The sequence below is a fragment of the Bradyrhizobium centrolobii genome, assembly GCF_001641635.1.
GTDB lineage: Bacteria > Pseudomonadota > Alphaproteobacteria > Rhizobiales > Xanthobacteraceae > Bradyrhizobium > Bradyrhizobium centrolobii.
Genome location: NZ_LUUB01000062.1, coordinates 42392 through 98333, shown reverse-complemented (window position 1 = coordinate 98333; position 55942 = coordinate 42392). Strand labels below are relative to the sequence as shown.

General features: G+C 65.0%; 54 protein-coding genes and 1 pseudogene. 11 read left to right on the top strand and 44 right to left on the bottom strand.

All coding sequences use genetic code 11. From position 1 onward, the window contains the following. The first annotated feature begins 89 nt into the window (after nucleotides 1-89). Nucleotides 90-245 (top strand): hypothetical protein, encoded by a 156-nt coding sequence (locus AYJ54_RS53715; protein WP_347337221.1) that lies wholly within the window; start codon nucleotides 90-92, stop codon nucleotides 243-245. A 110-nt stretch (nucleotides 246-355) separates the two neighbouring features. Here AYJ54_RS53715 and AYJ54_RS19560 read toward each other — a convergent pair whose 3' ends face one another. The 4 genes from AYJ54_RS19560 to AYJ54_RS19545 form a co-directional block, all read right to left on the bottom strand. Further along, complete coding sequence (locus tag AYJ54_RS19560; protein WP_063701232.1) at nucleotides 356-769, bottom strand: VOC family protein; 414 nt, start codon at nucleotides 767-769, stop codon at nucleotides 356-358. 25 nt (nucleotides 770-794) lie between these two features. Then, a complete protein-coding gene (locus tag AYJ54_RS19555; protein WP_063701229.1) occupies nucleotides 795-1331 on the bottom strand; it encodes an SRPBCC family protein in 537 nt (178 codons plus the stop codon). Nucleotides 1332-1556: 225 nt separating this feature from the next. Next, nucleotides 1557-2846, bottom strand: a complete 1290-nt coding sequence (locus AYJ54_RS19550) for an RNA polymerase sigma factor (RefSeq protein ID WP_063701227.1) — start codon at nucleotides 2844-2846, stop codon at nucleotides 1557-1559. Then, nucleotides 2843-3211: a YciI family protein gene (locus AYJ54_RS19545; RefSeq protein WP_024337611.1), complete on the bottom strand. Its 369-nt coding sequence runs from the start codon at nucleotides 3209-3211 to the stop codon at nucleotides 2843-2845. Before AYJ54_RS19545 ends, AYJ54_RS19550 begins: the two co-directional genes overlap by 4 nt. Nucleotides 3212-3352: 141 nt before the next feature. Here AYJ54_RS19545 and AYJ54_RS19540 point away from each other — a divergent pair, with 141 nt between their 5' ends. Continuing rightward, on the top strand, nucleotides 3353-4318 hold the full coding sequence (locus AYJ54_RS19540) for a 2-hydroxyacid dehydrogenase (protein ID WP_063701224.1): 966 nt from the start codon (nucleotides 3353-3355) through the stop codon (nucleotides 4316-4318). Nucleotides 4319-4514: 196 nt separating this feature from the next. Here the strand turns inward: AYJ54_RS19540 and AYJ54_RS19535 are convergent, their stop codons facing one another. Next, entirely contained in the window at nucleotides 4515-5162 is a 648-nt protein-coding gene (locus tag AYJ54_RS19535; protein WP_063701221.1) for a TetR/AcrR family transcriptional regulator, read from the bottom strand. Between the two features lie 103 nt (nucleotides 5163-5265). Between AYJ54_RS19535 and AYJ54_RS19530 the strand changes: the two genes are divergently transcribed. After that, nucleotides 5266-5910: a glutathione binding-like protein gene (locus AYJ54_RS19530; protein WP_063701218.1), complete on the top strand. Its 645-nt coding sequence runs from the start codon at nucleotides 5266-5268 to the stop codon at nucleotides 5908-5910. Nucleotides 5911-5959: 49 nt separating this feature from the next. Here AYJ54_RS19530 and AYJ54_RS19525 read toward each other — a convergent pair whose 3' ends face one another. The 8 genes from AYJ54_RS19525 to AYJ54_RS19490 all read right to left on the bottom strand — a co-directional run bounded on the left by AYJ54_RS19525 (nucleotide 5960) and on the right by AYJ54_RS19490 (nucleotide 15763). Beyond that, nucleotides 5960-6748: a sugar phosphate isomerase/epimerase family protein gene (locus AYJ54_RS19525; RefSeq protein WP_245329078.1), complete on the bottom strand. Its 789-nt coding sequence runs from the start codon at nucleotides 6746-6748 to the stop codon at nucleotides 5960-5962. Nucleotides 6749-6846: 98 nt separating this feature from the next. Next, nucleotides 6847-7614, bottom strand: coding sequence for a substrate-binding periplasmic protein (locus AYJ54_RS19520; RefSeq protein WP_063701212.1), 768 nt, complete (start codon nucleotides 7612-7614; stop codon nucleotides 6847-6849). Nucleotides 7615-7651: 37 nt separating this feature from the next. Further along, nucleotides 7652-7963, bottom strand: a complete 312-nt coding sequence (locus AYJ54_RS47450) for a c-type cytochrome (protein WP_082905755.1) — start codon at nucleotides 7961-7963, stop codon at nucleotides 7652-7654. A 119-nt stretch (nucleotides 7964-8082) separates the two neighbouring features. After that, entirely contained in the window at nucleotides 8083-9801 is a 1719-nt protein-coding gene (locus AYJ54_RS19510; RefSeq protein WP_063701210.1) for a pyrroloquinoline quinone-dependent dehydrogenase, read from the bottom strand. 454 nt (nucleotides 9802-10255) lie between these two features. Beyond that, the gene (locus AYJ54_RS19505; protein ID WP_063701207.1) at nucleotides 10256-11914 is read right to left on the bottom strand and encodes a hydantoinase B/oxoprolinase family protein; all 1659 of its coding nucleotides are present in this window, start codon (nucleotides 11912-11914) and stop codon (nucleotides 10256-10258) included. A gap of 2 nt (nucleotides 11915-11916) precedes the next feature. Then, complete coding sequence (locus AYJ54_RS19500) at nucleotides 11917-14001, bottom strand: hydantoinase/oxoprolinase family protein (RefSeq protein WP_063701463.1); 2085 nt, start codon at nucleotides 13999-14001, stop codon at nucleotides 11917-11919. A gap of 142 nt (nucleotides 14002-14143) precedes the next feature. After that, on the bottom strand, nucleotides 14144-14950 hold the full coding sequence (locus tag AYJ54_RS19495; RefSeq protein WP_063701204.1) for an NAD-dependent protein deacetylase: 807 nt from the start codon (nucleotides 14948-14950) through the stop codon (nucleotides 14144-14146). A 312-nt stretch (nucleotides 14951-15262) separates the two neighbouring features. Beyond that, complete coding sequence (locus AYJ54_RS19490; protein ID WP_161491882.1) at nucleotides 15263-15763, bottom strand: lipocalin-like domain-containing protein; 501 nt, start codon at nucleotides 15761-15763, stop codon at nucleotides 15263-15265. Nucleotides 15764-16266: 503 nt separating this feature from the next. Here AYJ54_RS19490 and AYJ54_RS19485 point away from each other — a divergent pair. Then, on the top strand, nucleotides 16267-19059 hold the full coding sequence (locus tag AYJ54_RS19485; RefSeq protein WP_063701199.1) for an ATP-binding protein: 2793 nt from the start codon (nucleotides 16267-16269) through the stop codon (nucleotides 19057-19059). Nucleotides 19060-19142: 83 nt separating this feature from the next. On the opposite strand, the gene AYJ54_RS19480 is transcribed toward AYJ54_RS19485, so the two are convergent. After that, on the bottom strand, nucleotides 19143-19979 hold the full coding sequence (locus AYJ54_RS19480; RefSeq protein ID WP_063701196.1) for an SDR family oxidoreductase: 837 nt from the start codon (nucleotides 19977-19979) through the stop codon (nucleotides 19143-19145). Nucleotides 19980-20052: 73 nt separating this feature from the next. Beyond that, entirely contained in the window at nucleotides 20053-21366 is a 1314-nt protein-coding gene (locus AYJ54_RS19475) for a solute carrier family 23 protein (protein WP_063701194.1), read from the bottom strand. Between the two features lie 126 nt (nucleotides 21367-21492). Between AYJ54_RS19475 and AYJ54_RS19470 the strand changes: the two genes are divergently transcribed. Further along, nucleotides 21493-22821, top strand: coding sequence for a dicarboxylate/amino acid:cation symporter (locus AYJ54_RS19470; protein ID WP_063701193.1), 1329 nt, complete (start codon nucleotides 21493-21495; stop codon nucleotides 22819-22821). Nucleotides 22822-23007: 186 nt separating this feature from the next. On the opposite strand, the gene AYJ54_RS19465 is transcribed toward AYJ54_RS19470, so the two are convergent. Together AYJ54_RS19465 and AYJ54_RS19460 are read right to left on the bottom strand one after the other, a co-directional pair. Beyond that, nucleotides 23008-23907, bottom strand: a complete 900-nt coding sequence (locus AYJ54_RS19465) for an SDR family oxidoreductase (RefSeq protein WP_063701191.1) — start codon at nucleotides 23905-23907, stop codon at nucleotides 23008-23010. Between the two features lie 49 nt (nucleotides 23908-23956). Further along, entirely contained in the window at nucleotides 23957-24697 is a 741-nt protein-coding gene (locus AYJ54_RS19460; RefSeq protein WP_063701189.1) for an SDR family oxidoreductase, read from the bottom strand. A 122-nt stretch (nucleotides 24698-24819) separates the two neighbouring features. Here AYJ54_RS19460 and AYJ54_RS19455 point away from each other — a divergent pair, with 122 nt between their 5' ends. Then, nucleotides 24820-25713 (top strand): LysR family transcriptional regulator, encoded by an 894-nt coding sequence (locus tag AYJ54_RS19455; protein WP_063701188.1) that lies wholly within the window; start codon nucleotides 24820-24822, stop codon nucleotides 25711-25713. Here the strand turns inward: AYJ54_RS19455 and AYJ54_RS19450 are convergent. Further along, entirely contained in the window at nucleotides 25708-27345 is a 1638-nt protein-coding gene (locus tag AYJ54_RS19450; protein ID WP_063701186.1) for an ABC-F family ATP-binding cassette domain-containing protein, read from the bottom strand. The two genes, AYJ54_RS19455 and AYJ54_RS19450, sit on opposite strands and share 6 nt — an antisense overlap. A gap of 270 nt (nucleotides 27346-27615) precedes the next feature. Here AYJ54_RS19450 and AYJ54_RS19440 point away from each other — a divergent pair, with 270 nt between their 5' ends. Then, the gene (locus AYJ54_RS19440) at nucleotides 27616-28398 is read left to right on the top strand and encodes a tetratricopeptide repeat protein (protein WP_063701461.1); all 783 of its coding nucleotides are present in this window, start codon (nucleotides 27616-27618) and stop codon (nucleotides 28396-28398) included. A 6-nt stretch (nucleotides 28399-28404) separates the two neighbouring features. Here AYJ54_RS19440 and AYJ54_RS19435 read toward each other — a convergent pair whose 3' ends face one another. From AYJ54_RS19435 to AYJ54_RS19390, 10 genes are all read right to left on the bottom strand, one after another. Continuing rightward, on the bottom strand, nucleotides 28405-29124 hold the full coding sequence (locus AYJ54_RS19435) for a hypothetical protein (RefSeq protein ID WP_063701182.1): 720 nt from the start codon (nucleotides 29122-29124) through the stop codon (nucleotides 28405-28407). Between the two features lie 152 nt (nucleotides 29125-29276). Continuing rightward, complete coding sequence (locus AYJ54_RS19430; RefSeq protein ID WP_063701180.1) at nucleotides 29277-29624, bottom strand: RidA family protein; 348 nt, start codon at nucleotides 29622-29624, stop codon at nucleotides 29277-29279. A gap of 12 nt (nucleotides 29625-29636) precedes the next feature. Then, nucleotides 29637-30758: an NAD(P)/FAD-dependent oxidoreductase gene (locus tag AYJ54_RS19425; RefSeq protein ID WP_063701178.1), complete on the bottom strand. Its 1122-nt coding sequence runs from the start codon at nucleotides 30756-30758 to the stop codon at nucleotides 29637-29639. After that, nucleotides 30755-32173: an FAD/NAD(P)-dependent oxidoreductase gene (locus AYJ54_RS19420; RefSeq protein ID WP_063701176.1), complete on the bottom strand. Its 1419-nt coding sequence runs from the start codon at nucleotides 32171-32173 to the stop codon at nucleotides 30755-30757. The genes AYJ54_RS19425 and AYJ54_RS19420 overlap by 4 nt, the downstream gene beginning before the upstream one ends. After that, complete coding sequence (locus AYJ54_RS19415; RefSeq protein WP_063701174.1) at nucleotides 32170-32466, bottom strand: (2Fe-2S)-binding protein; 297 nt, start codon at nucleotides 32464-32466, stop codon at nucleotides 32170-32172. Before AYJ54_RS19415 ends, AYJ54_RS19420 begins: the two co-directional genes overlap by 4 nt. Before the next feature lie 32 nt (nucleotides 32467-32498). Continuing rightward, nucleotides 32499-33635 carry an NAD(P)/FAD-dependent oxidoreductase gene (locus AYJ54_RS19410; protein WP_063701172.1) on the bottom strand — a complete coding sequence of 379 codons (1137 nt, stop codon included), beginning with the start codon at nucleotides 33633-33635 and terminating at the stop codon, nucleotides 32499-32501. Between the two features lie 8 nt (nucleotides 33636-33643). Further along, entirely contained in the window at nucleotides 33644-34450 is an 807-nt protein-coding gene (locus tag AYJ54_RS19405) for an ABC transporter permease (protein ID WP_063701170.1), read from the bottom strand. Continuing rightward, entirely contained in the window at nucleotides 34447-35346 is a 900-nt protein-coding gene (locus AYJ54_RS19400; RefSeq protein ID WP_063701168.1) for an ABC transporter permease, read from the bottom strand. The genes AYJ54_RS19405 and AYJ54_RS19400 overlap by 4 nt, the downstream gene beginning before the upstream one ends. Then, nucleotides 35343-36383, bottom strand: coding sequence for an ABC transporter ATP-binding protein (locus tag AYJ54_RS19395; protein ID WP_063701166.1), 1041 nt, complete (start codon nucleotides 36381-36383; stop codon nucleotides 35343-35345). The genes AYJ54_RS19400 and AYJ54_RS19395 overlap by 4 nt, the downstream gene beginning before the upstream one ends. Before the next feature lie 28 nt (nucleotides 36384-36411). Further along, a complete protein-coding gene (locus AYJ54_RS19390) occupies nucleotides 36412-37446 on the bottom strand; it encodes an ABC transporter substrate-binding protein (RefSeq protein ID WP_063701164.1) in 1035 nt (344 codons plus the stop codon). Nucleotides 37447-37716: 270 nt separating this feature from the next. Here AYJ54_RS19390 and AYJ54_RS19385 point away from each other — a divergent pair, with 270 nt between their 5' ends. Continuing rightward, on the top strand, nucleotides 37717-38643 hold the full coding sequence (locus tag AYJ54_RS19385) for a LysR substrate-binding domain-containing protein (protein ID WP_063701162.1): 927 nt from the start codon (nucleotides 37717-37719) through the stop codon (nucleotides 38641-38643). Between the two features lie 204 nt (nucleotides 38644-38847). Here AYJ54_RS19385 and AYJ54_RS19380 read toward each other — a convergent pair whose 3' ends face one another. Genes AYJ54_RS19380 through AYJ54_RS19335 form a run of 10 tightly spaced genes read right to left on the bottom strand, consistent with a single transcriptional unit; the run spans nucleotide 38848 to nucleotide 48947 of the window. Then, nucleotides 38848-40221, bottom strand: coding sequence for an amidohydrolase family protein (locus AYJ54_RS19380; RefSeq protein ID WP_063701161.1), 1374 nt, complete (start codon nucleotides 40219-40221; stop codon nucleotides 38848-38850). Beyond that, nucleotides 40218-41801 (bottom strand): ABC transporter substrate-binding protein, encoded by a 1584-nt coding sequence (locus AYJ54_RS19375; RefSeq protein WP_063701159.1) that lies wholly within the window; start codon nucleotides 41799-41801, stop codon nucleotides 40218-40220. The genes AYJ54_RS19380 and AYJ54_RS19375 overlap by 4 nt, the downstream gene beginning before the upstream one ends. Nucleotides 41802-41812: 11 nt before the next feature. Further along, nucleotides 41813-43132, bottom strand: coding sequence for a dihydroorotase (locus AYJ54_RS19370; protein WP_063701157.1), 1320 nt, complete (start codon nucleotides 43130-43132; stop codon nucleotides 41813-41815). Between the two features lie 10 nt (nucleotides 43133-43142). Next, nucleotides 43143-43799 carry an aspartate/glutamate racemase family protein gene (locus AYJ54_RS19365; protein WP_063701459.1) on the bottom strand — a complete coding sequence of 219 codons (657 nt, stop codon included), beginning with the start codon at nucleotides 43797-43799 and terminating at the stop codon, nucleotides 43143-43145. An 8-nt stretch (nucleotides 43800-43807) separates the two neighbouring features. Beyond that, the gene (locus AYJ54_RS19360; protein ID WP_063701155.1) at nucleotides 43808-44692 is read right to left on the bottom strand and encodes a polysaccharide deacetylase family protein; all 885 of its coding nucleotides are present in this window, start codon (nucleotides 44690-44692) and stop codon (nucleotides 43808-43810) included. Further along, nucleotides 44679-45494 (bottom strand): ABC transporter substrate-binding protein, encoded by an 816-nt coding sequence (locus AYJ54_RS19355; RefSeq protein WP_063701153.1) that lies wholly within the window; start codon nucleotides 45492-45494, stop codon nucleotides 44679-44681. The genes AYJ54_RS19360 and AYJ54_RS19355 overlap by 14 nt, the downstream gene beginning before the upstream one ends. Nucleotides 45495-45508: 14 nt before the next feature. Further along, nucleotides 45509-46273: an amino acid ABC transporter ATP-binding protein gene (locus tag AYJ54_RS19350; protein ID WP_063701151.1), complete on the bottom strand. Its 765-nt coding sequence runs from the start codon at nucleotides 46271-46273 to the stop codon at nucleotides 45509-45511. After that, nucleotides 46270-47127 carry an amino acid ABC transporter permease gene (locus tag AYJ54_RS19345; protein ID WP_063701149.1) on the bottom strand — a complete coding sequence of 286 codons (858 nt, stop codon included), beginning with the start codon at nucleotides 47125-47127 and terminating at the stop codon, nucleotides 46270-46272. Before AYJ54_RS19345 ends, AYJ54_RS19350 begins: the two co-directional genes overlap by 4 nt. Next, on the bottom strand, nucleotides 47124-47951 hold the full coding sequence (locus AYJ54_RS19340) for an ABC transporter substrate-binding protein (protein WP_063701147.1): 828 nt from the start codon (nucleotides 47949-47951) through the stop codon (nucleotides 47124-47126). The genes AYJ54_RS19345 and AYJ54_RS19340 overlap by 4 nt, the downstream gene beginning before the upstream one ends. Nucleotides 47952-47990: 39 nt before the next feature. Next, on the bottom strand, nucleotides 47991-48947 hold the full coding sequence (locus AYJ54_RS19335; protein ID WP_082905746.1) for an N-carbamoyl-D-amino-acid hydrolase: 957 nt from the start codon (nucleotides 48945-48947) through the stop codon (nucleotides 47991-47993). Between the two features lie 151 nt (nucleotides 48948-49098). Here AYJ54_RS19335 and AYJ54_RS19330 point away from each other — a divergent pair, with 151 nt between their 5' ends. Beyond that, nucleotides 49099-50016: a LysR family transcriptional regulator gene (locus AYJ54_RS19330; RefSeq protein WP_063701143.1), complete on the top strand. Its 918-nt coding sequence runs from the start codon at nucleotides 49099-49101 to the stop codon at nucleotides 50014-50016. 38 nt (nucleotides 50017-50054) lie between these two features. Beyond that, entirely contained in the window at nucleotides 50055-50771 is a 717-nt protein-coding gene (locus AYJ54_RS19325; protein WP_063701141.1) for a type 1 glutamine amidotransferase, read from the top strand. 167 nt (nucleotides 50772-50938) lie between these two features. On the opposite strand, the gene AYJ54_RS51330 is transcribed toward AYJ54_RS19325, so the two are convergent. Next, complete coding sequence (locus tag AYJ54_RS51330) at nucleotides 50939-51337, bottom strand: hypothetical protein (protein WP_063701140.1); 399 nt, start codon at nucleotides 51335-51337, stop codon at nucleotides 50939-50941. On the opposite strand from AYJ54_RS51330, the pseudogene AYJ54_RS52505 reads away from it, so the two are divergent. Beyond that, a pseudogene (locus tag AYJ54_RS52505) lies at nucleotides 51318-51558 on the top strand (type 1 glutamine amidotransferase); the annotation flags it as partial. The gene AYJ54_RS51330 and the pseudogene AYJ54_RS52505 sit on opposite strands and share 20 nt — an antisense overlap. Before the next feature lie 202 nt (nucleotides 51559-51760). Here the strand turns inward: AYJ54_RS52505 and AYJ54_RS19315 are convergent. From AYJ54_RS19315 to ruvB, 5 genes are all read right to left on the bottom strand, one after another. Then, nucleotides 51761-52228: a nuclear transport factor 2 family protein gene (locus tag AYJ54_RS19315; RefSeq protein ID WP_063701138.1), complete on the bottom strand. Its 468-nt coding sequence runs from the start codon at nucleotides 52226-52228 to the stop codon at nucleotides 51761-51763. 79 nt (nucleotides 52229-52307) lie between these two features. Then, a complete protein-coding gene (gene ybgC, locus AYJ54_RS19310; protein ID WP_082905754.1) occupies nucleotides 52308-52712 on the bottom strand; it encodes a tol-pal system-associated acyl-CoA thioesterase in 405 nt (134 codons plus the stop codon). A 113-nt stretch (nucleotides 52713-52825) separates the two neighbouring features. After that, the gene (locus tag AYJ54_RS19305) at nucleotides 52826-53743 is read right to left on the bottom strand and encodes a metallophosphoesterase (protein WP_063701457.1); all 918 of its coding nucleotides are present in this window, start codon (nucleotides 53741-53743) and stop codon (nucleotides 52826-52828) included. A gap of 105 nt (nucleotides 53744-53848) precedes the next feature. Then, nucleotides 53849-54718: a DUF6869 domain-containing protein gene (locus tag AYJ54_RS19300; protein ID WP_063701134.1), complete on the bottom strand. Its 870-nt coding sequence runs from the start codon at nucleotides 54716-54718 to the stop codon at nucleotides 53849-53851. A gap of 100 nt (nucleotides 54719-54818) precedes the next feature. After that, nucleotides 54819-55871 (bottom strand): Holliday junction branch migration DNA helicase RuvB, encoded by a 1053-nt coding sequence (gene ruvB / locus AYJ54_RS19295; protein WP_063701132.1) that lies wholly within the window; start codon nucleotides 55869-55871, stop codon nucleotides 54819-54821. Nucleotides 55872-55942: the final 71 nt, after the last annotated feature.

The following is a 55942-nucleotide window of genomic DNA, read 5'->3' as shown; positions in this document are numbered from 1 at the left end:
ACCCGAACCGAACCGCTGTCACAAAGCATCGCGTTGTGAAGCATGCACCGGCGGAGAGCGACGCCAATTCGAATCTGGAACGTGAAAGGGTGCTGGCGACGCTGCGCCCTTATTCGGACGCGTGGTGGGCGGTCCACGATGAAATCGAGGCCGAGAACGACAGGCAGCTCGAGTCGAAGCTCATGATCTGCCGTCGCTGTGCTCCGCCGGCGCCGCGCGAGGATGTCACCGGATCGATCCGCTGAAGCGGCGCACCGCGACTAATCCGCGGTGATGTAGCTTGCGCCCTCCCCCGCAGACGGCGGGAAAGGGCATTGTTTGTGTCAGCACATCATCCGTGCGATCAAATTTGCGCTTACATCCCTTCAGCCGGGCAGTTCACCATCCAGGGGATGCCGAAACGATCGACACACATGCCGAAGCCCTTGGCCCAGAACGTCTTGCTGAAGGGCATGGTGACGGTGCCGCCGTCGGCGAGCGCGTTGAACTTGCGTTCGGCCTCCGCCGGATCGGCGAGCGTGAGCGAGATCGAGAACCCTTGCGGCTTCTGGACATGCTCGGGCGGCGCGTCGGAGGCCATCAACACGCTGCCGTCGGGCAGCGACATCCGCGCGTGCATGATGGTCTTCTCGCGGCCGGGCGCGGCGGGCATGTCCGCGGGCGCCTCGGAGGCGCGTAGCATCGCCTCGATCTTTCCGCCGAGCGCCTTGACGTAAAAGTTGAATGCCGCTTCGCAGGTGTCCTGATAGAACAGATAGGGATTGAGCATCGTTTCTCTCCTTGGCAGTGAGGCGTTACTTCTCGGTGAGCTTCTTCAGGCTGGCGAGCCCGGCCTCGAAATCCTTGCCGATCATGCTGTCCATGTTGATGAAGACCTGCATCAGCTTGGACAGGAACGGGGCCGGACCGTACATCGTCCATGTGACCAGTGTTGCATCACCTTGCGGCACAAAGGTGAACTCCGCGGTGTCGTGACCTTCGAACGGCCGCTCGAAATCGAGCTTGATGCGGAGTTTTGACGGCGCGTTGGCCTCGAGGATCTCCATATGGCCGGCGCCGACATTGTTGTTGCCGTCCCAGGCATAGGTCGCGCCCTTGCCCTGCTCTGCGCCGCCGAACGTGCGCTTCATCGCGGGATCGCGGCCTTCATAGGGCGACCAACCGGTCCAGCGGTGAAAATCGGCGACCAGCGGATAGATGGCCTCGGCCGGCGCCTTCACGGCGAGCCTCCGCTCGACACGGAACGTGTCGGGCTTGGTGAGGGCAAGGACGAGGACGGCAGCGATGCCGACCGCGATCACGACGACGAAAATGGCAATGGCTTTCAGCATGAATGGTTCCCTTGGGTATGGGCTTAGGACGAAGGGGAGAGGCTGAAGCCGACAGGTGGAACAGAAATTTTTCGACGGGCTGCCCGCCCCCATGCCCGGGCATAGCCGTCCGAAGGACGGCGTTGCTTCCGCTCGCCTATGTCCCTGGCATCCACGTACTTGGAGAGCAAGACAAACGTGCATGGCCGGGACAAGCCCGGCCGTGACGAACTGGAGAGAGCCGCCCTACTTCGCCTTCGCGCCCCCTCTTGCCCCTTTCGGCTGGCTGTCCCGGATCAGGCGATCGAGATGCATGCGGATGTGGGCGGCTTCCGCCGAGGTGTTGGCGAGCGCAATGGCGCGGTCGAAGGCGACGCGGGCCTCGTCGTTGCGGCCGAGCTGCATCAGGAAGGCACCACGCACGCCGTAAAAGTGGAAATAGTTGGCGAGCTTCGGCGCCAGCGGCTCGATCATGTCGAGCGCGGCTTGCGCTCCGCGCACCTTGGAGACGGCGACCGCGCGGTTGAGCGTCACCACCGGCGAAGGCTGCATCAGCTCGAGCGCGCCATAAAGCAGGTCGATCTGCGTCCAGTCGGTCTCCTCCGGCGTCGCCGCCCGCGCATGCAGCGCCGCGATCGCGGCCTGAATCTGGTAAGGGCCGCTGCGGCGGTGGCGCATCGCCTTGTCGATCAGCGCCAGTCCCTCGGCGATCATGGTGCCGTTCCACAGCGAGCGGTTCTGGTCCTCGAGCAGGATCAGCGAGCCGTCTTCGGCAAAGCGCGCGGCGCTGCGCGCATGCTGCAACAAGATGAGTGCCGTGAGCCCCATGATCTCCGGCTCGCTCTGGAACAGCCGGAGCAACAGCCGCGCCAGCCGGATCGCCTCCTCGCACAGCGGCTTTCTGATCTCGGCGGTATCACCGCTCGCCGAATAGCCCTCGTTGAAGACGAGATAGATCATCGCCGCGACGCCGGCGAGCCGTTCCGAGCGCTCGACCGCGCCGGGCGCCTCGAACGCCACGCCTGCCTCCGCGATCTTGGCCTTGGCGCGCGTGATGCGCTGCTCCATCGCCGCTTCCGAGACCAGGAAGGCGCGCGCGATCTGCTTCACGGTGAGGCCGGAGACGATGCGCAAAGCGAGCGCGATCTGCTGCGTTGCCGGCAGCTGCGGATGGCAGCAGATGAACATCAGCCGCAGGATGTCGTCGCGGTAGTGCGAGCCGTCGAGCCGTTCGGCAAGCTCGCCCTCGGCGTCGTCGAGATCCGAGATCGCCTGGTCGTCCTCGGGCAGCGGCTCCTGCTTGCGGGCGCGGCGGACCTCGTCGATGGCGACGTTGCGGCCGACCATGATCAGCCAGGCGGCGGGATCGCGCGGCGGCCCATTCTGCGGCCAGGTCTTCAGCGCGCGCAGGCAGGCGTTCTGGAAGGCCTCCTCGGCCGTGTCGAGATCGCGGAAATAGCGGAGCAGCGCGCCCACCGCCTGCGGCCGCGCCGAGGTCAGCGCGGTCTCGATCCAGGCGGCATCGGTCTCGCTCACGTCAAATTCCCTCCGGGCCTGAACACGCCGACGGGACGCACCTCATAGGCGCCGCCGGGATTGGCCGCGCCAAGCTCGCGCGCGACGTCGAGCGCGTCGTCGAGATTCTTGCAGTCGACGATGTAGAAGCCGAGCAGCTGCTCCTTGGTTTCGGCATAGGGGCCGTCGAGCACCAGCGGCGGATCTTCCTTCCGCAAGGTCGCAGCCGCGGTTGTCGGCAACAGCCGCGCCACCGGCCCGAGCCGGCCCTGTTTGGTGAGCTTCTCCTGCACCACCGCGAGCTTTTTCATCACAGCCTCGTCCTGGTCCTTGCTCCAGGAGCCGACGAAATCCTCATCGTGATAGCAAAGGATTGCATAGAGCATGGGCGACACTTTCCTCGTCTTGTTTTGAAGACGAACCACTATGCCCTGCCCCGACAGCGGTGCGGAAATAATTTGCGAGAAAAATCCGGCAGATCGTGCCAAGGAGGGCCTTCAAAAGCGGAACCCGATGAGGCACCTGGAATGACCAAAGGCACACTGGCCGTCCTGATCAACAGCACGCAGCAGAACTGGCTTCCGGCGCGCTGGAAGACCCGGTTCGAGGCGGTCTGCGGCGGCCGCCGCGTGGTGCTGCTGCCCGACGCCGGGCTCGATCCGGCCGAGGTGCACTATGCCGCGGTGTGGAAGCCGGCGCCGGGCGAACTCGCCGCGTTCTCGAACCTGCGTGCGATCTTCAATCTGGGCGCGGGCGTCGACGCCCTGATGGCCGACCGCAGCCTGCCCGACGTGCCGGTGGTCCGCGTCGCCGTGCCGGATCTGACGGGCCGCATGACCGAATATGTCGTGTTGCACGTGCTGATGCACCATCGCCAGGAGCTCTACTTGCGACAGTCGCAGCGCGAGAAGCGCTGGGAGCCGAAATACCAGTGGCCGGCGAGCGCTGTCACGGTCGGTGTCATGGGATTGGGCACGCTGGGTGCGGACGCGGCCGCGGTGTTGCGGCGGCTCGGCTTCCGTGTCACCGGCTGGAGCCGCAGCCCACGTTCTGTCGAAGGCGTCGAGTGTTTTCACGGCGCCGCGCAGATCGACGCGTTCCTGCGCGCGACCGACATCCTCGTCTGCCTCCTGCCGCTGACACAGGAGACCCACGGCATCCTCAACCGCGACGTCTTTGCAAAACTCAACCGCAAGGGCCCGCTTGGCGCGCCTGTCCTGATCAACGCCGGCCGCGGCGGCTTGCAGAACGAAGCCGATATTCTGGCCTGCCTCGACGACGGCACGCTCGGTGCCGCCTCACTCGACGTGTTCGTGCAGGAGCCGCTGCCGCAGGACTGCCGCTTCTGGACCCATCCGAAGGTGGTGCTGACGCCGCACAACGCGGCCGACACCGATGCGGAAGCGATCTCGGCCTATGTCGCGGAGCAGATCGCACGGTTCGAGGCCGGCGCCGCGCTGGAGAACGTGGTCGATCGGGCGCGGGGGTATTAGCGATTTGCTGCCTGAAAGAGGCACGACCGCGCCGCCTACTCAGCGTCGTCCCGGCGAAGGCCGGGACCCATACCGCGGAATCCATCGATCGTGGTTGGTCGCAGTACCGAGCGCCGATCCTCCGCCAAACTACGCCCTGTGGTTATGGGTCCCTGTGTCTACGCTCCGCTTCGCTGCGCTTGTCCGGGACGACAGCTTAACCTTTGCCGCCCACCATCACATCGATCGCGCCGTTGACGATCGCTTCCAGTTCCTTGCGCGGCACGCGGGCGCGGGAGCGGATGGCGATCGAGTGCACCGTGGCCGAGGCGAGCTGCGCCAGCACGGCGGGATCGGCGGTCTCGGGTAACTCGCCCTTCTCCTTCGCCCGGCGGAAGCAATTGGCAAAGGCCTTGTCGAGCTCGGTGAGCCCGTCGAGCACCATGGCGCGGATCTCGGGATCGCCGACAGCTTCGGAGGCTGCCGTCACGACCGTGAAGCAGCCGCGCGGGCCGGTGTCGCCGGAGAGGTAAATGTTCAGCGCGGAGGCGAAGATGCGCTCCAGCCGCTGGCGCAGCGGCATCTCCTCGCGAAAGATCGCGACCATCGATGCGCGCGCCTCCTCGCGGTAGCGCTGGTAGCTCTTGATGTAGAGCTCGCGCTTGTCGCCGAAGGCGCCGTAAAGGCTCGGCCGGTTCATGCCGGTCGCTTCGCTGAGATCGTCGAGCGAGGTCGCCGCAAAACCCTGCCTGCGGAACAGGTCGAGCGCCTTGCCGAGCGCGACGTCGGGCTCGTAGGCGCGCGGGCGGCCGCGGCGTTTGGGCTGTTCGGGTGCCGCGTTCGGCCCCTTCGGTTTTTGTACCATTTCGCAAAATAATCCTTGACCCGATCTATATTATGCAAGACAGTACAAAAATCAATCTGGCCAGGTTGAGCGAAACTCAGCGAATTGCCCAAGGAGGCTACAGATGGATCTTTATTTCTCGCCGCTCGCCTGCTCGATGGCGACCCGCGTCGCGCTGTATGAAGCCGGCGCCGAGGCGAACTATCTCGAAGTCGATCCGCCGACCAAGACGGTGCTGAAGGACGGCTCCGACTTCCGCGCTGTCAATCCGATTGGCCTGGTGCCGACGCTGCGCACCGACGAGGGCGTGGTGCTGACCGAGAACGCGGCGATCCTGCAATATGTCGCCGACCGTTTTCCGCAATCCGGCATCGGCACGGGACCCGGCATCGATCGCACGCGGCTGCATCAGTGGCTGTGCTTCATCGGCACCGAGCTGCACAAGGGCCTGTTCGTGCCCGTGCTCGACCGCAAGGCGCCGCAGGAAGCCAAAGCCTACGTGCTGGAGAAGAACCTGTCGCGGCTCGACTATCTCGACAACTACCTGAAGGGGCGCGAGTTCCTGCTCGATCATTTCAGCGTGGCCGACGCCTATCTCGTCACGGTCATCAACTGGACCATGGCGACGCCGCCGATCGAGCTCGCGAAATGGCCGAACCTGAAGGCCTATTACGAGCGCCTGCGCCAGCAGCCCTCGATCGCAAAAGCGATCGCGGAGGAGTTCGAGCTGTACAAGGCCGAACAGGCGCGGCGCAAGGCGGCGGCGTAGCGAACGGTCGAGGCATCGTCGTCCCGGCCTCCGCGCCGGGACGGCAGCATCATCTGCCCTGCGCAAAATGCGGTTGGCGGCGAAGGAAAGCGATGCTGATCTCAATGCTTCGCATGGGGTCGGCCGAAATGTCCTGCTCGACGAACACGTGCTCCACGCCGCTCTCAAACGCAGCGTCGAGTATCGCGGCGAAATCGATCGTGCCACGCCCCAGCTCGGTGGTCGATCCATCCGTCGCCATGTCCTTGAGATGAAGCAGGCGAAATCGCGATGGATGTGCCCTCAGAACACGCGCAGAGTCGAGATTGCCCCTTGCCGCCCAGTAGACGTCGAGCTCGAACTTGACGAAGCGCTCGTCCGTGCGGCTGAGCAGAACGTCGTATGGCAGGATGCCGCCAGCGAGGTCTGCGAACTCGAAATCATGATTGTGATAGGCGAGCGTCAGGCCGGCCCGCGCCGCCAGTTCACCGATCCTGTTCAACTCGTCGCAAATCCGCTTCCAGTCATCGAATGTCTGCCGCTCCGGCGGATCAAGCCATGGACAGACGACGAACCGGCTGCCAAGCGAATGGGCGAGGTCGAACGATGATCCGGTCTTGTCCCGCAGGTTGCCATATTCGAGATGCAACGACGGTGCGCTGAGACCGAGGCTGCGCAAAAGCTCGCCGGTGCGCCTCACGTCAGGGCCGAGAATGCCGGCGAACTCCACCTCACTATAACCGAAGAGAGCAACGTTGCGCAGGGTGCCCTCAAAGTCGTTCTTTAGGAGGTCGCGGAGCGTATAGAGTTGGAGACCGATCTTGCGTCCCTCGCTGGCGGATGCCGAAGCCGCTCCCATTGCTGCTCCGGCGGCCAGACATTGAAGGACATCGCGCCTGCTGGGTGCCGCGCCTCGATTGATCGAGCCCTTTGGACTGCCGAGGCCGATACGCACGGCTATCTCGGCGCCTCGAGGACGATACCGTAGCGGCGATAGATCCGATCGATCGTGCCGTCGTTCCGCAGCCGTTCCAGCGCTCCGTCGATGGCTTCGCGCAACGCATCATCCGGGCGGACCATGCCGACGGCGACATTCCAGTTGAGATCGGCGACGCTCTCGTCGCGATCCAGGATGCGGAAGGCCTTGTCCGGATGCGTCAGGTTGAAATAGCTCGCCGCAGTTGGCGTGACCGCGGCGGCGTCGATCTCATTGTTCGAGAGGGCCTCGAGGCTGTCGCTCTCGAAGCCGAAAGTCGATGTGGGCACGTGCCGTTGACCGATGATCATGGCCGCGACAGATCCGACCTGCACCCCCACTTTGGTACGCCCGTTGAGGCTCTTGAACGAGGTGAGCGCACTGGATGACGGCACCGCGAGCGCGACGCCCGTGCGATAGTACGGTTTCGATATCCTCAAGCGGGTTTCGCCCTGCGCCTCGCGGTCGGCGATGACATCCAGAAGAATGTCACAGCCGGCGCTGCGCATCTGGTACTGGGTGATGATCCAGTCGAGCCTCAGCGACACGCCGAGCTCGCGCGCCAGCGCCTGTCCCAATTCAACCTGAAATCCGGGAGGATTGCCGGCCTTGCGCGCGAAGGGAAGCGAGTTCGGATGGGCGCATAACCCGAGCACGCCGTCCGAGCGGATCGCGTCCAGGGTTCGCGCCTGCGCCGGTCCCGACAGCCCGATGGCGGCACCGACGATGAGCGGGACAATTGCCTTCATTCCGCGTCCTCATTTGGATGGATCGGCTCTCGGCGGTTCAGCCTTCGCGCGGCTTCAAGGCGCGGATGTATTTGACGATCTGGTCGATCTGGGCGTCGGTGAAGGCGCCGTCGAATGCTGGCATCGCGCCTTGCTTGCCCTGCTTGATGCGGTTGCGAATAAATTCGTCGTCGCGCGGCGAATTCATCAGTTGCGGCCCCTTGCCGGCAGCCCGGCCGCCATCGGAGTGACAAAAGCCGCAAGTCCCCGCGAATACCTGCTCGACCTCGAATGTCCCGTTCTCGGGCGCAGGCGTGGCGGGTTGTGCTTGAGCCACCTCAGCGAACAGCAACGAGGCGCCCAGCACCATCGGAATCGTCTTCAAATGCGATTTCAACACGTCCGCTCCATTCCTGAATCACGTGCGGCCGCTTCAATCGACCGAGGAGCGGGCTTGTACCCGCTCCTCGGCAGATCGCTTGCGGCAGACTATTTCAGGCTGAAGACGACGAGGGCACCGTCGTCACGCGGCATGCTCTTGTAGACGCCGCCGAAGTTCGGCGCATATTCGTCCGCCAGCATACCGCCAAAGCCTGCGGCCACGGCGATATATTGCTTGCCGCCAACGGAGTAGCTGACGATGCCGCCCTGATGGCCGGTGCCGTTGTTGTGATTCCATAGCTCGGCCCCGGTTTCGGCATCGTAGGCGTGAAGGACGCCGCGGGAGTCGGGCACGAACACGAGATTACCCGCGGTCGACAGCACGCTCCCCAGCGGCGGCTCGGGATAGCGAACCTCCCATTTTTTCGCTCCCGTTATGGGATCGCGCGCGTCGAGGTGTCCATAGATCTCGCCGCCCGGAGGAGGCGCCATCTTGAAGTCGGCGCCGATGTTGAGCTGGGCCTGTGGCGTGGTGACCGGCGTCGTCTTCTGGATATCCAGCGTCATGCACCATTCCTGGCCGATCTTGTAGTAGAGACCGGTCTTCGGGTTGTATGAGCCGGCATTCCAGCTGATGCCGCCGCCAATGAACGGACACAGCGGCGGTTCAGTGACTTTCCCGACGGGGAAATCGCGACGGCCGATCAGCGCGCCTGTCTTGGGATCGATATCCTTGACGAAGTTGATGTTCTCAACCAGCCGCCAGACATTCTTCACGCCAAGATTGCGGTCGTAGACGAAGACGAAGCCGCCCTTGTTCGGATGGACCACGAGCTTCTGGCCGTCGCGCTCGAGCATCACGAACTCACCGACGGCGCTGTCGAAGTCCCAGGCGTCGTGCGGCAGCTCCTGATGGTAGAATTTCAGCTTGCCGGTATCGATATCGAGGCCGATCACCGAACTCGTATAGAGATTGTCGCCGGGACGCGCACCTTGCGTCTTGTAATCAGCGCCCGACCAATCGTAGAGCGGCGCCGGGTTCGCGGTGCCCCACAGGATGGTGTTGGTCTCGGAGTCGTAGGTTCCCGGCATCCAGCCGCCGCCACCGCCGGTGCGCCAGGAATCGCTGCCCCAGGTCTTCATGGCCTCGTCGGTGCCTGCGACCGTCAGGAACTCCCACTTCTTCTTGCCGGTCGTGGCATCGACGGCGAAGATCGGGCCACGGCCCGGCCATTCACCACCTTGCGCGCCGATAATCACGCTCCCCTTCGCGTAAAGCGGCGCGCCGGTGAAGCCGACCGTAAGCTTCTGCGAGTCTATCAGCTTGGTTTCCCAGAGGACCTTTCCCGTCTTCGCATCGAGCCCGAAGAGACGTCCATCCATCGTGCCGACGAAGACCTTGCCTTCACCGAGAGCTACGCCGCGGTTGTAGGGAGAGTGGGTCTGTCGGCTGATGAGCGCCTCATCCAGCTCCGGAAAGAACGACCAGATGACCTCGCCAGTCGCGCCGTTCAGCGCAAAGACCCGGCTGTAGGAACCCGAGTAATAGAGCACGCCATCGGCCACGAGCGGCATTGACTGCAGGCCGCGCGTCGATCGTCCGGGAATGTGCATCCAGGCGACGCTCAGATTGCCGACGTTGTTCGCGTTGATCTGCGCGAGCGGGCTGTAGTGATAGGATTTGTATGAACCGTGATAGGTGAGCCAGTCGTTCTGACCGGCGGCCTCGATCCGGGCCGTATCCACGGCTTGAGCCAACGCCGCCGATGCCGCAAGTGTCGCACCGACGAGAACAGGTAAACCTGAGTTAAGCCACTGCTTCCTCATATGCACTTCCTCCCGCTTGTGTTTATTGATTGCGTCTTGTAAGCGCCGCTGCGAGGGGTGTTTGCAGTTCAGTACGCGTCGATCGTTCTCCATCGGAGATGAGCTGCCAACAGATGTCCCCCTCTCCCGGCGCATATCGCCAAAAGAGCTACGTTCACTGGAGTGATTGCTGTTGCACTTCTGCTCGCCGTCACAGAGTACGCCGGATCACAGGGAGTGCAAAGATGGAATGCGCGCACGGCGTGAATTTCACGCGCGAAGGCGGATTTGAAAACGGCAGCGACGCTGACCGTTTTGTCTCAATCGACAAATCTCGGACTGAAGCGGGTTACCCGTAAACCACTTTCGGCAGGAACGTGACGATGCGCGGCCGGAGCGTCAGCAGGAGCACGAAGCCGACCATGATGACGGGATGGGGCAGCGTGACGCAGCCGATACAGCCGAGCCCGTTACCTCACCCCGCGCGTCCATAGATCGCAACTGCATTGTCCGACGACACCAATCCGCTCTCGATGTCGTCGCGCACGTTTTCCGGCGCGCGTTCCCGGGGATCGCCGATGCCGGCGCCGCCGGGCGTCATCACCACTAGCCGGTCGTCAGACGGCACGATCTGAAAGCCCTTGCCCCGCATCTTCTGTCCCGACTTCAGGCCGACATAGCCGGCCTCGCCGTCACGTCCGCCATCGCGCCCGCGCGGCGGGTGATCGATGCGATCGAACGCTGCCAGGATCTCGAACGGTGCATCGACTCCGCTGCCGACCTCGATGATCTGGCCGAGTCCGCCGCGGGTGCGCCCTGCTCCGCCGGAATCCGGACGCAGCTCCTTGCGCCAGAAGATCAGCGGCGTCTGCGTCTCCGCGATCTCGACCGGCGTGCCGCGCACGCCGCTGGGATAGGCGGTCGCCGACAGCCCGTCCTTGCCGAAACGTGCGCCAGTGCCGCCATTGCTGGTCACCGCCATCGAGAACCCGTAATTGCCGCCGACGCCGCTGCGGGTCTGGCCGCGCACGTTGAGATTCCACAGGCACGAGGTGCCTTCCGCCGGCACGCGCTCTGGAATGATCTGGCGCAGGCAGCCGAACACCACGTCGGGCAGCATCTGGCCGATCACGTGGCGCGAGGCGACCGGCGCGGGCTTCGGCGCGTTCAGGATCGCCCCTGAAGGCGCCGATACCGTCAGCGGCGAGAGCGAGCCCGCATTGTTCGGGATCTGCGAGGCGACGACGCAGCCGAGGCCGAACACGGTATAGGCCGTGGTGTACGACAAGGGCACGTTGATGCCGAACTTCGAGGCGGGCGAGGTGCCGTCGAAATCGACGTGAATACCGGCATCCGAGATCGTCAGCGTCGCGGCCAGCGTCACCGGTGCGTCATATCCGTCGACGACCATGCTGTTGCGCCAGCTTCCCTTCGGCAGCTTGGCGATCTCGGCCAGCACAGCCTCGCGCGAGCGGTCGCAGATGTAGTCGCCGAGTTCATCGAGCGTATCGATGCCGAACTCGTTCATCATCTCGACCAGGCGCTCGCAGCCGACGCCGTTGCAGCCGGCGAGCGAATAGGTGTCGCCCTCGGTGTCGATCGGCAGCCGCGTGTTGGTGCGGATCATCGCCATCAGCGTCTCGTTGACGACGCCCTGGTCGATCAGCTTCAGCATGGGGATGTAGAGCCCCTCCATGAACACGTCGGTGGCGTCGGGCCCGAAGCCGATTCCGCCGATGTCCATGAGATGGCTGGTGCAGGAGAACAGCGCGACGACCTTGCCGTCCTTGAAGCAGGGCGTGGTGACGACGAAGTCGTTGAGATGGCCCGTGCCCATCCAGGGATCGTTGGTGATGTAGGCCTCGCCTTCCTTCATCGTATGAATCGGAAAATGCGCGATGAAGTGCTTGACCGATTCCGCCATCGAGTTGACGTGACCGGGCGTGCCCGTCACCGCCTGAGCCAGCATCCGCCCCTTGAGGTCGAACACGCCGGCCGAGAGGTCGCCGCATTCGCGCACGATCGGGCTGAAGGCTGTGCGCAATAGCACCTGCGCCTGCTCCTCGACCACGGCGATCAGCCGGTGCCACATGATCTGGAGGTCGATCAGGCTCGTGCCGCTTGCATTGCTCATGATTACGCCGCCTTTCGTTCCATGACGATGCTGCCGGCACCGTCGATATGGGCGTCAAAACTGGTCGAGACAAAAGTTGATGTCTCATCCTCGGCGATCACGGCGGGACCGGCGATGGTCGTGCCCGGCGCCATGTCCTCGCGGCAGTAGAGCGGGATCTCGATCACTTCCCCGGCCCGGCCGTCGAAGAATTTGCGGCTGCCGGACGCCTTGCCGGCCGGCTTGCGCGTAACGCCAGCAACCACAGGCGGATTGCGCGCCTCGGTGGACGCGAGCACCGACCAGCTCAGCACTTCGATCGCCGCGCCCGGGATCGGCCGCTCGAACATCGCAGAATAGTCCGCCTCGAATTTCTGGCGCAGGCCCACGAGATCGACCGTCGTCAGCCGCCGGTTCGGCAACTCGACCGTGATCTCATGGCCCTGGCCGACATAGCGCATGAAGGCGGCGCGGCGCTCGCGCACCGGCGCACCGGCGGCACCCGGCTCGACCAGCGCGCGCGCTTCGGTCGCCATCTCCTGGAGCAGATCGGAGACCGCCTCGGTGTCGAAATCATCGAGCCGCACGTGACGGCTGCGCACCAGCTCATAGGCGATGGGGGCTGCAAGGAATCCAACGGCCGAGCCGACGCCGGCGTTCGATGGCACGATCACCCGGGATACGCCGATCTTCTCGGCGACACGCGCTGCATGCAGCGGCGCGGCGCCACCGAAAGCGATCAGCGTGTGCTGGCCGACCACGGCGCCGCGCTCGACCGCGTGCACGCGCGCCGCGCTCGCCATGTTCTCGCAGACGACCTCATGCACGGCATAGGCTGAGGTTTCCGCCGAGAGTCCGAGCGGCTCGCCGACGTCGCGCAGCAGCGCTTCTTTCGAGAGCTCGGGGCTGAGCTTGATCGTGCCGGCCGCGAAGGCATCGGGATCGATCATGCCCAGCGCAACGTCCGCATCCGTCACGGCGGGACGGGTGCCGCCGCGGCCGTAGCAGGCGGGCCCAGGCTCCGACGAGGCGCTCTCGGGGCCGACGGTGACGCGCTTCATCGCATCGACATGGGCAATCGAGCCGCCGCCGGCGCCGATCTCCACCATCTCGATCACGGGGATGCGCACCGGCAGGCCCGAACCTTTGAGGAAGCGCGCGGCGCGATCGACCTCGAACACGCGCGAGGTCTCCGGCTGAAATTTCTCGATCAGGCAGATCTTCGCCGTGGTGCCGCCCATGTCGAAGGAGAGCACCTTGCTCTCGCCAAGGCGCGCCGCGATCTGCGCCGCGAAGATCGCGCCGCCGGCCGGCCCGGATTCAACGAGACGCACTGGAAAGCGCCGCGCCGTCTCGATCGAGGTGACGCCGCCGCCCGAGGTCACGAGATAGATGGCGCCGCGGAACTGCTCGACCTGCAAGGCGTCGGCCATGCGCGCGAGATAGCCGTCGATCAGGGGCTGCACATAGGCATTTGCGACCGCGGTCGAGGTGCGCTCATATTCGCGGATCTCGGGACAGACCGCCGAGGACACCGTCACGGAGATGCCGGGCATCTCCTCCCCGAGGATCGCGGCCGCACGTCGCTCATGCTCGGGATTGGCGTAGGAGTGCAGGAAGGCGATCGCGATGCTCTGGACATTGAGCGCACGCAATTTCGGCGCGAGCGCGCGCACCGCGGCTTCGTCGAGCGGGAGACGGACGGCACCATGCGCGTCGATGCGCTCGGGAACGGTGAAGCGAAGGCTGCGCGGCGCCAGCGGCTTCGGCTTGTCGATCGAAAGGTCATATTGATCGTAGCGGCTCTCGGTGCCGATATCGAGCACGTCGCGAAAGCCGTCGGTCGCAATGAGGGCCGTCCTCGCGCCGCGCCGCTCGATGATCGCGTTGGTGGCAAGCGTGGTGCCGTGAATGAAGACGTCGATGTCGCTCATATGCGCGCGCGCATCGGCGAGAATGAGACGCATCCCGTCCAGCACCGCCTGCTCCGGGCGCGCCGGCGTCGTCAGCACCTTGCGCGTCTTGCGATCCAAACCTACGTCCAGCACGATGTCGGTGAACGTGCCACCGATATCGACGGCAAGCCGCACCTCCGCTCCCTCAAGCATTCCAAAATTCTCCGTGCTGATCGTCAAGACCCGGGGTGAAAGTTCAGCAATTTCCGTGCCAGCGGCAGCGCCGACGGCGCTGCGCCCCGCTATTCTGCTTGGCACCTATGCGATAGGCAAGGCGTGTTCGCCTCGCGTGCGATCAGAGCAGGAATGCAAGCGCCGCTTCGCAGCGCTCCTCGACCTTGAGCGCGAGCAGATCGTCGGCGCGGGTGCGCCCGAGATTGACCGCGGCGATCGGGATCAGCCGGCGCGCAGCCATCTGCACGAAGCGGAAGCCGGAATAGACCATCAGCGAGGAGCCGACGACCAGCATGGCGTCGGCCTGCTCCAGATGATCCTGCGCGGTGGCGACGACATCGCGGGGGACGTTCTCACCGAAGAACACGACGTCGGGCTTGAGGATGCCGCCACAGGACTCGCAGGCCGGTACGCTAAAGGAGGCAAAATCCGCGTTCTCGAGATCGGCATCGCCGTCCGGCGCATCCGCGGCATCGAGCGCCAGCCATTCCGCATTGGCGCGACCAAGGGCGTCCTGGAATTCATTGCGCGGCGTCTTGCGGCCGCAGCCCATGCAGCGGACCAGATCGAGCCGGCCGTGCAGATCAATCACCTGCTGGTGGCCGGCGGATTGATGCAGCCGGTCGACATTCTGGGTCAACAGCATCTCGCACCGCCCGCTCGCTTCGAGCCGGGCCAGCGCATGATGCGCATCGTTCGGACGAGCCTGGCCGAACCGCTGCCACCCGATCAGGCTGCGCGCCCAGTAGCGCTGGCGCGTGCGCTCCTCGGTCATGAAGGCCTGGTAGTTGACCGGCTGGGTCCGCTTCCAGTTGCCATGGCTGTCGCGATAGTCGGGAATGCCCGAATTCGTGCTGCAGCCGGCCCCGGTCAGAACGAACAGACGCTCGTGCCGGTCAACGAATTCCTCAAGCGGATGTTTTGCCATGGGCGCAGATGTAGTCTGCGCCACGCGGTTTTGCCAGATGTGCTGCGGACGCTCCGCCGCAAGGGTCGGAGCTAGTCTGTACTCATAACGCGCACGTCAGCTTCTGACGGCCAAGCGGAAATAGTGCGATCAGTCGGAGCGCTACCGCTCGTGACCCGCAACAGACTCTCGTGGCGGAAATTGGCTGCACCACAGCAGACGTTGATGCATCCGTACGATAAGCGGCTCCGGCGGACGAGCGTGCGCGTGCATGGAGTGGATCATCGCCCCCGCCGTTCAAGATGCCTCTCTACTAGCACATTCGACGGGACGCTACTCGGCCCGCTCGTACGTGGTGACAACTACGATGTCCTGACCATTTACGGTGCTTTTGAATGTCGGCGTTGTCACCGTCAACTTGTTGCCCGCCGTCTCCACCTGATACGTCCGGGTGGTGCCGATCCATGACTGGACCCAGGCGATATCGACATTGTAGACGACCTTGTTGCCTTCGGTCTTATAATTGCCGCCCCACGCGAACATGCTCTTGAAAAGTTCGACGCGTTCCGCGTCCGAGGGCTCGGCCTTCTCGTTCTTTTTCCGGTCTTCTGACACCGCGAAGATAAGGAAGCGGCCACCCTTGGTGTAGTAGGCGTAACCTAGCGGGTGCTCGCCGAACGTAGCGGCGGTCTTGCCCGTCGCCACTTCCGTGCGAGCAAAGCTTGTCAGCTTCCACGTACCGACAATCGAGGATGCCAAATCCTCGGCTGCGACCGGTTGGGCCAACGTCAGAGGGAAAGAAAGAGCTACTGCTGAGATCAGAGTGCGTTTCACGGTAACCTCCCAATTTGGTTGAAAGCGCCGCGACGCGTGAATTATTGTCCCCTAGAAACGAGTGCGCGTCGTGCGAACTGTGAGCACTACTCGCGCCGACAATAAAAGAATGTCGGTAATGAAGGCATGCCTGCCGACGGTCACGCTGCCTGTTCTCCCCGACCAGAGACCTCGTCGCGCCCCGGTAAACAGCAGCTTCTTACAAACTACACCGGTTTACGGCTTATGTGGAAGGGATATGGCAAGTTCCTGCTGTTGGCCCTCAGCCGACCAAGGCCGGTGCGCGTCGTTGCGTCGGTTTTCAGCGATCCATCGGACGTGGGCCCCGGTCGCTTTTGCCGCCCCATGGGCGACTTCAACATCAGTATGGCCTCATATTTTCCGAAGCAAGCTTTGGCGAATCGCCGACGTCTTCTATGCGTCGGCGGCGCCGGATGTGAAAGCGTTGCACAAGACCAATCCGCGAACTAGAACTCAAAAAGATCCTGAAACAGGACGTTAACTTGGTACCGTGCGAACAAGGCGTTTTTGGCTCCAGCGAGTGGGAGCTCGATCTTTCGACGCGCCAACTGCGCGCCAATGGCGTCACCGTCCCGATCGGCAGCCGCGCTTTCGAGATCGTCGAGACGCTGGTGAGATCGGATGGCCAGCTCGTAACCAAGGACGAGCTCGTCAGGCACACGTGGCCGGGCGCCACCATCGTTGAGGACGGCACGCTCCGGGTTCATATCTCGGCCATCCGCAAAGCGCTTGGCGCGGATCGGGGGATGCTGCAAACAGTGTCCGGTCGTGGCTATCGCCTGCTCGGTAACTGGACAATCCGGCAGGACCGCGCGCCTGCGAAGCCTGAGCAAGCGACAGCGGCACCAACCTCGTTTCGGACAAATGTTCCGGTAGCGGCAAGCGCGCTCGTCGGTCGAGAACCGGCGGTGCAGCATCTGTGCAATCTCGTCTCTGCTTACCGCGCGGTGACGCTGACGGGACCCGGCGGGATCGGGAAGACCGTGTTGGCATCCGAAGTGGCCCGAAGGCTCTTTGCGACCATCGCCAGTGACGTCTTTTTCGTCGAACTGGTCTCACTGTCGGATCCCGGGCTGGTGCCGTCCACGGCGGCGAGCGTGCTCGGGCTGCGATTGGGTAGCGACGATATCGCGCCGGCTTCGGTCGCCCGGGCCATCGGCAAGAGGAAGGTGCTGTTGGTCCTCGACAATTGCGAGCATGTCATCGATGCTGCGGCAGAGTTGGCCGAGACGCTCCTTCACCTGTGCCCACATACGACAGTGCTAGCGACCAGCCGGGAGGTGCTCCGGATCGAGGGTGAGTTCGTTTACCACGTTGCCCCGCTGGACGTGCCATCGCAGCATCAGGAGGCATCAAGCGACGTTCTCGCGCGCAGCGCCGTGCAACTGTTCATTGCAAGAATGGATTCAGTGCAGGAAAACTTGCTGGCTCAGGGCGAGAACCTTCCGGCGATCGGGTCAATCGTTCGACGACTGGACGGCATTCCACTTGCCATCGAGTTCGCCGCAGCGCGCGCTGCCACGTTTGGCATCCAGGAGGTCGCCGCACGCCTTGACGATCGCTTCGCGTTGCTCACGGGCGGTCGGCGCACGGCGTTGCCGCGGCATCAGACGCTCCGCGCGACGCTCGATTGGAGCTACAAGCTCCTGCCCGAGACAGAGCGAGTGCTGCTTCATTGCCTCGCGATCTTCGTCGGCCCGTTTTCGGTGGACGCGGCCTGCGCGGTGGCGAGCATGACTGAAACGGATCTTGTCGACAGCATCGGCGGTCTTGTCGGCAAATCATTGGTCCTGAAAGCCGAGAACTCCGTCGGCCCGCAGTTTCGCCTGCTGGAAACGACGCGCGCCTATGCGTTCGACCGGCTCTCCGAGAGCGGCGCCTTTGCTGAAGTTGCCCGTCGTCACGCCGAGTATTTTCTGAAGGTGCTGGGCCAGGTTGAAGTAGAAGCACAGTCGATACCGTCCGACCAACGTCCTGTCGCGTTTGGCCGCCGTGCCGATGAGATTCACGCAGCGCTGGAGTGGGCGTTCTCCAGCTCGGGAGACCCCTCGATCGGCGTAGCGCTGACGATCGCGGCTGTTCCTTTGTGGTTCGACCTGTCCCAACAGACCGTCGCCCGTGGTCGCATCGAACAGGCTCTGACGCATGCTGAGACGGGCTGCGAGGAAGAAATGCGGCTGCGCATCGCCTTGGGTTATTCGTTTTGGTACCTTGGCCCAGCTACGTACGCCATCGAGCCGAACTTTGCCCGTGCGCTGGAAATCGCCGAGCGTATCGGCGCCGCCGCGGTGACGACCCGGGCATTGTGGGGATTATGGGCGGCGCATCGCGGCAGGGAGGATCATCGTGCCGCGCTCGACGCCGCGCTTCGCTTCGCGGATGCTGCCCGCAACGCAGGCGATCTCGGCGCCACCCATCTCGCCGACCGCATCATTGCTCTGACCCATCATCTGTTGGGTCATCAACAGCTCGCGCAGGAATTGACCGAACGCACGCTCCGCCGGCCGCACCGCCTCGACCCGTCGATGGGCATGGGTTATCAGGTCGAAACACCAGTTGCGATGCCGGCTTTGCTGGCTCGCATCTTATGGATTCGGGGGTTCCCGGATCAGGCGACGGCGGCGGCGGCGGCGGCGATAACGGCCGCAGGCAAGGCTGGACATTCGTTCGCCCTCGCCTATGCCTTGGCTTTTGCGGGCTTGCCGGTGGCGCTGTGGACCGGCGCGCTCGACGCCGAGCGGCTGCTTGATATGTTCGCCGCACACGCCGCGGGAAATCGGAACCTGGAAGAGTGGCGGCTGTGCTATGCACGAGCGCTTGAATTTCGACAGGGCAGCGAGGGTGAGACGTTGATCGCGTCGTTTATCGAACCGCGTGTGGATCCGTCGCGGATCGCGCCGTTCGCGGATCGGCCGATCGGGGCCCGCATCCCGGTGCCGCTGCCAGGCGAGCCGCCGGCCGACTTGCCCTGGAGTGCGCCGGAGCTGCTTCGGGTCGATGCCATGTTGCTGCTCTGGCATCACGCGCCAGGGGCCGATGTGGCCGCGGAAGCCAAGCTGCTCCGCGCCCTGGAGGTCGCCGGCGAGCAGTCGGCATTGTCGTGGGAGCTGCGTGCTGCAATGAGCCTTGCACAGTTGTGGCAGCGTCACGGCCGAGCCGCTGAGGCGCGCGATCGGCTGATGGCGACATACGAAAAATTCACCGAAGGGTTCGGCACCAGCGACCTGGTGCGGGCGAGAAACCTGATCGCGGACCTGGAATCGGATAAGGCATAGGCATGACGTAGAGGCCAACCGCGGGCGTCGCTCATCGCTCGCCACGCGCGCCCTGACTGCGGCGCGGGCCCATGAGTACACACCTAGCTCGCCCAGTTCTCGCGGAATTCGGGAAACAGCGTCAGGCCTCCGCAGGCGTAGATGGTCTGCCCGGTGATGTAGCTCGCATCATCCGAGGCGAGGAAGGCGAAGACGGCGGCGATCTCTTCCGGCGTCCCGACACGTCCGATCGGAATGTGGCTGGTAACGACGCCGCGCTTTTCGGGATCGCCGGTCCAGGCCTCGTTGATCGGCGTGTCGATCGCGCCGGGCCCGACGGCGTTGACGCGAATGCCCCGCCCAGCGAACTCGAGCGCCAGCGTACGGGTCAGGTTGGCCATGCCGCCCTTGCTGATCGAATAGGCGAGATAGCCGGGTTTCGGAATGATCTGGTGGACGCTCGAGCAGTTGATGATGGTGCCGCCTCCGCCGCGCGCGACGAAATGCGCAAGCGCTTTCTGCGCGCAGAGCACGGCGCCGTTCAGATTGACGTCGATGATGCGGCGATAGGTTTCGACATCGAGCGCCTCGCTCGGCGATTCCTGCTGGAAGCCGGCATTGTTGACGAGACAGTCGAGGCGCTTCCACCGCGCCAGCACCATCTCGAACATCGCAGCGACGTCCTGCTCATTGGCGACATTGGCCTTGATGATGAAATGATCGAGCCTGCCATGGCCGCGGTCGCTCGATGCCGTGCGCGCGAGCGCAAGCGTCTCCTCCGCCCTTTCGGCATGGTCGTAATAGTTGATGGCGACGGCCGCGCCTTCCTGGGCGAGCCGGATGGCAACCGCGCGGCCGATGCCCTGGGAGGCGCCGGTCACCAGCGCATATTGCCCGACGAGGCGCGACGGGAATTGGGTTGAGCGATCGATTTGTGGCATGAGTTTTCTCCGAGACCTCTCATCATCGACGGAACAGGAATTTTGTTCCATCCTCCTGGCGCATCCCTGGGATTCATTCCGCTTGTCGTGTGAGCGGCCCGGTCAGAATTTGATAGAGGATGATGGCACCGAAGGTCGCGGTGCCGATACCGCCCATCGTGAACGCACCGAATTTGAGCGTGAGATCGCCAGCGCCGGCCGTCAGCGCCACGGCGACGGTGATCAGGTTTGCCGGATTTGAGAAGTCGACCTTGTTCTCGACCCAGATCCGGCCCGCCATCGCGGCGATCAATCCGAACAGCACGATCGAGAGGCCGCCGATCACCGGGCCCGGAATCGAGAGGACCAGCGCGCCGAACTTGGGTGAGAAGCCGAGCAGGATCGACACCATGGCCGCAAAGGCAAACAGCAGCGTCGAATAGACCTTCGTCGCCGCCATGACGCCGATGTTCTCGGCATAGGTCGTGACGCCGGTGCCACCGCCGCAGGCAGAGACGATCGTAGCCAGGCTGTCGCCGAGGAGCGCCCGGCCGAGGTAGTCGTCGAGGCTGCGGCCCGTCATCGCGCCGATGGCCTTGATGTGACCGAGGTTCTCCGCGACCAGGATGATCGCGACCGGCGCGATCAGGAAGATCGCATCGGCATGGAAGCTCGGCGCCGTGAAATTCGGCAGACCGATCCACGGCGCGGCCGATAGCTGCGTGAAATCGATCGGCTTGCCGAGGCCGAGGCCGTTTGCGAACAGCCAGTACAGGAGATAACCGCCGATCGCCCCGAGGATGATCGGCAGGCGGCGCCAGAGCCCCGGCGCCGCCACCGCGATCACGCCGATGATCAGCACGGTCACAAGCCCGATCCAGGTGTCGAAGGCGCTGGCGCTCACCGCCTTGACGGCAACGGGCGCGAGGTTGAGGCCGATCGCGGCAACAACGGCGCCGGTCACGACCGGCGGCATCAGCCGCTCGACCCAACCGACGCCCGACCACATCACGATCAGCGCGATCACGCCGTACAGCACGCCGGCCCCGATGATGCCGCCGAGCGCAACGGACAGATTCGGATTGGGCCCATGCCCGGTATAGCCAGTGGCGGCGATGACGACCGCGATGAAGGCGAAGCTCGAGCCGAGATAGCTCGGCACGCGTCCCGCAACGACCGCGAAGAAGATCAGCGTGCCGATGCCGGAGAACAGGAGTGCAACATTGGGATCGAACCCCATCAGCAGCGGCGCGATGATCGTTCCGCCCGACATCGCAACGCCGTGCTGGAGGCCGGAGACGATCGTCTGGCCCCAAGGCAGCCGCTCCTCTGGCATGATCACGCCGGAGGTCTTCAGTTTCCAACGTGGAAAATAGCCTTGCTCCTCCGAAGCCGTTGCAGTCGACATGTTTCCCCCCAACTGCGGTGCAGCGATCAATCTTCGTGCGAACCGACAAAAATGTGATTGTCGCTTCTGCGGCGGCCATCACATGGTGTAAATCATGCAAGATCAATGCGTTCCGGGGCAGACAATATGACACAAGTTGCGATCCAGCCAGCCGTCCATCGCCGTCATCAGCCCTGGTACCGCGTCCTCTATGTCCAGGTCCTGATCGCAATCGTGCTCGGCGTGCTGATCGGCTACTTCTATCCCGATCTCGGCAAGGCATTGAAGCCGCTCGGCGATGGCTTCATCGCGCTGATCAAGATGATGATCGCGCCGGTGATCTTCTGCACCGTGGTGCACGGCATCTCCTCGATGGGTGATCTCAAGCGCGTCGGCCGGGTCGGGTTGAAGGCGCTGATCTATTTCGAGACCGTCTCCACCGTCGCGCTCGCGGTCGGCCTGCTCGTCGGCGAGGTGCTGCAGCCCGGGCATGGCTTCAACATCGACCCCGCCACGATCGATCCGAAGTCGGTCGCGACCTACGTGACCAAGGCCAAGGAAGAGGGCATCGTCGCCCATCTGATGGCGATCATTCCCGACAGCTATTTCGGCGCGGTCGCGCGCGGCGACCTGCTCCAGGTGCTGCTGATCTCGATCCTCTCGGGCTTCGCCATCGCCTTCCTCGGCAAGGCCGGCGAGCCGATCGCGGAGGCGGTCGACAAGGCCGCAAAAATGTTCTTCGGCATCATCCGCATCATCGTGCGCGTGGCCCCGATCGGTGCCTTCGGCGCGATGGCGTTCACCGTCGGTGCCTACGGCCTCGGCTCGCTGCTCAACCTCGCCGCGCTGATCGGCACGTTCTATCTGACCAGCATCCTGTTCGTGCTGATCGTGCTCGGCGCGATCGCGCGGCTTGCCGGCTTCTCGATCCTGCGCTTCATCGCCTACATCAAGGACGAGCTCCTGATCGTGCTCGGCACCTCGTCCTCGGAGACGGTGCTGCCGCAGATGATCCAGAAGATGGAGCATCTCGGCGCATCGCGATCGGTGGTCGGCCTCGTCATTCCGACCGGCTACAGCTTCAACCTCGACGGCACCAACATCTACATGACGCTGGCGACGCTGTTCCTGGCGCAGGCCACCAACACCCATCTGACGATCTGGCAGGAGCTCGGCATTCTCGGCATCGCCATGATCACCTCGAAGGGCGCCTCAGGCGTGACCGGCGCCGGCTTCATCACGCTCGCCGCCACGCTCTCGATCGTGCCGGACATCCCGATCCAGTCGATCGCGATCCTGGTCGGCATCGACAAGTTCATGAGCGAGTGCCGCGCGCTGACCAATCTGATCGGCAACGGCGTCGCCTGCGTCGTCATCAGCATCTCCGAGGGCGAGCTCGACCGCGACGCCCTGCACGAGACCATGGCCCATCCGCTGGAGATGGGCGAGGCGTTGGAACCGGGCGGCAGCGCGTGAGACGCAAGCCGGCGATACGTGCAGCATGGTTCCGTTGCGGTAGTTTCCCGGAATGGAAAATTGGTGAGACGCGCGTCAAAACAGACGCATTGTGATCACCTCTTGATACTAAGATTTTCCGCCCGACGCGCTGGGGGCAGGGCGTCGGGCTTTTGAGGATCATCATTACGAACGACGCGTTGCGCGTCAGACCAGGACCTTGGGCTTCAAGAGGTCGCCGAGCCCGACCCGATGCAACATCTCGGCGCGAACGCGGTCGAGCACGGTGAAGCCGACATCGGCACCGTCCTCCGTGGGATCGATGTGAATGCGAAACGGCCGCTTTCCGAACGGCATTCCGACGACGTTCACCACCGCCTCCGCCACGAGACCTGCGTCCGCATCCGGCGGCACGATCGCCGCGAACGCCTTCTGCACCTGTTCGCCAAATCCATGATAGGGCCCCGCTTCGTATTCCGCGGCGCGCGCGGCGTCGGCCGGACGGCCCGAATGGGCAAAATGATTGGTGCCTGACGTGAACGCGCCGGGCACGATGATCGAGGTCTCGATGCCCCAGCGCGACAGCTCGCGGGCGTATTGGACCGCGATCGCATCCATCGCCGCCTTCGCCGCGAAATAAGGCGCGAGGTAAGGCGGCGTGCCACCGGCGGAGCTGGAAGAGGAAATCCAGACCAGGAGGCCCCGCTTCTGGCGGCGCATATGCGGCAGGACGGCGCGATTGGCACGCTGCGTGCTCAGCACGTTGACGTCATAGAGCTCGGCATATTGCTCCGGCGTGAAGGCCTCCGCCGGGCCGAACACCATGTGGCCGGCATTGTGGATCAGCACATCGATCCGCCCCGCTTCCGCAATCATTTGTGCGACCGCGGCGTCGACCGAGTCCTGCGACTGTACGTCGAGCTCGAGCGCGCGCAGGTCGGCATGGTTCTCGCGCGAGAATGCCGCCATCTGCTCCACGACGGGCGCGTTGCGGGACTTCGTCTGGCGCATCGAGCCGTAGACGACGTGTCCCGCTTTGGCTAGCGCTTCCGCTGTGAGGCGGCCGAAGCCGCTGGAGGCGCCGGTAATCAGAACAACCTTGCTCATGGGATATCTCCATCAATCTCGTCGCTGATGTCGGGTCTGGGAGGCGGAATCAGATGATCCCGCCATTGGCGCGCAGCACCTGGCCGTTGATCCAGCCGCCGTCGGGGCCCGCGAGAAACGCAACCGCAGCAGCGACGTCCGCGGGCTGACCGAGCCGCTCAAGCGGTGCGAGCCTGGTGAGGTGATCGATCACCTCCTTCGGCTTGCCGTCGAGGAACAGCTTTGTTGCGGTCGGGCCCGGCGCTACGGCGTTGACGGTGATGTTGCGGCCGCGCAGCTCCTTCGCCAGCACATGCGTCATCGCCTCGACCGCGGCCTTGGTGGCGGCATAGATGCCGTAGGTCGGATGCAGGAGGCCGGCCTGGCTCGAGGACAGGTTGACGATGCGGCCGCCGTTGCGCAATCGGCGCGCCGCCTCGCGCAGCGTGTTGAAGGTGCCCTTCAGGTTGATGGCGATCTGGCTGTCGAACGTGGCGTCGTCGGTGTCGGCAACCGACGTAAGGCGCATGATGCCGGCATTGTTGACGAGCACGTCGACACCTCCGAACGCGGCGTCCGCCATGTCGAACATGCGCGCCACCGCAGCCGCGTCGCTGACGTCGGCCTGCGCAGTGACCGCCCGGCCGCCGCCCTGCTCGATCTTCCCGGCCAGCGCCTCCGCTTCAGTCGCCCCGCCCGCATAGTTGATGATGACCGTAAAACCGTCGCTGGCGAGCCGTTCGGCGATTGCCGCGCCGATGCCGCGCGAGCTACCGGTGACAACAGCGACTTTTCCGTTTGCGTTGGACATTTGCCTTTCTCCGTATTTCCGAGCCGCGCCCTGCGGCTGACACGGATGGATTTGCCCTTTGCACGGCCGAAGATAATCTGCCATAAACCGGCATCATTGTTCTAAATGAACGAACAATAGTCATGGACCGCCTGGACGCGATGCGGCTGTTCACCCGCGTGGTCGAGCGCCGCAGTTTCACCCAAGCCGCGAACGACATCGGCCTGCCGCGCTCGAGCGCAACGCAGGTGATCCACCAGCTCGAACGCCGGCTCGGCGTGCGGCTGCTTCAGCGCACGACGCGCGTGGTTCGCCCGACACTGGATGGCGAAGCCTATTACCGCCGCTGCCTTGCCATTCTTCAGGACGTGGAAGACGCCGAAGGCGCATTTGCGGGAACGAAGCCGAAGGGCATGCTGCGCATCGAGGTGCAGGGCACGCTGGCGCGGCACTTTTTGATGCCGAACCTGCCGAAGTTCTTTACGGAGTACCCTGAAGTCGAGATATCGATGAGCGAGAGCGATCGCTGGGTCGATCTCGTTCACGAGGGCGTCGATTGCGCGCTGCGCTGGGGCGAGCTTGCCGACAGCGGCCTGGTCGCGCGCAGGCTCGCGGTGCTCAAGCGCATCACCTGCGCGGCGCCGTCGTATCTCAAGCGCTTCGGTCGGCCGAAATCGTTCGCCGACCTTGCGCGCCATCAGGTCGTCGGCCTGCGCCGGTTCACCAGCGGCGAACTCGAGCCGTTGCGGTTCGTCGTCGACGGCAAGCTGCAGGATCTGTCGCTTCCCGCGCCGTTCTCGGTCACGGGGCCCGAGAGCTATATCGCGGCGACAAGGCTTGGGCTCGGGATCGCGCAGATGCCGCGCTTTCACATCGCGGACGATCTCGCACGCGGGAGCCTGGTCGCCCTGCTTCCAGACAGTCCACCACCGTCGGCGCCGGTCTCGCTGATGTACGCCCAGAACCGCCAGCTCACCCCGCGCGTGCGCGCCTTCAGCGACTGGCTGGCGCAGGAGTTTCGCAAGGCCGGCTCATGACGTCCGCGCCGTACCGGTCGCGGGCTCTCCGCGGGCGAGAGCCGCAAGGTGATTGACGAGATCGAGTCGGCGCGCGACCCCTATCGCCTGCAAGAACGTCTCATCGTGACTGACGACGAGCAGCGCGCCGTCATAGGCCCTCAATCCTGCTTCGACGGCTTCGATGGACTCGATGTCCAAATGATTGGTCGGCTCGTCCAGGATCAGCAGGGACGGCGGCGTCGGCCCGCCCAACACACAAGCGAGGCCAGCACGAAACAGCTGCCCACCGCTCAGGCTCCCGGCGATCTGCAAGGCCGCATCGGCGCGAAACATGAACCGAGCCAGGGCGGCATGGCAGGCATTCAAGTCCGCCTTCGGATTGAGCCGTTTGAAATTCTCCAGGATAGAGATCGAAGGATCGAGCAGACTGACCTTCTGGTCGAACAGCGCGAAGTCCGGCCCGACCCGCAGGCTACCCGAAAGAGGACGTAGCTCGCCTGCGATGAGTTTCAGCAGCGTCGTCTTGCCGGAGCCGTTGGGCCCGACCAGCGCGACACGTTCCGGCCCGACGATGGTGAACGATAGATCGCGCAAGACCGGCCGTTCCGGCTGATAGCCGGCACTGACCCGGTCGAGCCAAAGCACTTCCCTGCCCGCCGGCAGATGAGTCACGGGCAATTTGACGGACAGCGGCTGAAGGATCTCGATGCGCCGGCTCGCCGTGTCGACGACGTCGAGCGCTTCCGCGCGCCGCCGCTCGGCCATCTGCGCGTGCTTTCCGCCGGTGTCCTCGCTGCGATCCTTGCGCGCGCCGGCCAGGATGCGCGGCATGTCGCCCTTGGCGCGCTTCTTCCTGCCGCCACTGTCCTTGCGCGCCTTCCGCTCCGCGGCCTCCTGCGCCCGTCGGTCGACCTCGGACAGATGCTTCTCCGCATGTGCCAGGTCGCGCCTGACAGCAGCGAGTTCGACGGCCTTCTGGTCCCGGTAGCTGCTCCAGTTGCCACCGTATCGCGTTGCGCCGAGCGACGTCAGCTCGACGATGGCGTCCATGGTCTCGAGCAGGCTCCGGTCGTGGCTGACGACGATAGCGCCACCGCGCCAGGCCGCCAGGAGATCGATGACGGCGTCGCGCCCGTCCCGATCGAGATTGTTAGTGGGTTCGTCCAGAAGCAGGAAATCCGGTTCTGCGAAGATCAGCGCGGCAAGACGAAGCCTCGTCACCTGCCCGCCCGACAAGCGGTCCAGCTCGATGTCGGGAGCGAGATCGAACCCGACGCGGGCAAGGGCGGATGCAAGCCGCGCTTCAAGGGTCCAGTCGACCTCGGCGATTTCGTCGGCGGAAGCATCGCCGCGCTCTGCACGGCGAAGCAGCTCCAGCGCCTGCCGTGCGCCGAACAGGTCGATCACCGTCGCGCCCACTGGGAGTTGAACCTCCTGGCGCAGCAGGCCGATGGTTCCGTTGATCAGGACGCGACCGGACTGCGGAAGATGTTCACCCGAGATCGATGCAAGCAGCGTCGTCTTTCCGACGCCGTTGCGGCCAACGAGGCCGGTTCGCTCGGCCGCGAATGTCAGGTCAATGTCGGAGAAAAGAGTACGGCCGTCAGGCGTGGACAGCGACAGGCGTGACAGGATGATCGAAGCAGGCATGGTATTCCCCGTGAGCAAGGCAGGTCAGCTTTGCGGTCGGGGTAAAATCCATGGCTGCGAATTCCTGATTGAGACCCCGCTCATAGTCCGGCCGAGGGGCGAGATCAAGGCGCATTCTGAACGACGCCATCAACGCCTCACGAACCTGTTGTTGGACGCCTCGAAGGGGACGCGGTAAAGGCCGAAAAAATCATCGTGTCTCATTGAAGAGGCCATCTCGTGCGCGGCCGGCCGAACAACGCCCTCGCCCAACTGCTTCAGCAAGCCTTCATGGCGTTGCAGGCAAAGCAGTTCGACATCGCAAGGCAGCTTGCAACCAAAGCTCTGAAATCAAATCGCACGGACCGGAACGGGTTGATGATTTTGGCTCACGCCCTGCTCGGCCAGAATCGCGCGGACGACGCGATCGCGCCGCTCGAGAGGGCTGCGCGTCGCGGCAACGATCCGGAAATCGAGACGCTGCTTGGCCACGCGCTGTGCCGAGCCCAACGCGTGGCCGACGGGATCGGACAATTACGTCGGACCGCTGCGCGCCGCCCGCCCTACCTGCCCGCATTCCAGGAGCTCGCGGGCCAGCTTGCAAAGGCCGGACAGCTCGACGAGGCGATCAAGGCCATCGAGGATGCCCTTGCCTTGTCCCCCTCAAGCGTCGATTTGAAACTCGATCTTGGTCGCCTGTCCCTTCAGAACAACGATCGCGCGAAAGCGCGCGCCGTCCTGACGGCCGCGCGCGACGCAGCACCCGGACGACCCGACGTTCTGGCAGAGCTTGCGAGGGCCACACTGCTCGACGGTGACTACGCGGAAGCCGCCGAGATCTACCGTCACGTGCTTGCGCAGCGTCCGGACGATATCCTGTCCCGTGCCAATCGCGCGATCTGCCTGATGGAGATAGGCAAGCGCGATTGCGGCGAGGCCGCGCTGCGCAACGTGCTTCGCGGGCGGCCTCACATGCTGGGCCGCGCAGCCTTTGCGCTTGCCAGCACCCCGCATGGGCGTTTCTTCTTCCGCCCGACTGCCGCGGCAAGATTCTTCGAGCGCGAACCGACTTGAGCGCGGCTAGGCCCTGAACTTCCGCCGGTACAAGCCGGGCTCACGTCTCAACTCGGCGCGCAACGCCTGAACCTGCTGGGTGTCTTCCGTCGTGAAAGACGAGGTTTGCGTGGTCCAGTCCTCCCGCTTCACCGGAATGCACTGCACGATCGGCGTGCCCCTGGCCAGGACGCCGCGGAAGTTCGTGTCGTGCCAATGCGCCGGAAAGTGGATCCATGCATCCTTGTAGCGATCGCAATCGACGAGGCCGCTGAGCGTGGTGAACGGAAGATCGAAGCGATTGACCGGATGCGTGAAGAACAGCGCGTAGCCGTCCGGCGCTTCGATGGTCCAGAGATTGTGGAACTTGATGACGAAGCGATCCGCTTCGAACAGGGGCGTTCCGGTCACCTGACCGGGATCATGGAAGCTGATCGGCGAGCGCGGAAATTCGGTTTCTCCGCCCGGCGGAATGTCGTTGTCCCAGATGATCTCGCCGTCCTCGACCCGAAGGTCGCAGATCAGCGGAATCAGAAACCCGCACGTCATCGCATCGACGAAGGGCGGGCAGCGCTTGATGGTCTGTTCGTCCTGCTGGTTGAGGGCACTGAAGGCCGTGGTCGGCATTGCCTTGAGCCAGTCGGGAACACCTTGGCTCGCCGGCACAGGCGGTGGCAACAGGCCTTCGAGTTCTTTGGGACAGCGAAATCGGAGCGTGAGTTTGTTGTTATTGTTTTGCAAGGACATTGGGCATTCCAGCCATATCCTTTGCCGATAAACGGAATCGGTCGTGAGTTGAAATCACAGCCGCGTGTTCCGCAGATTACAACTTCTTCATGTTTCGATCGGCTGTTCTCCACCGCGCCGGTACCGGCGCGGCGGCGAGATGAAAGAGACCATCAGCCCTTGAGCGCGGTCACCACCACCTCGATCAAAGCGCCGCCGCCGAGATCGGCAACACCGACTGTGGCGCGGGTCGGCAGATTTTCGCCGAAGAATTCGGTCCAGGCCGCGTCCATTTCCTTCTTCTTGGAAAGATCGGTGACGAAGATTGACGCGCTGACGACGCGCGAGGCGTCGGTGCCGGCCTCCTTCAGATAGCCGGCGATCTTGCCGAGAATATTGCGGGTCTGCTCGCCCATCGAGACGCTGGTGTCGTCGGCGATGGCGCCGCCGACGAAGACGAAGCCGTTGGCTTCGACTGCGCGGTGCATGATGGGCGTACGGATGCTGCGGGTGATGCTCATGATGTCCTCTTCTTAGAGCGCGGAAGGATGGAAGCGGTCGATGCCGAGATCGCTGACGCGGGTCTGGGTGCCGCCGTTCACGATCAGCTCTGCCATCACGGCGCCGGCGCCGGGCCCGAGCTGGAAACCGTGCAGCGAGAAGCCGAACTGGTGATAGAGGCCCTTGTGGCGGGCGCTCGGCCCGAACACGGGCAGATCGTCCTTCATCTTGGCCTCGATGCCGGCCCAGGCCCGCACGATCGTCGCGCTCCGCATCACCGGAAACAGTTCGAACACGGTGCGCGCGCTGATCGCGAGGCTCTTCCAGTCCAGCACGGTCTCGTTGCGGTCCTGGTATGGCGTTGCCAGATGGCCGCCGCCGATCAGCACGGTGCCGTTCTTGAATTGCTTGAAGGAGAGCTTGCGGCCGCGCAGGATCACGACGGGATCGATGAAATGCGGCACGCGCGAGGTGATCATCAGCATCGGCGCCACGGTCTCGACCGGGACCGGCTCGCCGAGCGCCGCGGCGATTTTCCCCGCCCAGGCGCCGGCGGCGTTGACGAGTACCGGCGCAGCGTAGCTCTCAGTGCCAACATCGACGTGCCACAGCCCGCCGTTCTGCCGGACGTTGGTGGCGGCGACGCCCTCCAGAACGGTCGCGCCGAGCTGCTCCGCCTTGCGCCGGAATGCCGTCGTCGTCTGCGCCGGATTGGCCGCACCGTCGCGGCGCGACACCACGCCGCCGGGACAGGTGTCCGCCACGGCAGGCACGAGCCGGCGCAACTCGGCCGCGTCGATCAGCTCCTCATGCGTGAAGCCGAGCCCATTCAGCTCGGCGACGCGCGCGCGGTAGCTCGCGAGCTCGTCCTCGTTCTCCGCGACCAGGACCTGGCCGTGGCTCTCGAAGCTGCAATCGTCGTCGACGAGCTCGGTGATCTTTTCCCAGATCCCCATCGAGCGGATCGACAGCGGAATCTCGGGAATGTGCCGCGCGAGCTGGCGGACGCCGCCGGCATTGACGCCCGAGGCATGCCGGCCGGCATAGTCCTTCTCGATCAGCACCGGCTTCACGCCGGCGAGGCACAGATGCAGCGCGGTCGAGCATCCGTGGATGCCGCCGCCGACGACGATCGCATCCACCCTTTTTGTCATCCGCGCACCACCGCCTTGACGTCGTCCTCGCTCTTCGGAACGGCGGCAAGCTCGGCGAGCGTGATCGGCTTGACCGGCGCGCGCAGCCGGTAATAACCGATCTCCTGCGGGCTCTTAGCCCGAGCCTGCGCCATCAGCTCGGTGACAGTGAGGCCGCAGAGCCGGCCCTGGCACGGCCCCATGCCGGTGCGGCGATAGGCCTTGAGCTGGTTCGGCCCGGTCGCGCCGATCGCGACCGCGTCGAGAATGTCCTTCGCCGTTACCTCTTCGCAGCGGCAGACGATGGTGTCGCCTGCGGGAATGCGGAACTGCTTCGCAGGTCGAAACAGCGTGTCGAGAAAGGCGCGGCCACGCTCCGCCTTGGCGAGATCGGTGCGCAGCGTCGCCATCGGCGCAAGCTTGGCGGCAGCCGCGGGCGCCAGCGCTTCCACCGCTGCGCGCGCCGCGATGCGGCCGCGCACCACGGCGGCTGTCGCGCCGCCGATGCCGGCGCCATCGCCGGCGATGGCGATGCCGGCGACCGACGAGGTGCCGCTCGCATCGAGCACCGGTGACCAGCACAGTTGCAGCTCGTCCCAGCGATGCTCGACGCCAGCCGCCATCGCGAGATTGACGTTGGGCACGACGCCCTGGTGCAGGAGCAGCAGGTCCGCAGGGATGGTTTCGCGCTTGCCGCCGGCGACATAGCTCACGCTGGCGAGCTGGCCGTCACCGGCTGCGGCAAGCTCGGTGACGCCGGATATGACCTGAACTTTCGCCCGCACCTCGCGCATCATCGACAGGCCTTTGGCGAAATAGGGCGAGGTCAGGAAGGCCAAGGCATGAGGCAGCGCGGCGAAGTAATTGCCCCGCTCGGTGGTGTCGAGGATGTGGTCGATGCGGCCGCCGAGGCGCAGGATCTGCGCGGCCAGCAGCCAGAGCAGCGGCCCCTGCCCTGCGATCACCGTACGCCCGTCCGGCACCAGGCCCGACGATTTCAGCATGGTCTGCGCGGCGCCTGCGGTCATCACGCCCGGCAACGTCCAGCCGGGAATCGGAAACGGCCGCTCCAGCGCGCCGGTCGCAAGGATGACGCGACGCGCCCTAGCGAACGCCGAGGCGCTGCCGATGGAGACGCCGATCTCGAGGTTGCGGTCGAGGCTCCAGACCGTGGCACGCTGGATAACTTCCGCGCTGCTCGCGCGCAGCGCCTGCACGAGGTCGGCGCCCATCCAATAGTCGGCGCCGAGCTGAGCGCGCTCGGTCACGGGTGTCGAAGCGATGGCGCGAAACACCTGGCCGCCGGGGCCGATGTTCTCGTCGAGCAGCAGCGTCGACAGGCCGGCCTCGGCTGATGTCGCAGCGGCGGCAAGCCCGGCGGGGCCGGCCCCGATCACCACGACGTCGTAGGCTTCGCGCTTGGGAGCCATGGTCATTTTCCGATCTCCCGCTTGCCCTTCTGGATCTCGATCTGCATGCCCTCGGCCACGGGCACGAGGCAGCCCTGGCGGTTGCCAACGCCGTCGATGGTGACGAGGCAGTCGAAGCACACGCCCATCATGCAATAGGGCAGACGCGGCGCGCCGCTCACCGCGGTCGAGCGGCGCACATCGCGGCCGGAGGCCAGCAGCGCGGCGGAGACGGTGTCGCCCTGCCGCGCCGCAACGGCAACGCCGTCAACGAAGATCTCGACTTGCGGTCGCTTGTCCAATTCGGATCGTTTGAACATGGGGATGCCTCTTGGCTCCTTCCTTGGAATCTCTAGTAGCCGCTGTTGTTGGCTGCGCCGCTTCCGCCGAAGCGGCTGGCCGAGAAGGCGCCGACCAGCTCCGGCTCAAGCGCGCCCTGCGCAACCATGCGCGCGATCTCGAAGGCGTGGTTGGAGGCGAGCGTCACGCCGGAATGGCAGCAGGCGACGAAGGCGCCCGGATGGGTCTCCGACTGATCGTAGATCGGAAAGCCGTCCTGCGGCATGACGCGGATGCCGGCCCAGCTCCTCACCACGTTGAGCCGCGCCAGATGCGGGAACATCCGCTGAGCGCGATCGGCCATCACTGCGCTGATCGAATGCTTCAGCGTGCGATCGTCGACCTCGTCTTCCTTGCTGTCGCCGATCATCACCGTGCCCTCGTCGGTCTGCCGGATCGTGGTCAGCGGATGTGGCAGGAACGGCATGGTGCGCTCGGTCACCACGATCTGTCCGCGGGTCGGGCCCATCGGCGCGTAGAGGCCGACCATCGGCGCCAGCGTCTGGTTGGCATTGCCGGCGGCGAGCACGACCTTGGCGGCGCGAAGCTCGCCCTTCGGCGTCGTCAGGCGGAATTCGCCGCCGCTCTTGGTGATAGCCGACACCGGGCGCTCCGGAAAATAGTCGATGCCGAACACCTTGAAGCCCGTGTGAAACGCGCGAAACGTGCGCAGCGAATTGACGTGGCCGTCGAGCGGACAGTAGCTGCCTCCGGAGACTTCCGGACCGATCAGCGGCAACGCCTTCTTCACCTCGGATGCCGGGAGCATCTCCATCCTGTAGTCGGCCGCACCGGCCTGGTTGTGCATGCGCTTGACCAGCTCGGTACGCTGGCCGAACTCATCCTCGCCGAGCGTCAGATGAAAGCCGCCATTCTGCTGAAGGCTGACGTCGAGACCGGTCTGTTGCTTCAATTCGGAAGCGAGCCGGCTCCACGCCTCCGACGCCCGCACGGTCCACACCGTATAGGCGGGCATGCCGAGCCCTTTGCTCTGGACCCAGACCAACGCAAAATTGGCGCGCGAGGCGCGCTTGGTGATGTCGCCCTCGTCGAGCACGGCGACGGACTTCCCGAGCCGGCCGAGGCCCCAGGCAATGGCGGAGCCGAGCAGTCCGCCGCCGACGACGGCGACGTCGTATTCTCCTGACATGAGTTCTCCTATCGTCCCGTATCGCCCTTGCCGGCGAGCACGCGGTCGAGCCCGTAGAAGCGGTCGAGCAGAATGAGGGCGGTCATGGTGATCGCGATCACGCAGGCCGAGACCGACGTCACCAGCGGATCGATGTTGTCCTGGATGTAGAGGAACATGCGCACCGGCAGCGTCTCGGTGCCGGGCGCAGCGAGAAAGACGGTCATGGTCAGATCGTCGAAAGACTGGATGAAGGCGAGCGCCCAGCCGCTGATGACGCCGGGCAGGATCAGCGGCAGCGTCACCCGGCGGAACAGCGTCCAGCCGCCGGCACCGAGCGAGACTGCCGCCATCTCGACCGAGAGGTCCATGCCGGTCGCCGCCGCAAGCGTCAGCCGCAGCGCAAACGGAAACACGATGATGACATGAGCGATGATCAGCGCAGCAAAGCTGCCACCCAATCCGGCAGAGGTGAAGAAGCGGAGGAAGGCGATGCCGAGCACGACATGCGGGATCATCAGCGGCGACAGGAACAGCGCCGCGAGCGCGTCGCGGCCGCGAAACCTGTAGCGTGCGATCGACAGCGCCGCCGGCACCGCGAACATTAGCGCCACGAAGGAGGACAGCGCGCCGAGCCCAAGGCTGACCCAGAAAGCGTGGATGAATTCGGGATAGTTCGCAATCGTCCTGAACCAGCGCAGCGAGAAGCCGTTGGTCGGCAGCGACAGGTAGCCCTCGGGCGTGAAGGCGACGAGGCAGACCACGAGGATCGGCGCCACCATGATGATGACGAAGATGACGTGGAAGATCAGCGCGAGCGGGCCGTTCCGTCTCATCGGAACACCTCCGCATAGCGCCGCTCGATCAGCGCATTGCTGCCGACGACGATCAGTATCAGCGCAACCAGCAAGAGCGTGGCGACCGCCGCACCGAGCGGCCAGTTCAGCGTATTGAGGAACTCGTCATAGGCGAGCGTCGCAGCGACCTTGAGCCGGCGGCCGCCGATGATCGCGGGCGTCGCAAAGGCGCTGGCCGAGAGCGAGAACACGATGATCGCGCCCGACAGCACGCCCGGCATGATCTGCGGCATGATGATGCGGCGGATGATGGTCACGGGGCCCGCGCCGAGCGACATCGCGGCATTCTCGATCTGGGGATCGAGGCGCTGCAGCGCAGCCCATACCGAGAGCACCATGAACGGCATCATCACATGCGCGAGCGCGACGACCATGCCGGTCTCGGTGAACATGAAGGGAATGGGTGCGCGGATCACCCCAAGCGACATCAGGAGCTTGTTGACGAGGCCATTGTTGCCGCCGAACAGCAGCGCCCAGCCGAGCGTGCGCGCGACCACGGAGATCAGCAGCGGCCCGAGGATGACGAGCAGGAAAAAGCTCTTCCAGCGTCCGCTCATGCGGTTGAGGATATAGGCTTCGGGCGCACCTAGCACTGCGGTGAGCAGCGTGGTCAGGATCGCGATGCGAAAGGTTCGCCAGAACATCTCGGCGTAATAGGGATCGGTCGCGATCTCGTGCCAGTTCTTCAGGATGAAGACCGGCTCGATGCCCTTGTACTGGCCCCAGTCATGGAACGACAGCATCACGGTCATCGCGAGCGGGATCAGGAGCACGCCGACGAACAGCAACAGGGCGGGTGCCGTCAGCGCCCAGGGCGTGCGCGGACCGCGCTCCCGCGCGGCGCTTTGTGGCGCGGTGTCGGCGACCGCAGTCATGCGGGAGCTCCAGCACGCACGCTCATGTCCTCGGGCCTCCAGGCTAGACGGACCGTTTCGCCTTCGGCCGGCTGCGTCTGGCCGTCGTTCTGGCGGATCACGATCGCCGGGCCGCATTCGCTCTCACACTGGAACAGCCAGTGATTGCCCTGGAAGATGCGGGTGACGATTTTCGCGGCGAGACCGGCATCGCCAAAGCCGATCCTCTCGGGACGGACACTGACGGTCACGGGACCGCTAAACCCAGCCGGCGCCGGAGCACTCCAGGAGCCCGCGACCAGCCGCGCGGGTGCGCTGGTCCGATCGATCGTCGCGGCAAAGTCATTGGTCTTGCCGAGGAACTGCGAGACGAAGGCCGAGGCCGGCCGCTCATAGGTCTCCTCCGGCGTGCCGATCTGCTCGATGCGGCCCTGGCTCATCACCACGATCCGGTCCGACAGCGACATCGCCTCGTTCTGGTCGTGAGTAACCAGGATCGTGGTGGTGCCGATCGTACGCTGGATCTGGCGCAGCTCGATCTGCATGTCCTCGCGCAGCTTGGCGTCGAGGTTGGACAGCGGCTCGTCGAGCAGGAGCACGCTCGGCTTGATCACCAGCGCACGGGCGAGCGCCACGCGCTGCTGCTGGCCGCCGGACATGCGGCGCGGATGGCGGTCCTCATAACCGGCAAGACCGACCATCGCGAGCGCGGCGCGGACGCGCTCGGCCCGCTCGGCGCGCGGCACGTTCCGCATCTCCAGACCAAAGGCGACGTTTTCCGCCGCGCTCATGTGCGGAAACAGCGCATAGCTCTGGAACACGATGCCGAGCCCGCGCTTGGCCGGATGGATCGCGGTCAGGTCCTTGCCCTCCAGGCGGATCGCGCCGCGCGTGGGATCGAGGAAGCCAGCGATCATCTGAAGGGTCGTGGTCTTGCCGCAGCCCGAGGGGCCAAGGAAGGAGATGAACTCCCCCTTGCCGACGGCGAGACTGAAGTCGTCGACGACAGTCTGCGCGCCGAACTGCTTGGCGACCCGATCGAGCTCGAGATAGGCCATGGCACGGTCTCCGGTGCGGGCGATCAGATCAGCGCTCGACCTCGCGGTTCCAGCGCTTGGTCCACTCCTCGCGCTTCTCGTTGATGACCGTCCAGTCCGGATTATAGAGTTTTGCCGCGCGCTCGCCGATCGGCGCCATCTTGCCGAGCTCCGGCGGCACCACGAGCGATTTCAGCACCGGGCCGTAGCCGTAGTCCTTCAGCATCACGAGCTGGATTTTCGGGTCGAGCAGCATCTTGACGAAGCTTACCGCAAGGGGCGAGGCGTTGGGCTTGGTGATCGGACAGGCCGTCGTCAGCAGCGTCGCGGCACCTTCCTTCGGGTAGACGAAGTCGACGGGGAAGCCAGTGTTGGCAAAGCTCTGCACGCGGCCCGTGCCCCACACCGCGATGACGGCCTGGCCGGACTGGAACAGCTCGGTCATCTTGCCGGGTGACGGCTCGTAAGCGAGCACGTTCAGATTGATGTCGTTCTTGAAGATCTTGAAGCCGGTCTCGACATTGGACTCGCCGCCACCGTTCATCTTCGACAGCATCACCAGCGCCTCGAGGCCGTAGGTGTTGTTGATCGGCGGGATGACGAGCTGCTTTGCGTATTTCGGATCCTTCAGATCGTTCCAGGAGGTCGGCGGCGCCCAGCCTTTCTCCGCAAACACCTTGGTGTTGTACATCAGGCCGGTCGCGACGATGCCGATCGCCACGGCACGATCGTCCTTGAAGCGGGCGGTGTCGTAGAGATCGGCCGGCAGGCCGTCGAGCTTGCCGCAAAAGCCGAGCTGGATCGCCTGGTACATCGGACCGTCATCGACGATCGCGACATCGATTTGCTGGTTGCCCTTCTGCGCCTGAAGCTTTGCCAGCGTGTCGGTGGAGTTGCCGGCGACGTATTCGACCTTGACCCCGTTCTCCTTCTCGAAAGTGGGGATCACCTCGTCGCGAATCGTCTTCTCGAACGAGCCGCCGTAGCCGGCGACATAGAGCGTCTTTTGCTGGGCCGAGGCAACCGACGGGACCGCGGCGAGCGCCGCGATGCTGACCGCTGTCAGAAGGCTGAGAGTCTTCATAAGGACCAATCTCCAATTCCGGGATGAGGGACGTGTCGACGATCAGACGGCCGAAGTGCACCCGCGTTCCCCTCGGCGCAAATTCCCATCCGAGCAGGGCTCCGGCCCCTGCTCACCGGGTTTTGGCGGCGATCGAGGGATTTTGGCCCCGATCTGCCGGAAAAACGGGCTGTCTCCAGCGCTGATGAAAAAGATCGCAGAGCTATACTTCCACCGTCCAATGAATAATGGCACCCTCTGCATGCCAAAATGTTATGAAGAGTTTAAGGGATGGCGCGGATCAATTCGCGGCAGGTAGAGGCCTTCCGCGCGATGATGCTGACCGGCAGCGTGACCGAGGCGGCGAAGCTGATGGCGGTGACGCAGCCGGCGGTCAGCCGGTTGCTGCGAGACTTCCAGGCGCTGTTGAAGATGGAGCTGTTCGAGCGGCGCGGCACCGGGCTTGTGCCGACTGCGGCAGCGACGGCGCTCTATACCGAGGTCGAGCGCTCCTTCGTCGGCCTCGAGCGTATCACCGCGGCGGCCGAAGAGATCCGCGGCCGCCGCACCGGCTCGCTGCGGATCGCAGCACTTCCGGCGCTGTCGAACGGCTACCTGCCGCGGCTCGCCGGTCACTTCCTGAAAGAGCGGCCCAACCTCAACCTCTCCTTCTTCGGCGTGATCTCGCCGATCGTGGTCGACTGGGTGCTCAATAACCAATGCGACGTTGGCTTCGCCGAGGTGCCGATTGCCCATTCCGGCCTGCCGAGCCTGCGGCTACCAGGACTGGCGCGCGTCGCGGTGCTGCCGACCGGACATCGCCTCGCGGAAAAGGAAGTGCTGGAGCCACGTGATTTCGAAGGCGAGACCTTCATCTCGCTGTCGGCGGGGTCGGCGAGCCGGCATCTCGTCGACCAGGTCTTTCACCGCAGCGACGTCCACCGCGTGCTCCGGGTGGAGACCGCGCTGTCGGAGATCATGTGCGGCATGGTGTCGTCGGGGCTCGGGGTCGCGATCTGCGATCCCTTCACCGCGCAGGAATTTTCAACCCGCGGCGTCGTCGTGCGCCGCTTTCTGCCGCGCATCGACTTCGAATTCTCAGCCGTCCTTCCCGCGCAGCGCAGCCCCTCGCCAGTGGCGCTGGATCTGGTCGAGACCGTGCGCAAGGCGCTCGCCGAATTCGACAAGGCTGCCCCTCACCCCACCCTCTCCCCGTAAGAGCGGGGAGAGGGAGTGAGGGAGCGGCGCGTCCCTCACTTAAGAAGCCCGCTCAGAACGCACATGTGTTGGCGTGTCTCAGCCTCTCCCCGCTCTTTCGCGGGGAGAGGTAGGATCGCGTAAGCGATCCGGGTGAGGGGCAGAGCACTGTGTTGCCACGAGCAAACGCCTATCCGACTCGCAACGCCAAATACGGTGAGGCCGTCAGCCGTTGAACGCGGCCTGCGCCTCGGGCAGGTCCCAGATCTTGCCGATCGCAGCGGTGCCGGCCGCCGTGATTGCCGCTTCGTCAGCGCCGAGATAGCGGCCGGCATCGACCAGCATACGGCCGTCGACCATGACCTGATCGATGTTGGCGCGGTTGGCGAGCGCGACCAGCGCGCGGCGCGGGTCGAACAGCGGCTGAAGATGCGGATGGGTGAGATCGACGACAGTGAGATCCGCGGTCGCGCCCGGCTCGATCCTGCCGAGATCTGGCCGCTTGATGACGTCGGCGGCGACAGCCGTGTTTGCCTCGATCAGTTCGGGCGAATTCGCGACATCGGCGCGCTGCGACGCGGTCTTGGAGATGAGCGAGGCAGCATTGAGCTCGCCGAGCAGGTCCATGTTGTAGCCGTCGGTGCCGACCACGGTGCGCACGCCGTGGCCTGCGAACCGGCTGAACGCGGCGGTGATGCCGGCACGCGCGAACACGCGCGGGCAGTTCAGCACCGTCGCGCCGCGCGCCGCCATCAGCTTCAGATCGTCGTCGGTGCTGGAAATGCAGTGCGCGGCGAGCAGGTCCGGCGCGAGCAGGCCAAGCCAGTCCAGATATTGCGCCGGTGTGCGGCCGCCATAGCGTTTGCCGATGGTCTCGACCTCGGCGCGGCTCTGCGCCAGATGCGTCGTGATGGGCACGCCGAGCTCGCGCGCCCGCGCGGCACAGGCTTTCAGCAGATCGGGACCGCAGGTATCGGTCGCATGCGGACTCATCGCAAGGCCAATGCGTCCGTCGCCGCGATTGTTCCAGCGCTGATAGAGCGCATCCCACGTTGCCATGTCGGCCGTGCCGTCGTCGCCGGCATAGCGCACCACGCCGTCGGGACCCGCCTTGGCGTCCGAGGTGGAGAAGAGATATGGCGCACCGTAGAAGCGGATGCCCATCTCTTCCGCCGCGTCGAACATCTCGGGGATCGAATTGCGGAACGGCTCCATCACCGTGGTGGCGCCCCCCTTCAAAAGCTGGAGGATGCCGAGCCGCGCGACGGCCATGCGCTCCTCCGCCGACAGCAGATCGGCGCCGCGCTTGGTCAGGGGCAAGAGCACCGTGTAGACGATGCTCTGGTTGTTGCGGCGGCCGTTGCCGTCCTCGGTGTGGCTGCGCGCCACCGCCTCGCTGAAGCAGTGATTGTGCAGGTTCAACAGGCCCGGCAGGACGAAGCGGCCGGGGCGGTCATGCACGTAATCCGCGCGCGGCTTGTCGCGCGTAACGGCAGCGATCCTCTTGCCTTCGACCAGAACCCAGTGGTCGCGCAAGACATCCTGCGCGCCGTCCTTGCGTGACAGCACATAGCTGCCGAAGATTGCGATCGTGCTCATGCGGGGCGTACGTTCCAGAAGACGGCGGTGCCGTCGAGAATGCCGGTGATGGATTTGCGATGGGCGGTCGGCTGCTTGTACAGGCCGATCGGGATATAGGGAATTTCCTCGAACGCGACGGCCTGGATCTGGCGGCAGATGCGCTGCTGCTCGGCGAGCTCGGAGGCCGCCAGCCACTCGCTGCGCAGGCCGCCCATCTTCTCGCTCGCATACCAGCCGGCGACCTTGCCCTCACCGCGCAGATTGGTGTTGCCGGCCGGGTTGAGCCAGTCGATGCCCTGCCAGTTGCCGACCGCCGCGCTCCAGCCGCCCTGTCCGATCGGATCCTTCTTGAGCTGGCGCTGCAGCACGACGGCGAAATCGAGCCCGGCATATTCGACGTTCATGCCTGCTTTGCGCAGGCTGTCGACGGCGATCTCGCCGAGCGGCTTCTGCGCCAGTGAGTTGGTCGGGACGAGCACCACGATCTTCTCGCCATTGTAGCCGGCCGCCTTCAGATCGGCCTTGACCTTGGCGTAGTCGCGCGGACCGCGGAACACGTCGAGCCCGACCTCGCTCGCCATCGGCGTGCCGGGCGCGAAGAAGCCGATCGGCGACACCTGGAACGCTGGATCGGTGCCGGCAACCGCGGTCATGAAAGCGGATTGATCAATCGCGCCTAACAGCGCGCGGCGAATGGCGGGATTGTCGAACGGCGGCTGGAGATGATTGAGGCGCAGCATGCAGGCGTAACCTCGGGGATCGAGGATCCGCGTCTCTATGTCGCCGGCGGCCTTGATCACCGGCAAGAGATCATGCGGCGTCGTTTCCTGCCAGTCCTGCTCGCCGGTCTGGAGCGCCGCGACACCGGTGCCGGCATCGGGCGTGGTGGTCCAGACCACGCGATCGTAATGCACGATCTTTGGCCCCGCCGTCCAGTCGGGCTTGCCGTCGGTGCGCGGTTGGTAGCGCTCGAAGCGGGCATAGGCGTTGCGCGCGCCCTGCACGCGTTCGTCGGCGAGATAGCGGAACGGGCCGCTGCCGATCACTTCGGTCAGCGGCTTGAACGGATCCTGGCTCGCCAGCCGCTCCGGCATCATGAAGCAAGCGTTGATCGCGGCCTTGCCGAGCGCCTGCGGCAAGAGCGGGAACGGACGCTTGAGACGGAAGCGGATAGTGCGGTCGTCAGCAGCCGACAGTTCGTCGGTTGCCTCCATCAACTCACCGCCAAAGCCGTCGCGCGCCGCCCAGCGGCGGATGCTCGCGACGCAGTCGCGGGCGAGCACGCGCTCGCCATCGTGCCAGAACAGGCCGTCGCGAAGGGTGAGGTCCCACTGAAGCCCGTCATTGGAGATGACATGCCCCGACAACATCTGCGGCGAGACCTGGAGTGACGAGTTCATGCCATAGAGCGTGTCGTAGACCATGAAGCCGTGGTTTCGCGATACCTGCGCGGTCGAGTAGATCGGATCGACGAAGGCGAGATCGATCACCGGAATGAACCGCAGGGTGGTCTGTTCCTCGGCGCGCAGGATCCCCGGCAGCGACAGGGCCGGCGCGGCGGCCGCGGCTTTGAGCAGGGAGCGGCGGGAGATCGGCATTGAACAAACTCCTAGGACGCGAAGCGGGCAAGGCGGCCGATCGGTGTGCCCAGCACCTCGTCCTCGCGCATGATGGTGTGGCCGCGGATGATGGTGGCCATCGGCCAGCCGGTGATCTTCTTGCCGGCGAAGGGCGTCCAGCCGCAGGGCGAGACGATCCAGGACTCTTCGATTGTGCGCTTCGCCTTCATGTCGACCAAGGTGAAGTCGGCATCGTAGCCGGCCGCCAATCGCCCCTTGCCGACGAGACCGTAGACGCGCGCGGGACCCGCCGCCATGAGATCGACGAGACGCGACAGCGACAACCGGCCGGCATTGACATGATCGAGCATCACGGGGACGAGCGTCTGCACGCCGGTGAGGCCGGCCGGGCAATCCGGCCAGGGCAGCTCCTTGGCCGCGCGCGAATGCGGGGCGTGATCGCTGCCGATGGTATCGACGATGCCGTCGCACACCGCGGCCCAGCTTGCCTCGTGGTGACGTGGCCCACGAATCGGCGGGTTCATCACGCCAAATCCCTTGAGCGTGTCGTAACACTCCGGCGCGACTTGCGTCAGGTGATTGACCAGCACCTCGACGGTTGCAACATCGCGATAGTCGCGCAGATAGTTCAGCTCTTCCGCCGTGGAAACGTGGAGGATGTGTGCGGGACGTCCGGTCTTGCGCGCCAGCGCCATCAGGCGGCGGGTGCCAAGGAAGGCGCATTCCTCGTCGCGCCATTCCATGTGGGAGCGATGCGGCATGCCGCGCGAAAACATCGGCTTGCGGGCCTGGAGACGGTATTCGTCCTCGCTGTGGAAGGCGATGCGGCGGCGGCCGGCACGCATGACCTTTTCGAGATGCTCGTCGTCCTCGACCAGCAGCGATGCGGTCGAGGAGCCCGCGAAGACCTTGATCGCGCAAACGCCGCTCTCGCTCTCGAGATGTGCGAGCTCGCCGATATTGGTCTTGGCCCCGGCGATGTAGAGGCCGATGTCGCAAAAACTCTGCTCTTCGGCAAAGCCGCGCTTCCAGTCGAGCCGTTCCTGGTCGGCTATCGGCGGGTTGGTGTTGGGCATGTCGAACAGCGTGGCAATGCCGCCGAGCACGGCGGCACGCGTGCCGGTGCTCAGTGTCTCCACCGCGGGATCGCCGGGATCACGCAGATGGACATGGCTGTCGATCAGGCCGGGCAGGACATGGAGGCCGCTGGCGTCAATCACCTGATCGGCCGTGTCGGCCGATGTCGCGGACAGCGTCGCAATGCGCCCGTCGGCGACGCCGACATTGGCCGCTTCCTCGCCCCAGGGCGTGACGCAGGTGCCGTTCCTGATCAGAAGATCACAATGCATCGTCCACCTCTCAAGCTCGCAACAGAACCGCACCGATGGCGGCCGCCACCGCCTGCTGCGCCGGCTCGACCACGGGCACGCCAATCGCCTCGGCAATCGCCGATCGGTGCGAGGCCATGCCGGCGCACCCCATCACCACCACATCTGCACCGCGCTGGGTGACCAGCGCTCGTCCGGCTTCGATCAATCGACCGCGGATATCGGCGCCTGCCGTCTCAGCCGCGCTCGCGCCCACCGACCAGCTTCCGGCATAACGGCCATCGACGCCGATCTGCCGCACCATGCGCTGCTGGCGGCGGATGCTCGACGGCGACAGTGCGATCACACCAAAACGCTCGCCGAGTGTCAGTGCACGCAGGATGCCCCACTCGGCGATGCCCATCACCGGGCGGCCGCCCGCCGCCTCGCGCACCGCATGCAGGCCGGGATCGCTGAAGCAGGCCAGCACGAAGGCATCGGCGTCATCGCGCGCGACGCGGCCCACGAGCGGCATGACCACGCTGTCTGCGTCGCGCTGCGAGGTGATGCTGGGCGGCCCCTCGGCAAGGCCTTCCACTGTGATCTCCGGCCCGCCGGCGATCCTGAGCGGCGCGACCGCGTCGTCGATGGCAGCCGTGACCGACGCCGACGAATTCGGGTTGATGACCAGGATGCGTCGACGGGTCATGGCGTTGCTCAACGGTTGCCGGCCTCATGGCGCAGGAAGTTGGCCGCGATCGCCTCGCCGGTGGTGATCCAGAGATCCGGGCAGGATTTGGCGTAGGTCAGGAATTCGCGCAGCAGGCGCAGCCGCATCGGCCGGCCGCTGCATTGCGGATGCAGCACGGTCGTCACCATCGCGCCCCAGTCACGGACCTCGTCGAGCTCGTCCTTCCACAGCGAGAGCACATGCTCCTTGGGGAAGATCGAGCGCGGGCTGAAGCGGGCGGAGAGGCCGTGCATCCAGTCGTCATAGCTCGCTGTCACCGGCAGCTCGATCGTGCCCGGCTTGCCGTCGGCGAGGCGATGGCGATAGGGCCGCACGTCGTCGCGGAACGATGAGGTGTAGACGATGCCATGGCGCACCAGCGCGGCACGCAGCTCCTCGGTGAACTCGCCGTAGGGCGCACGATAGCCGATCGGCTTGACGCCGAGCCGGCGCTTCAGCGCCTCGAAACCGCGCTCCAGTTCCTCCTCGATCCAGGGATCGCCGGGATCGGGCAGGAGATGGTGATAGCCGTGATGCCCGATCTCGTGGCCGGCCTTGAGGATGGACTCGGCCATGGCCGGATGCGCATCGACCGACCATCCCGTGACGAAGAACGTCGCCTTGAGATCGAGCTGGTCGAGCAGCTCCAGGAGCTTGGGCGTGCCGACGCGCGCCTCGTAGCCGCCATAGCTCATGGTGATGAGCCGCTGCGCGTGCACGGCATCCTTGCTGGTCCACGCGCTTTCCGCATCCACGTCGAATGACAGGAACATCGCCGACGTATACGGCTTCGGCCAGGGGTAGCTAGGCGCGGGATCTGCGGTGTTGGCCGGAACGAGCGGGATGCTCTTGAGTGCCTTACTGTCCAGCATTGATGGTCGCCTTTTCTAATCCGTTGTCGGTCAGTTTCCACTTGGCCAGCAGGGCGCGATAGGTGCCGTCGGCTATCAGCGCATCGACCGCTTCCACCACCGCCTGCTGAAGCGCCTTTTCCTTGACCGGCAGGGCGATGCCGGTGAATTGCTGCGCGATGGGCTCGCCCACGGCCGCATAGGCGCTGGGCTCGAGGTCCATCAGATAGGGCAGCGTCTCGTTGCCCTGCACGGCGGCATCGATGCGGCCCTGTCTGAGCTGCGTGCGCGCATCGGCCGAGCCGTCGGTGCCGACGAACTGGATCGGATTGCTGCCGCAGTTCTTCTCGCTCCAGGCCGCGATCTGCGCCGGGAACATGGTGCGGCGGCTGGCGCCGACCTTCTTGCCGCAGAGTGCCGCCGCATCCTTGAACTCCGCCGCGCGCGACTGCTGCACGAAGAACTGCGGACCGCTGCGTAGATAATCGACGAAGGACGCGATCTCGTGCCGGCTCGCATAGTCGGTGAAGCCGGACAGGATGGCGTCCACGCGCCCCGTCGCGATCGACGGCATGAACTCGGCGAAACTGGTCTCCTGCCATTCGATCTTGACACCGAGCTTGCGGCCCAGTGCCTCGCCGAGATCGATGTCGAATCCGGACAGCGCGTTGGTGGCGGGATCGCGGAACTCCATGGGGGGATAGTTCGGCACCAGCGCGACCTTGATGCTGCCCCGCTTGGCGATCTCGGCGGGCAGCTCGATCGCTGCCGCCGACGCCGTCGTGGCGCAAATCAGCGCCGCTGCCACCAACACTCTCATCATCGACACGCCCCCATTCAGATCACTGCAGAGAGAAAAGCCTTCGTGCGCTCCTCGCGCGGCGCAGCCAATACGTCGGAGGCCCGCCCCTGCTCCACGATCGCGCCCTGGTCCATGTAGACGACACGGTCGGCGACCTCGCGCGCGAAGCCGAGCTCGTGCGTCACTACCATCATGGTCATGCCGCTTCGCGCGAGCTCCTTCATCACCGCGAGCACCTCGCCGACGAGCTCCGGATCGAGCGCGCTGGTCGGCTCGTCGAACAGCATCAGCATCGGCTTCATGGCGAGCGCGCGGGCGATCGCGACGCGCTGCTGCTGGCCACCGGAGAGCTGCGCGGGATACGAGGCCGCCTTCGCCGCGAGCCCGACACGCCTGAGCAGTTCGAGCGCCTCAGTACGCACCTCGTCGGACTTCCGCCCCTGCACCTGAAGCGGGCCCTCGGTGATGTTCTCCAGCGCGGTCTTGTGCGGGAACAGGTTGAAGCGCTGGAACACCATGCCGGTCTTCAGCCGCTGCCGCCCGATCTCCCGCTCAGTAAGACGGTAGAGCCGTCCGCCCTGCTCGCGGACGCCCAAGAGCTCGCCATCGAGCCAGATGCCGCCGCTGTCGATCGCGGTGAGCTGGTTGATACAGCGAAGCAGCGTGGTCTTGCCCGAGCCGGAGGCGCCGATCAGGCACATCACCTCGCCGGGCCAGACGTCGAGCGAGACGGTTTTGAGAGCCTGAAACTCTCCAAAATTCTTGCTGACCGAGCGGATCGCGACGAGGGGTTTTGTCATCGGGCGAACTGCATCGTGCCGCGGGCAAAGCGTCGCTCGAGCAGCATCTGGAGCGGCGTCAGGATGGAAACGACGAGCAGGTACCAGAGCCCGGCGACGATCAGCAGCTCGATCACGCGCGAGTTGGCGTAATAGATGTTCTCCGCGCTGTGCAGCACCTCCGGATACTGGATGACGCTGGCAAGCGACGTCGCCTTCACCATGCCGATGAATTCGTTGCCGAGCGGCGGGATCACCACGCGCATCGCCTGCGGCAGGATGATCCGGCGCAGCGCGCGCAGCCGCCCCATGCCGATCGCGTGCGCCGCCTCATATTGTCCAATGTCAACCGACAGCATGCCGGCGCGCATCACCTCGGAGGTGTAGGCGCCCTGGTTGATGCCGAGCCCGAGCAGCGCCGCGAGGAACGGCGTCATGACGTCGACCGCGCGCGCGGTCCAGACGCCGGGAATGCCGATGGTCGGGAACACCAGCGCGAGGTTGAACCACAACAGCAGTTGCAGGATCAGCGGCGTGCCGCGGAACAGCCAGGTGTAGCCGGCGGCCACCGACTTCAGCACCGGATTGGGCGACAACCGCATGATCGCCACGACGATGCCGAGCACGATGCCGAGCGCCATCGCCAGCACGGCCATCACCATGGTATTGACGATGCCTTCGAGAATGACCTTTGCGGTCAGGAAGCGGCTGACATAGGACCATTCGATCTGACCCGCCGCAAACGCGCGCGCGATCGCCGCCAGCACGAGGACGATCAGGGCCGCGCTGAGCCAACGAAACCAGTGCGGCTCGCGCGCGATCCGCATCCCGGACAGATCGGGAAAACCCTCCGCGAGGGCGGGCGCCGGCTTCATTGCGGCGCCGCGTTCAGTATGGGCTGGGCGACCGCGTTCGCGCCCAATCCCCATTTGTCGAGAATGGCTTTGTAGGAGCCGTCGGCGATCATGGCCGTGAGCTTCTCCGTCACCACTTCGCGCAAGGCCGTATCGTCCTTGCGGAACATGATGCCCTGATAGCCCTTGGCGAAGGGCTCGCCGACCACGCGATATTTGCCGGCCTCCTGCGATTGCGCGTAAGGCAGGGTCTCGCTGCCTTGCACGGCGGCGTCGATGCGGCCCTGCTTGAGCTGGTTGCGGACGTCGATCGAATTCTCGCCCGGGACGTACTGGATGGCCGGCTTGCCGGCCGCCTCGCAATTCTGCTTGCTCCACTTCTCGATCTCGACCGGGAAGCTGGTGCTGCGCGTGGTGCCGACCTTCTTGCCGCAGAGATCGGTGGCGGCCTTCGCCTCGTTCTCGGACATGACGAAGATCTGCGGACCGGTCGTGAGGTAATCGACGAAATCGGCGGTCTCCCGCCGCGAGGCGCGGTCCGAGATGCCGGAGATGATGAAATCGGCGCGCTTGGTCTGAAGCGACGGGATCAGCTCGGCGAACGGCGTCTCGCTCCAGACGATCTTGAGCCCGCCGAGCCGCTTGGCGAGCTCATTGGCGAGATCGATGTCGAGCCCGACCAGCTCGCTGGTCGCGGGATCGCGATATTCCATCGGGGCGTAAGTCGAGTTGACTGTGAGCCGCAGCGCGCCCGCTTGCTTGATTTCCGCCGGAAGCTCGGCCGCCTGCGCGCACGTTGCAACGGCGAGCACTGCAAGACCGAGAGAAAGCGAGAGGCGTGTCATGTCAGCTCCTTTGCCAACGCCGCGACCGGCCGTTTGAAATCAATCCGCGTCGAGAACCGCCGGCTCGATGACGCCGGCGCGTTCGGTGATCACCCTATATTGCTCGGGCCGCCGATGGGCGGCGAAATTGAACATCTTGTCCTTGCCCTGGCGGCAGAGGTCGAGATCGATGTCGGCGACGATGACCTCGTCGGCCAGCGTCTCCGCCTGCGCGACGATGCGGCCGTTGGGGTCGACGATGCAGGAGCCGCCGATCAAGCCGGAGCCGTCCTCTTCACCGGCCTTGGCCACCGAAATCGCCCAGGTCGCGTTCATGTAGGCATTGGCCTGCGTCACCAATGTCGAGTGGAAGGTGCGGAGTGCGGCGTCTTCCGTGGTGCCGCCATTGGGATCATAGGCGGCGGAATTGTAGCCGATGCAGACGAGCTCGACACCTTGCAGGCCGAGCACGCGCCAGGATTCCGGCCAGCGGCGATCGTTGCAGATCATCATGCCCATGATGGCGTGGCCCCAGGCCGAGCCGGCGCGGAAGGCGGGAAAGCCAAGGTCGCCATATTCGAAATAGCGCTTCTCGAGCTGCTGGTAGCGCGCACCTGGCCGCGGCTCGACCGAGCCCGGCAGATGCACCTTGCGATAGCGGCCGAGAATCTCGCCGTCGCGGTCGACCAGGATGGCGCAGTTGTAGCGGCGGCCATCCGGAGTCTGCTCGGCGTAGCCGACATAGAATCCGACGCGCAGGGCCCGCGCGCGGTCGAACAGCGCTGCGACCGCCGGGTTGGGCATGCCACGCTCGAAATAGTGGTCGAGCGCCTCGCCCTCGAGCAGCCAGCGCGGAAAGAAGGTGGTGAAGGCAAGCTCCGGAAACACCACGAGGCTGGCACCGCGGCCGGCGGCCTCCTCCAGAAGCCTGAGCATCCGGCCCAGCGTATGCGCGCGCGTATCGGCTTTTTGCGTCGGCCCCATCTGGGCGGCGGCGGCGCGAAGGACACGAACCAAGACTGCCTCCAATCTATGCGCGCTGCTGCCTCACTGGGCGAACGAACTCTTTGATACAGCGCGCAAATCCGCTGCCATTACGCGGAAGCGGGGCTGCAAAAGCAATTCGTTCTGCTATGATCTTTTGGCCCGGAGTATAATCGGCAGTTATATGAACCTGCGCCAGCTCGAGATCCTGCGTGCTGTCATCCGCCATCGCACCACGGTTGCGGCGGCGGACGAACTGGCGCTGTCGCAGCCCGCGGTCAGCAACGCGCTGAAGATGATGGAGGCGCAGGCGGGCTTTGCGCTGTTCGAGCGCGTCAACAACCGGCTGTTTCCGACCGCGGAAGCGATGGCGCTGTACAAGGAGAGCGAGGCGATCTTTGCGCTGCACGCCAAGCTCGAGAACCGCGTGCGCGATCTGCGCGAGAACCGCTCCGGGCATCTGTCGATCGTCGCGACGCCGCCGCTCGCCTACAGCATCATCCCTTCCGCTCTGTCCGGATTCCTGCGCCGCCGTCCGGAGACGCGGGTGTTCTTCGACGTCCGCCGCTATGAGGGCATCATCGAAGGCGTGCTCAGCCGTGTCGCCGAGCTCGGCTTTGCGCTCGGGCTGACGCATCACCCCGGCATCGCGCATGAGGTGGTCCACACCGGCGAGATGGTCTGCGTGCTGCCGCCGCAGCATCCGCTTGCCGACAGGCCTGTGATCTCGGCCCCGGATCTTTCCGGCCTGCCCTTCATCGGGCTCGAGCGCGGCACGCGGCTTGGCGAAGCCGTGCGCGACAGCTTTGCGCGTGCCGGCGCGCCGTTCCAGCCGACGGTCGAGGTCCGCTACTGCAACACGGCCTGCGTGCTCGCGGCCGCCGGCGTCGGCGCTGCGGTCGTCGATCCCTTCTCGCCGCGGCAAAACAGCAGCAGCGGCCTTGTCGTGCGCCCCTTCGCGCCGACGACCCACGCGGTCGCCTATATGCTGTGGTCGGAGGCCGAACCGCTGTCGCGGCTGGCAAAGGCCTTTCTCAACGAGGTCCGCAACGAAAGCAGGCTTCTGGAGAGCGGGATGTCACAAGCGGCGAAACGCAACTGAGCTCGCACAGGCACGCACAATCTCATAACCGAGGGCACATGGCACGCATCACCATCATCGAGACCGGACACGTCCCGAAGAAGTATCGCGAGCGCCACGGCGCGTTTCCGGACATGTTCACGCGCATGGTCCGCGCCGCGGATCCCTCAACCACGTTCGACATCGTCAGCATCCCCGATGGCGACGCCCTTCCCGACGCGCGCGGGCTGGAAGCGATCCTGATCACGGGCGCGGCTGCCGGCGTCTACGACGGGCTCGACTGGATCGCGCCACTCGAGGAATTTGTGCGCACCGCTCATGCGAACAGGACGCCGATGGTCGGGGTCTGCTTCGGCCATCAACTGATCGCGCAGGCCCTGGGCGGCACGGTGCGCAAATCGGAAAAGGGCTGGGGCATTGGCCGGCACGTCTACCAGGTGACACCGGACAATGGCGTCATCGACGGCAAAGCGCTCGCGATCGCCTGTTCGCACCAGGACCAGGTGATCGAAACGCCTGGCGACGCGCGCACGATCCTCTCGTCCGACTTCACGCCGCATGCCGGATTGCTCTACGCCAACGGTACGACGCTCTCCGTGCAGCCGCATCCAGAATTCGACGTGGGCTTCGCCCAGGTCTGTTGCGAGCTCCGCGAAGGCCACGCGCCGGACAACGTCGTCGCTACGGCCATAGCATCGCTCGCCGCGCCACTCGACAGCGCGAAGCTGGGTGGCGCGATCACGCGGTTTCTGGCGAGGCGCCGGACGTCTTCTTAATCCGCGCCGTGCCGCCGCACGGGACTCTTCCCTTCTCCCCTCGCCGTCGCGCACAGGCGGGCCGCCTGTCACCAATATCTGCGTACTCTGCCGGTCGCTCAGAACCGTAAAAAGCCGCCGGTTGAGACCACGGCGGCTCTTGCTATTGGGCAACCGTGAGATGCTCGTCAGTAGCTACGCTTCGTGCTCGAGCCGGTGGTTTGACCAGGAGCAGAAGTGGACGCAGCGGGATGGCTCTTCTTAGAACCCATGGCATGCATCTTATGTCCCGCAGGGTGGCCTTTCTTAGCCGCCTTGGTTTGCATCTCCTGACCCGGCGTCGTGCTTGAGACACCTTGCGCAAACACGACCGGCGCGGTCCCCATGAGGGCGATGGCAGAAACTGCAATAATGATTGTCCTCATTTTCTTCCTCCTCGGATAGGCACTCTGAAGAACGAATTGGAAACGGCACCGTTCCATGAACGGCTGTTCATTATTCTCCTCATCGCAGCGCAAAATGCCCGGCGTGCGCGTTGACTCGATCTCCCGCGAAGCGATGCCGGTAATCTTGACGACCGACTTCACGCCCCATGCCGGCCTGCTCTACGCCAATGGCACGACGCTGTCGGTGCGGCCACATCCGGAATTCGACGTGGAGTTTGCGCAGGTATGCTGCGAGCTCCGCGAGAGGAGCGCGCCGGATGCTGTCGTTGCCATGGCGAGGGGCCGCGCTGGCCGAACCGCTGGACAGCGGCAAGCTGGGTGGCGCGATCACAAGGTTTCTGACGAAGCGCACAGCCTTTTAATTCACGGTGCTGGACGCGCGGGACTCTTCCCTTCTCCCCTTGTGGGAGAAGGTGGCGCGAAGCGCCGGATGAGGGGTTGTCTGCGCGAATCTATCGCGAGAGATTCACACGCGGAGAGAGACCCCTCACCGTCTCGCCGCTGCGCGGCGAGCCACCCTCTCCCACAAGGGGAGAGGGTGCAGGGCGCCGCTCGCGCGAGATTCTAGAACGAACTGTCCCCCAACCCCGGCACATCCTGCGGCCTTGGCCCCGGCGCGGGCCAGTGAAACCGGCGGTCCTTCTCCGCGATCGCGATGTCGTTGATCGACGCTTCGCGGCGCTTCATCAGGCCGTGCTCGTCGAACTCCCACTGCTCGTTGCCGTAGGAGCGGTACCACTGGCCGCTCGCGTCCTGCCATTCATATTGAAAGCGCGCGGCGATGCGGTTGCCGTCGAAGGCCCAGAGGTCCTTGATCAGGCGGTAGTCGAGCTCCTTCTCCCATTTGCGGGTGAGAAACGCGACGATGGCCTCGCGGCCCTCAAAGATTTCCGAGCGATTGCGCCAGCGGCTGTCCTCGGTATAGGCGAGCGCGACGCGCGCGGGATCGCGCGAATTCCAGGCATCCTCGGCCATGCGGGCTTTTTGCGCGGCAGTTTCTCTCGTGAAGGGCGGGAGCGGCGGACGCGACATGGCTTGCCTCATCGGTTGACGGGAGCGCAAATCTATCGCCGCAGGCCACGGAGTCGAGAGGTCAGTGCCTATCGCCCGATCACGAATTCACATCGGCCTTCATCAAGGACCGGATCGATTTCGGGATCGGCTGGGCGCGGCCGCCGCTGATGAAGGCGACGCGCACCTCGGCCTTGACCAGCACGTCCTCGCCGCGCCGCACCTCCTGCGCCAACATGATGGACGCGCCCTTCACCGCGATCGGCCAGGTCACGACGTCGAGCACGTCGTCCATCCGCGCGGGCTTTAGGAAATCCAGGTGCATCGAGCGCACGACGAAGGCGAAGCCGGCGTCTTCCGTCTCGACCTGCTCGAACAGCGCCTGCTGCTCGGCGCCCATCAGCCGCAGATGATTGGTGCGCCCGCGCTCCATGAAGCGCAGATAGTTCGCGTGATAGACGATGCCGGAAAAATCCGTGTCCTCGTAGTAGACGCGGACCTGCATGTGGTGGCGGCCGTCGCGGATCTCGCCGTCGAGATGAGCTGTCACGTCGCGAGCCTCTTCGCCTATCGCTACCGGCCCGTTTTGCGCAAAAATCGCCGGCCGCGCAAGCGCGGCTATGCGACCAAAGGCCCTCGCCCCAGCGTCACCTCGACGATTTCCGGCGGTACGCCGACGCGGACCGGCATGATGCTGCAACCGAGGCCGCCGGAGACGATGACGTCGCATTTCAGCCGAAAGTGACCGTAGGCAAGACGGAGGCCATGCTGCGGCGGAACTGCCGGCGACCAGCCGAGGAGGCGGACCTGGCCGCCATGGGTGTGGCCGGACAGTTGCAGCGCGACGCGCGCAGGCACGCGCGGCGCGATGTTGGGTTCATGCGCGAGCAGGATCACCGGCGCGTCATCGGTGACCTTTGCGAGCGTCGCGCTGAGATCGTCGGCGCCGAAACGCACCATGCTCCGGAAGCGCCGCGCCGGCAGATAAGCAAGCTGATCGCCAAGGCCGGCGAGCCAGAACGGCCGACCGTCCTTGGTGAGGCGCACGGCGTCGTTCTCGTAGACGGGAATGCCGGCCGCCTCCAGCGCGCGCTGGGCGATCGTCGTCCCGTGCCCTGCCTGCTGCACGGTTCTGTCGTCCCAATAGTCGTGATTGCCCATGACGGCATGGACGCCGAGCGGCGCCTTGAGGCCGGCCAGCACCGCGGCCCATTCGTTCGACGGAATGATGCGCGTGACCTGGTGAAGACCGGCGACATAGTCGCCGAGCAGCACGATGAGGTCGGCATTCAGCGCGTTGGTGCGGTCGACGATGGCCTCGATCCGATCCAGTGACATCCAGGGATCGCAGGCGTGAATGTCGGCGATCACAGCGATCTTCAGCGGAAAATCTGCCGGCCATTGCCGCGGGGTCGGATGATAGCGGGTGACGCGAAGCCGCAGCACCGGCTCGACGCCGACGCCGTAGGCGGCGGTCGAGACGCCGAGGGCGGAGAGGCCACCAATGGAACGGATGAGATGTCGCCGAGTGATCATGAAGGCCCGATCGTGATGCGGCTCCTTGATGGGGCCCGATTGGAGCGGAATTGGGGTGCGTTTGTGCAGATCGTCTGCATACTCATGCAGACTGTCTGCCAAAAGTTACCAGCGATCCTGCCCGACCAGCGCATCCAGCCGCGATTTCAACTCGTCGGATGCACGGTAGTACCAGACGCCGCCGAGCAGATCGCGAAAGCGTGTGTTGACGCGGGCCTCGCGCTCGATGCGGTCGATCGTGGTGAGGCTGATCACATCCTCGAGCGGCCCGGCGGCGAGCAGCGAAAGCAGCACCGGATTGGACTCGATCTTCAGGATCTCCAGGATCAGGTCGATCATCCGGTCAGGATCGTCCTCGCGCAGGTCGCGCTCGAAATCCATGATCGTGAACAGATTGTCGTCCTGGTCGCGCTCGGATTTGGAATATTGCTCGACCCAGGCGCGAGCGAGCTCGGCGAGCGACATGCTTGCGCAATCGAGCGGCTCGCGGGGGGTGCGCTGGGCGATGTGATCGGCCTGCCAGGCTTGCCGTTCGGCGATTTTCGCGACACGCGGCGCCAGGGCATCGTCGGCTGCGAAATGCACGCCGCCGAGCAGCCAGCGCAGGCGCGGATTGCGCTCCACCTCCTGCTCGATGCGTGCGATCACCTCGTTGCCATGCGCATAGAACAGCGCCAGCAGGAACTTGTCGTTGAGCTGCATCACGGTCTGCTTGTCAGCCTCGGTCTTGAGAACCTCCAGCACGAGATCGAGCGCTCCTTGCGGCTTGCGATGCGGCAGGTGATCGAAATAGAGTTTTATAGCCGAGATGCTGCCGACCTGGTCGCGGCGGCTGACGCGCTGGAGCGCGCGCCACATCGACGCCAGCTCGCCGAGCGGCATCGGATCGAGGAACGCCTCGGTCTCGTCGGGCGTGCGCAGTTGCGGCGCGGCCGCGATGGTCTCGAGCAATGTCGCGTTGTCCGTCAGCCCCATTGCTTCCCACTCCGGTCACTGAGCTTGAAGCGGCGAGCCCGATCGCCGCGCGTTCGCATTAGTGACTGACGGGAACCGGCGGGTTCATCGACTGCGGCGGTCAGTCGTCCTCGGCCTGATCGGTGCCGAATAAGCCAAACTGTGCCGCATCGCGCGAGGGTTCGGCGAGGCCAAGATGGCGGAAGGCGTGCGAGGTGAGCAGGCGGCCGCGCGGGGTGCGCTGGAGATAGCCGCACTGGATGAGATAGGGCTCGATGATGTCCTCGATCGCATCGCGCGGCTCGGACAGCGCGGCGGCCATCGTCTCGACGCCCACGGGGCCGCCACCATAGTTGAGCGCGATGGTCGTGAGGTAGCGGCGATCCATGGCGTCCAGGCCGGCGGCATCGACCTCGAGCGCGCTCAGCGCGTGATCGGCGATCTTGCGGTCGATCTTGTCGGCGTTCACCGCCGAGGCGAAATCGCGCACGCGGCGCAAGAGGCGGCCAGCGATGCGCGGCGTGCCGCGGGCGCGGCGCGCGATCTCGTTGGCGCCATCAGCGCTCATGCCGACATTGAGTACGCGCGCACCGCGGGTGACGATGCTCTCCAGTTCCTCGATCGTGTAGAAATTGAGCCGGACCGGGATGCCGAAACGATCGCGCAGCGGATTGGTGAGAAGGCCGGCACGCGTCGTGGCGCCGACAAGGGTGAACTTGGAGAGCTCGATCTTCACCGAGCGCGCCGCCGGGCCCTCGCCGATGATCAAGTCGAGCTGAAAATCCTCCATCGCGGGATAGAGCACCTCTTCCACCGCGGGGCTCAGGCGATGGATCTCGTCGATGAAGAGTACGTCGCGCTCTTCGAGGTTGGTGAGGAGCGCCGCGAGATCACCGGCCTTGGCGATCACGGGTCCGCTCGTCGCGCGAAAGCCGACGCCGAGCTCCTTCGCCACGATCTGCGCCAGCGTGGTCTTGCCGAGGCCGGGGGGACCGACGAACAGCACGTGGTCCAGCGCCTCGCCGCGCTTGCGCGCGGCCTCGATGAACACCGAGAGATTCTTGCGCGCCTGCTGCTGGCCGACGAAATCGGACAGCGACTGCGGACGCATCGCGGTGTCGCCGACATCGTCGCTGCGGCGCTCGGGCGAGACCATGCGGGAGGGTGTGTTCATGCGCCACGAACTCCACAGCCACCTCCCCCCTTGCGGGGGAGGTCGGGTCGCCGCAGGCGATCCGGGAGGGG

Bases quoted from the DNA above. Each gene is read 5' to 3' on its own strand.
- AYJ54_RS19560 (WP_063701232.1), bottom strand. From the start codon at position 769: ATGCTCAATCCCTATCTGTTCTATCAGGACACCTGCGAAGCGGCATTC.
- AYJ54_RS19555 (WP_063701229.1), bottom strand. From the start codon at position 1,331: ATGCTGAAAGCCATTGCCATTTTCGTCGTCGTGATCGCGGTCGGCATC.
- AYJ54_RS19545 (WP_024337611.1), bottom strand. From the start codon at position 3,211: ATGCTCTATGCAATCCTTTGCTATCACGATGAGGATTTCGTCGGCTCC.
- AYJ54_RS19540 (WP_063701224.1), top strand. From the start codon at position 3,353: ATGACCAAAGGCACACTGGCCGTCCTGATCAACAGCACGCAGCAGAAC.
- AYJ54_RS19535 (WP_063701221.1), bottom strand. From the start codon at position 5,162: ATGGTACAAAAACCGAAGGGGCCGAACGCGGCACCCGAACAGCCCAAA.
- AYJ54_RS19530 (WP_063701218.1), top strand. From the start codon at position 5,266: ATGGATCTTTATTTCTCGCCGCTCGCCTGCTCGATGGCGACCCGCGTC.
- AYJ54_RS19525 (WP_245329078.1), bottom strand. From the start codon at position 6,748: ATGGGAGCGGCTTCGGCATCCGCCAGCGAGGGACGCAAGATCGGTCTC.
- AYJ54_RS19520 (WP_063701212.1), bottom strand. From the start codon at position 7,614: ATGAAGGCAATTGTCCCGCTCATCGTCGGTGCCGCCATCGGGCTGTCG.
- AYJ54_RS47450 (WP_082905755.1), bottom strand. From the start codon at position 7,963: ATGGTGCTGGGCGCCTCGTTGCTGTTCGCTGAGGTGGCTCAAGCACAA.
- AYJ54_RS19510 (WP_063701210.1), bottom strand. From the start codon at position 9,801: ATGAGGAAGCAGTGGCTTAACTCAGGTTTACCTGTTCTCGTCGGTGCG.
- AYJ54_RS19505 (WP_063701207.1), bottom strand. From the start codon at position 11,914: ATGAGCAATGCAAGCGGCACGAGCCTGATCGACCTCCAGATCATGTGG.
- AYJ54_RS19500 (WP_063701463.1), bottom strand. From the start codon at position 14,001: ATGCTTGAGGGAGCGGAGGTGCGGCTTGCCGTCGATATCGGTGGCACG.
- AYJ54_RS19495 (WP_063701204.1), bottom strand. From the start codon at position 14,950: ATGGCAAAACATCCGCTTGAGGAATTCGTTGACCGGCACGAGCGTCTG.
- AYJ54_RS19480 (WP_063701196.1), bottom strand. From the start codon at position 19,979: ATGCCACAAATCGATCGCTCAACCCAATTCCCGTCGCGCCTCGTCGGG.
- AYJ54_RS19475 (WP_063701194.1), bottom strand. From the start codon at position 21,366: ATGTCGACTGCAACGGCTTCGGAGGAGCAAGGCTATTTTCCACGTTGG.
- AYJ54_RS19470 (WP_063701193.1), top strand. From the start codon at position 21,493: ATGACACAAGTTGCGATCCAGCCAGCCGTCCATCGCCGTCATCAGCCC.
- AYJ54_RS19465 (WP_063701191.1), bottom strand. From the start codon at position 23,907: ATGAGCAAGGTTGTTCTGATTACCGGCGCCTCCAGCGGCTTCGGCCGC.
- AYJ54_RS19460 (WP_063701189.1), bottom strand. From the start codon at position 24,697: ATGTCCAACGCAAACGGAAAAGTCGCTGTTGTCACCGGTAGCTCGCGC.
- AYJ54_RS19455 (WP_063701188.1), top strand. From the start codon at position 24,820: ATGGACCGCCTGGACGCGATGCGGCTGTTCACCCGCGTGGTCGAGCGC.
- AYJ54_RS19450 (WP_063701186.1), bottom strand. From the start codon at position 27,345: ATGCCTGCTTCGATCATCCTGTCACGCCTGTCGCTGTCCACGCCTGAC.
- AYJ54_RS19440 (WP_063701461.1), top strand. From the start codon at position 27,616: ATGGCGTTGCAGGCAAAGCAGTTCGACATCGCAAGGCAGCTTGCAACC.
- AYJ54_RS19435 (WP_063701182.1), bottom strand. From the start codon at position 29,124: ATGTCCTTGCAAAACAATAACAACAAACTCACGCTCCGATTTCGCTGT.
- AYJ54_RS19430 (WP_063701180.1), bottom strand. From the start codon at position 29,624: ATGAGCATCACCCGCAGCATCCGTACGCCCATCATGCACCGCGCAGTC.
- AYJ54_RS19425 (WP_063701178.1), bottom strand. From the start codon at position 30,758: ATGACAAAAAGGGTGGATGCGATCGTCGTCGGCGGCGGCATCCACGGA.
- AYJ54_RS19420 (WP_063701176.1), bottom strand. From the start codon at position 32,173: ATGACCATGGCTCCCAAGCGCGAAGCCTACGACGTCGTGGTGATCGGG.
- AYJ54_RS19415 (WP_063701174.1), bottom strand. From the start codon at position 32,466: ATGTTCAAACGATCCGAATTGGACAAGCGACCGCAAGTCGAGATCTTC.
- AYJ54_RS19410 (WP_063701172.1), bottom strand. From the start codon at position 33,635: ATGTCAGGAGAATACGACGTCGCCGTCGTCGGCGGCGGACTGCTCGGC.
- AYJ54_RS19405 (WP_063701170.1), bottom strand. From the start codon at position 34,450: ATGAGACGGAACGGCCCGCTCGCGCTGATCTTCCACGTCATCTTCGTC.
- AYJ54_RS19400 (WP_063701168.1), bottom strand. From the start codon at position 35,346: ATGACTGCGGTCGCCGACACCGCGCCACAAAGCGCCGCGCGGGAGCGC.
- AYJ54_RS19395 (WP_063701166.1), bottom strand. From the start codon at position 36,383: ATGGCCTATCTCGAGCTCGATCGGGTCGCCAAGCAGTTCGGCGCGCAG.
- AYJ54_RS19390 (WP_063701164.1), bottom strand. From the start codon at position 37,446: ATGAAGACTCTCAGCCTTCTGACAGCGGTCAGCATCGCGGCGCTCGCC.
- AYJ54_RS19385 (WP_063701162.1), top strand. From the start codon at position 37,717: ATGGCGCGGATCAATTCGCGGCAGGTAGAGGCCTTCCGCGCGATGATG.
- AYJ54_RS19380 (WP_063701161.1), bottom strand. From the start codon at position 40,221: ATGAGCACGATCGCAATCTTCGGCAGCTATGTGCTGTCACGCAAGGAC.
- AYJ54_RS19375 (WP_063701159.1), bottom strand. From the start codon at position 41,801: ATGCCGATCTCCCGCCGCTCCCTGCTCAAAGCCGCGGCCGCCGCGCCG.
- AYJ54_RS19370 (WP_063701157.1), bottom strand. From the start codon at position 43,132: ATGCATTGTGATCTTCTGATCAGGAACGGCACCTGCGTCACGCCCTGG.
- AYJ54_RS19365 (WP_063701459.1), bottom strand. From the start codon at position 43,799: ATGACCCGTCGACGCATCCTGGTCATCAACCCGAATTCGTCGGCGTCG.
- AYJ54_RS19360 (WP_063701155.1), bottom strand. From the start codon at position 44,692: ATGCTGGACAGTAAGGCACTCAAGAGCATCCCGCTCGTTCCGGCCAAC.
- AYJ54_RS19355 (WP_063701153.1), bottom strand. From the start codon at position 45,494: ATGATGAGAGTGTTGGTGGCAGCGGCGCTGATTTGCGCCACGACGGCG.
- AYJ54_RS19350 (WP_063701151.1), bottom strand. From the start codon at position 46,273: ATGACAAAACCCCTCGTCGCGATCCGCTCGGTCAGCAAGAATTTTGGA.
- AYJ54_RS19345 (WP_063701149.1), bottom strand. From the start codon at position 47,127: ATGAAGCCGGCGCCCGCCCTCGCGGAGGGTTTTCCCGATCTGTCCGGG.
- AYJ54_RS19340 (WP_063701147.1), bottom strand. From the start codon at position 47,951: ATGACACGCCTCTCGCTTTCTCTCGGTCTTGCAGTGCTCGCCGTTGCA.
- AYJ54_RS19330 (WP_063701143.1), top strand. From the start codon at position 49,099: ATGAACCTGCGCCAGCTCGAGATCCTGCGTGCTGTCATCCGCCATCGC.
- AYJ54_RS19325 (WP_063701141.1), top strand. From the start codon at position 50,055: ATGGCACGCATCACCATCATCGAGACCGGACACGTCCCGAAGAAGTAT.
- AYJ54_RS19315 (WP_063701138.1), bottom strand. From the start codon at position 52,228: ATGTCGCGTCCGCCGCTCCCGCCCTTCACGAGAGAAACTGCCGCGCAA.
- ybgC (WP_082905754.1), bottom strand. From the start codon at position 52,712: ATGCAGGTCCGCGTCTACTACGAGGACACGGATTTTTCCGGCATCGTC.
- AYJ54_RS19305 (WP_063701457.1), bottom strand. From the start codon at position 53,743: ATGATCACTCGGCGACATCTCATCCGTTCCATTGGTGGCCTCTCCGCC.
- AYJ54_RS19300 (WP_063701134.1), bottom strand. From the start codon at position 54,718: ATGGGGCTGACGGACAACGCGACATTGCTCGAGACCATCGCGGCCGCG.
- ruvB (WP_063701132.1), bottom strand. From the start codon at position 55,871: ATGAACACACCCTCCCGCATGGTCTCGCCCGAGCGCCGCAGCGACGAT.